This window comes from Microbacterium sp. CCNWLW41 (assembly GCF_037083505.1).
Map to the genome: position 1 here is coordinate 1,521,452 of NZ_JBAOJP010000001.1, position 56,428 is coordinate 1,577,879.

The following is a 56,428-nucleotide window of genomic DNA, read 5'->3' on the forward strand; positions in this document are numbered from 1 at the left end:
CCCGGAAATCGGGTCGCCGGGGTCGGGTCGCGGCGCGCTGAAGGACCCGGATGATACCCGCGGGACGCGACGAAGGGAACCGAGAAGCTCGGCGAGACGATGCGACCTAGCTTGAACATTCCTGAGCTCGCGGCGCCCCGGCCACGAGCCCAACGAAAGGAAGTGCAAGCCATGTTGCGCAAGACGAAGATCGCCAGCGCCGGAGTCGCCCTCGCCCTTTCAACCACACTGGGAGTGCTGCCTGCCATGGCGGCCAGCGCCGCACCCCCGACGACCGCGTCCGCCGCGGTCGTTCACCAGGCTCCCGCTGTTCCGACGTCGTTGCCGGTGACAGGTGACGGCTTCGTCGGTGAGATCAGTGACCTGACCGTCCGCACCGTGGATGGCGTGCTGCAGCTGACCGGAACGATCTCGGGAACCCTTGACGGTGTTCCGATCGCCGCCACCCCGTTCACCACGACGATCGACAACCTGCAGGCGAACGACGCGTGCACGATCCTCGACCTGGATCTCGGACCGCTGCACCTCGACCTCCTCGGCCTCGTCGTCGACCTGAACGAGGTGCAGCTCGACATCACCGCCGTTCCGGGCGCCGGCAACCTGCTCGGCAACCTGCTGTGCGCGGTCGCCGGGCTCCTGGACCGCGACGGCCCGCTGCAGGGCATCGGTGCGCTGCTGAACCGTCTTCTGACCGGCCTGGGCCTGTAACCGCTCACGCCGTTCGTACGCACGGCCGCTCCGGCCCGGGGATCTTCGCAGCCCGGGCCGGAGTCGTGCGTGGCGCCGACATGTGTCCGCCGCCACACGAGTATCTGCGAGTGAGTCAGCCCGCGTTCATCGTGACGCGGTCCTTGCCCGCCCGCTTGGCGTCGTACATCGCGGCGTCGGCGCGCACGAGCAGCTGCTGCGCGGCGGTGGACGGGTCGATTCCCGGACGGTAGAGGGATACGCCGACGCTGACCGACGCCGAGATGATCCCGTCCGGCACGGGGATGGGCAGTCGGCAGACGGTGAGGATGCGCTGCGCGATGGCTTCGGCGGCGTCGGCGTCCGCGCCGGCGCAGATGGCGACGAACTCGTCGCCGCCGATCCGCCCGACCATGTCCCCGGCGCGGACGCCGCCTCGCAGGCGCGTGGCGAGTTCGACGAGCACCATGTCGCCCGCGGCGTGGCCGAAGGCGTCGTTGATGCCCTTGAAGTCGTCGACGTCCAGGAAGAGCACGGCGAGGGGCTCGCCGGAGACGTCGGCCGCCGCGATCGCCTCGTCCAGGGTGAGTTGGAGAAGCTGCCGGTTGGCCGCACCGGTGAGCTGGTCGTGCAGGGCCAGCCGCGCGAGGGTGCGCTGCAGGCGAACCCGGAGCAGCGTCTGCGAGGCCTGTCGCCCCAGCGCCTGCTGGAGCTCGAAGAAGTGCGCATCGAAGTCGGTGCGCCGGTTGTAGAAGCAGACCAGGATCCCCAGGCGCTGCCCGTCGGCGACGAGCGGCATCACGCTGAGTGCGGCGAGACCGTTGCTCCGCATCGCAGCACTGAGTTCCGGATACCCGGCGTCGTTGTTGTGCACCACCGTCACCTCGGTGGTCTCCCTCAGCGCGTGCACGGGCGCGACTTTGCCCTCGAGCGGGTTCGTGCCGCCGCTGAGGACGAGGTGCCCGTCGTCCTGGGCGAGCAGGACCGCGGTCTCCGTCGCTGTGAACGCGTCCCGCGCGACGGCCGCGAAGGACTGGGCGACGTCTCGGTCGGTGGCGCTCACGTCGAACATCGTGGACACCTCCTGCAGGATCCGGACGCGTTGTTCGGACTGCTCCGCGGTTCTCCTGGCGGCGAGGAGGTCCTGCTCGTAGCGGACGCGTTCGGTGGCGTCGAAGAGCGCGAACCGGATGAGTCCGGCTTCGTCATCACGAACCGCGTTGACGAGCACCGGCACGGCGGCATCCGCAGGCGTGCGGAGTGTGAGCGTCACCTGTTGCACCGAGCCGTTGCGAAGGAGGACCTGACGGTAGCTGGTCTCGTAGGTGAGCGTGCTGGCCGGATCGAGGAGCGCAGTCAGTCCTGCGCCGGAGAGCTCCTGGCGGGTGCGGCCCGTCCAGGTGAGCAGGATGTCGTTCGCCTCGACGATGGAGCCTTCGAACGTCGTGGCAAGAAGTCCGCAGGGGGCCCGGTGGAACCAGTCGTTGTCTACGGTGGAGGTCATGACAGGAACCGCCCACTCTCGGAGGCGTGAACGGCGCACGCAGCGCGGGCGGGGACAGCGGGCATGCTGGGGGCCTCTCGGGGCAGGCGGGTCACAGACGGGGCGAGTCTGTGCTTACGGTGTAAGCGTAGCGAGAAGCATCTCACGTAAACCCCTCAACCGGCGACCGCAGGTAGGGAAGGATAGGTCAGTGGCCAAGAGCAGGAGCACGCAGCCGGCGAAGACCGCGGCGCCGAAGCTCAGTCGCGAGCTGATCATCGAGACGGCGTTGCGGCAGATCGATGTCTCCGGCGCGCAGAGCCTGTCGATGCGGTCGCTGGCGCAGGAGCTCGGTGTCGAGGCGATGTCGCTGTACCGTCACGTGCACGGCAAGGAGGATCTCCTCGAGGGGGTCGTCGCCCTGCTCATGGGTGACCTGCTGTCGAGTCTGGACGCCCAGCTCGCTGAGCATTGGCAGGGCTATCTGCAGACCACCGCCCACCAGGTGCGGCAGATCGCGATCAAGCACCCGAAGGTCTTCCCGTTGATCGCGTCGCGGCATCCTGCAGCGCCGTGGCTGCGGCCGCCGTTGCGGAGCATCGAGGTGGTCAATGCGTTCCTCGCGGCGCTGATCGGGCACGGCTTCACCGACCAGCAGGCCGTCGACGCCTACCGGTCCTTCAGCAGCTTCCTCCTGGGGCAGCTGCTGCTGGAGGCGGCTGTCCGAGGAGCAGCGACCGGCCCCGTCGGCGAACCTCTGGACGAAGGGGGCGCTTCCATCCCCGAGCAGGACGGCACCCGCACCCTCGAGGATGCGCCGGAAGTGTTCCGCCTGCGGGCCCTGCTCAGCGAGGATCGCAGCGACGAGGAGTTCGAGGTCTCGCTCGAGGCGCTCCTGGACCGCCTCGCGCAGCATGTCGCGCACTGACCGACCCCCGGCATCGTCGGCAGGGCTCTTCGCGGCTCGGGATGCCTGTCTTCAGGCGCTGGCCACCAAGCGGGCCATCTCAGTGCGGCGGATAGGGCGGCTCAGCAGGTAACCCTGCGCGCGGTCGCACCCCAGCCGGGTCACCTTGGCGAGCTGCTCGGCGGTCTCGACGCCTTCGGCGACGACGCGGATGCCGGCGTCATGAGCACGTGTCACGGCATCCGAGACCACTTCGGAGGCCTCCGGGGAGTCGTCGACGATGAGAGCCCGGTCGATCTTCAGTTCCGTGGCGTGCAGCCGCTTGGCCTGGGTGAGCGACGCCTGCCCGGCACCGAAGTCATCGATTGCGATGCCTATGCCGAGCCCGCGCAACCGGTCCAGCCGTGCCACGAGGGCGGGGGCGTCGCCGATGCGACGACCCTCGGTGATCTCGAGCGTCAGGTGCCGCGCAGGGCGCCGGATGCGGTGGATCATCCGTTCCATCCAGGTGGTGAAACCGGCGCCTTCCAACTGGGCGGGGGAGACGTTGACCGAGAGATCGATGCCCCACTCGGTCATCGCTCCCATGGCCTGCGTGGTCATGTACCGGCCGATGTCGTGGATGGTGCCGTCCTCTTCGGCGACCGGGATGAACTCATTGGGGCCCACCGTGCCCCACGTCGGGTGGTGCCAACGGCAGAGCGCCTCGGCGGCGACCAGCCGGTTCGTTCTCAGGTCGATCTGAGGCTGGAACCACGCCGCCAGTTCGCCGCGGCTCAGCGCGCGCCGCAGCGCACGCGTCATCTCCGCGATCTCGATCACTGTGTATCCGCCCCAGTCCGGGCGAGCACTCGGTCTCGCCGCGGGTGCCCCCATTCTTTCAGGAGGCTCGTGGCCGCCTGACGTGTTGACACGAGGTCGCGGCCGGGTTAGGGCACTACCGGTAGTTGACGAACTGGAGGTCGACGTCGAGGTCGGCGGCCTTCAGCAGGCGCTGCACCTCCTGCAGGTCGTCGCGGGACTTGGACTGCACGCGCAGCTCGTCGCCCTGGATCTGCGACTTCACCGACTTCGGGCCCTCGTCGCGGATGATCTTCGAGATCTTCTTCGCGTTCTCGGACGAGATGCCGTCCTTGATCGTCGACGTGATCCGGTACTCCTTGCCGCTGGCGACCGGGTCGCCGGACTCCAGGCTCTTCAGAGAGATGCCCCGCTTGATGAGCTTGGACTGGAACACGTCGAGGACCGCCTTCGCCCGCTCCTCGGAGTTGGCCTTGATGAGCACGGCCTCGCCGCTCCACTCGATCGAGGCGCCCGTGCCCTTGAAGTCGTAGCGCTGCTCGACCTCCTTGCGGGCCTGGTTGAGCGCGTTGTCGGCCTCCTGGTGGTCGACCTTGCTGACGATGTCGAACGAGGAATCTGCCATGGCCGGAAGTCTATCGGCGGGCGGACGGCTGGCGGAGAGTGGGATGCCGCTTTCCGGGCATGCGCGCGTTGCTGAGCGAGTCGTCGGCTGGAAGCGGTTCCAGTTCTCGCAAGATCACGAGGAGATATCGATTGGCTTCGCCCACCTTGTCCTGATTCACCGCATGATGCAGAATGTAAGCGCTTGCAGATTCGTGCAAGCCGAAGAACGGCCTTCATCGGTGCCACCGCACCGGCCGAGGGCCGGTTCAACTCACCAGCACTCCAGAGAGGCACACACCGATGAGGGTGAACATGAAGCGCGCGCTTGCCACCGGCGCGTTCATTGCAGGGAGCGCGCTGCTGCTCGCCGGCTGCGCCGGCGGCGGCGCGGACAGCACCGACGGGGGCGGGGGCGAAAGCGAAAGCGATGCCACGCTGACCGTCTGGGTCGACCAGAACCGCGCAGACGCGCTCGAGGGCACCATCTCGGACTTCGAGGAGGAGAACGGCGTCACGGTCGACCTCGTCGTGAAGCAGAACGAGAAGATCCGCGACGACTTCACCGCGCAGGTGCCGACCGGCAAGGGTCCGGACGTCACCATCGGCGCCCACGACTGGCTCGGCTCGTTCGTGCAGGACGGCCTCGTCGCGCCGATCGAGCTCGGCGACTCCGCGTCCGCATTCCAGGAGGTGGCCATCTCCGCCTTCACGTACGACGGCAAGGTCTACGGTCTGCCGTACGCGACCGAGAACGTTGCGCTCATGCGCAACGCGGATCTCGTGTCCGAGGCGCCTGCCACCTTCGACGACATGATCGCCGCCGGCACCGCCGCGGGCACCAAGTACCCGTTCGTCGTCGGACTCGACCCGGCCAACGCGGATCCGTACCACCTGTACGGCTTCCAGACCTCGTTCGGCAACTCCGTGTTCGCGCAGAACGCCGATGGCTCGTACGACGGTTCTCAGCTCACCGTCGGTGACGAGGCCGGCCAGGCGTTCGCGGCGTGGCTCGGTCAGCAGGGCGCGGCGGGCGCGATCAACCTGAACCTCACGCAGGATCTCGCGAAGGAAGCGTTCAACGCGGGCGAGTCGCCCTTCATCCTCACCGGCCCGTGGAACACGACGGACGCCGAGGCCAAGGGCATCAACATCGCCATCGACCCCATTCCGACCGCGGGCGGCGAGACCGCATCGCCCTTCGTCGGCGTGCAGGGCTTCTACGTGAACGCCAAGTCGGAGAACGCGCTCCTGGCCAACCAGTTCCTCGTGAACTACATCGGCACCGAGGAGGTCCAGTACGCCCTCTACGAGGCGGGCAACCGGCCTCCGGCGCTGACTTCCGCGTACGAGAAGGCGGCTGAGGACCCGATCATCAAGGGATTCGGCGATGTCGGCGCGACCGGGTTCCCGATGCCGAGCATCCCCGAGATGGGATCGGTGTGGGAGTTCTGGGGCGTCGCGGAGGCGGCGATCATCGGCGGTGCCGACCCTGCTGCCACCTGGACGAAGATGGCCGAGGACATCCAGGCCAAGATCGACGGCTGACGCCCGTGCGGTGGGGGGGGGGGCCGGGGCCCCCCCCCCCCCCCACCCCCGTTTAGCGCCCCCCCCCCGCGCGCGCCCGTGGGCGCGGGCCGACCGCCGCGGCCCCTCAGAGGCCCGCGCAAAGCCCCCCAATGACCGCGGGCTCCCGCCGGGGGGGGGGGGGGGCCACTGGCCCCCCCCCCACCGCAGCACGTCTTTATCGCACCACCCCGAAGGAGTCGACGATGGCCGGTCCCGTCCTCGAGGAGACCACGTCCCCCGCCAGAACACCGGACGACCGATCCCGGCTCCGTCGGCAGAAGCGGGCGACCGCCCTCGCGGAGGCGGCTGGACTGGGCTGGAAGATCTGGCTGGTCAAGATCCTCCTGCTCGGCCTCATCGACGCCTTCGCGGTCTACGGCATCCTCATCCTGGCGTTCCAGGGCGAGTGGCTCGTGCCGCTGATCATCGCCGCCGTCACCATCGCGGTAAACGTCATCTATCTGGTGCCGGGCCTGCTGCCCGCGAAGTACCTCACGCCCGGCATCCTCTTCCTGCTGGTCTTCCAGATCTTCCTCATCGTCTATACGGTCTTCATCTCTTTCACGAACTACGGCTCCGGGCACAATTCGACGAAAGAGGATGCGGTCAATGCGCTCCTGCTCCAGTCCCAGACCCGCGTCGAGGATTCGCCGGCCTTCCCCGTCACCGTGCTGGAGCGCGCGAACGAGTTCTTCTTCCTTACCACCGACCCCGACACCGGCGACTTCGTCGTCGGCGGGGAGGAGCAGCCGCTGGAGCCGGTCGACGGTGCCACCGCCACCGGCGCACCGGGATACAACACCCTCGATCTCGGCGGCATCCTCGCCAATCAGGAGGCGATCGCCGGGCTCGCCGTTCCGGTATCGGAGGACCTCAACGACGGGTACCTTCGCACGACCGACGGATCGACCGCGTATCTCTTCACCTCGTCGCTGGAGTGGGATCCCGTCGCTGACACGATGACCGACACCACCACCGGCGTCGTGTACAGCGACATCGGCACCGGCGCGTTCACTGCCGAGGACGGCACCGAACTGCTGCCCGGATGGCAGGTCGTGGTCGGCTTCGACAACTACGTCCGCGCCTTCACGGAGCAGTCCATCCGCGGACCCTTCATCTACGTCTTGATCTGGACGTTCGTGTTCGCGCTGCTCTCCGTCGCCACGACGTTCGCGCTCGGACTGTTCCTCGCGATCACGTTCAACGATCCGCGGATGAAGAGCAAGAAGTACTACCGCGTGGCGATGATCCTGCCTTACGCGTTCCCCGGGTTCCTTTCCGCGCTGGTGTGGGCGGGCATGTTCAATCAGGACTTCGGGATCATCAACGAGTGGTTCTTCGGCGGCGCGCAGATTCCGTGGCTGACCGATCCGCTGCTCGCGAAGATCGCGATCCTCGTCGTGAATCTCTGGATGGGCTTCCCCTACATGTTCCTCGTCTGCACGGGGGCTATCCAGTCGATCCCGGACGACATCCAGGAAGCAGGCAAGGTCGACGGCGCCAGTGCGTGGGGCATCTTCCGGCACATCAAGTTCCCGCTCCTGCTGGTCTCGGTCGCACCGTTGCTCATCTCGTCGTTCGCCTTCAACTTCAACAACTTCGTCCTCATCTACATGCTCACCAACGGTGGGCCGAGGTTCCCCGATGCGCCGATCCCGGTCGGGCAGACAGACATCCTCATCTCGATGGTCTACAAGGTGGCCTTCGTGGGCGGTCAGCGCGACATGGGGCTGGCTGCCGCGTTCTCGATCCTGATCTTCCTCATCGTCGGCGCGATCTCGTACATCGCGTTCCGGCAGACCAAAGCGCTCGAGGAGTTGAACTGACATGTCCACGGATCAGACCAGGGTGGGCGGCGCCGAGAGTCTCGCCATCGGGTTCGAGGCCGCTGCGGAGAAGGAGCGTCCGACCGCACCGATGCCGCGGCGTCCGTTCGGAAAGTACTTCCGCGAGACCGGGTGGCGCCACATCGTCGGCATCGTCATGGTGCTGTTCTCGGTCTTCCCGCTCGTCTACGTGCTGTCGGCTTCGCTGAACCCCGGCGGCACGCTGCTGACAGCGAACGGGCTGTTCCGGAACATCAGCTTCGACAGCTACGTCGCGCTGTTCCAGGATCCGAACTACCCCTACGGGCGATGGCTCGCGAACACGGTGATCGTCGGGCTGTCGACAGCTGTCGGCGCGGTCTTCCTGTCGGCGCTCGCGGCGTACGCGTTCTCGCGCATGCGGTTCACAGGACGGCGGTTCGGGCTGCTGTCGATCCTCCTCGTGCAGATGTTCCCGCAGCTCCTCGCCTTCGTCGCGATCTTCCTGCTCATGTCGGCGATCAGCGACGTCTTCCCGGCTCTGGGGTTGAACTCTCTCCTCGGGCTCATCATGATCTACCTCGGTGGTGCGCTCGGCGTCAACACGTTCCTTCTCTACGGGTTCTTCAACACCGTGCCGACGTCCATCGACGAGGCGGCGCGGATCGACGGAGCGGGTCATGCGCGGATCTTCTTCACGATCGTGCTCCGCCTGGTCGCACCGATCCTGGCCGTCGTGGTCCTCCTCGTCTTCCTCTCCACCTTCGCCGAGTTCGTCATCGCTTCCGTCGTGCTCATCGACCCCGCCAACCAGACGCTGGCCGTCGGGCTCTATCAGTTCGTCTCCAACGCGCAGTCGAAGAACTGGAGCGTCTTCGCAGCGGGCGCCGTGGTTGCGGCGATCCTGCCGATGGCGCTGTTCCTGTCATTGCAGCGATACATCGTGGGCGGACTCACCGCCGGCAGCGTCAAGTGACGCAGGCGGGCATGGACCGGGTGGACGAGGTCTCGCGCGGCGTCGTGTCGGCGCAGGACACGACCCCGGCCGACCCGGGTGGAGCCGGAGTGACGGCGCCGGAGCGGTTCGACGCGCTCAGCGCGGGGCTGGCAGCCGGAGTTCGCGCGCATCCCGGACTGGTCGGGCTCGTGCTGCTCGGCTCGGCGTCGGACGAGGCGCGCGCGCGGCGCGACGAGTGGTCGGACCACGACTTCTTCGCGCTGACGGCGGCCGGCCGCGGGAGCGAGGTGCGCCCCGACCTGTCCTGGCTGCCCGATCAGGATCGTCTCGTGCTCACCGCGCGCGAAGGCGAGATCGGGTTCGTCGCCGTCTACGACGACGGGCACGTCTTCGAGTTCGCCTTCTCGGACGCCGCGGAGCTCGCCGGCGCTCGCGCCGGAGACGCGACGGTCCTCGTCGACGACGAGGCGGGCACCACGGCGAGGCTGCTCGCGGAGTCGCGGGCGCGCGCCGCCGAGGACGACCGGTTCGACCCCGCGAACGACGCGCGGCTCGTGCTGGTGAAGCTGCTGATCGGTGTGGGGCGGGTGCGCCGCGGCGAGGTTCTGAACGGGAACGCGTTCATCCGGCAGTGGGCCGTGCAGCTGCTGGTGCGGGCCATCCGTGGACGGTTCGCCGCGGCATCCACTTCCCTCCGCGACGCGATCGATCCCGTGCGGCGCTTCGAGCGCGACTTCCCGGCGTGGGGAGGCGACATCGCCGCATCGCTGGATCTGCCCATCGAGGAGACCGCCTTCGAGCTGTACCGCCTCACGCGCCGGATCCTGGAGCCCGGGTGGGAGGACTTCCCCTCGCGGGCCGCCGACGTCGTGGCGGCACGCCTCGGCTGGAGCTGACCCGGCCCGGCGGATGCCGCGGCCGCCCTGAGATCGAGCGCGCGGGGTGGCGGAGGCATCCGTCGTTCGTAGACTGGGTCGGCGAGGAGGTGCCATGCGCCCGCTGACCGAAGATGATGTGCGTTCGTCGTTCGTGAACGCCTCACCCGACGAGCTGAGACTCGTCGCCCTGCCGCATGACTTCGTGCTGACCGACTGGGATCACCTCGATTTCCTCGCGTGGCGCGATCCGCGCACGCGCAGTCGCGGCTACGTGATCGCCGAGATCGACGGAGAGCCGTCGGGCGTCGTGCTGCGTGCGGCCGAGGGCACATCCCGCGGTCGGGCCGCGATGTGCAATCTGTGCCACACCATGCAGCCGGCCGACCAAGTCGTGATGTACACCGCGCGGAGGGCCGGCGAGGCGGGCGCGCACGGTGACAGCGTCGGCACCTACATCTGCGCGGATCTGTCCTGCCACGAGACGGTGCGGCTGGCCGCTCCGCTCGCGCCCAACGAGGTGCGGGCGAGCGTCGACCGCAAGATCGACGGCACGCGGCGCCGCGCCGAGGCGTTCGTCGGGCGGGTCCTCGAGACGGCGGGGGTCCCGCGATGACCGTCGTGGTGGTGGGTGACGCGCTCATCGACGAGCTCCGCGACGACCACGGCGTGCGCGAGTTCGTCGGCGGCGCCGCGCTGAACGTCGCCGTGGGCCTCACTCGTCTGGGCGTGCCGGCGACGCTGGTGGCGATGCTGGGCGATGACGAGCCGGCCTCACGCGTGCGGCGCTATCTCGCGGACTTCGGGGTGGACCTCATCGCGACGCCGTCGCTGCTGGGGACGGCGCGGGCGGTCAGCACGCGGTCCGGGGGCGGTGAACCGGTGTACGAGTTCAACGAGGCCTCTCAGCAGCGCCGCATCCGGTTCGGTGACGCCGAGCGCGCGGCGATGGCCGATGCCGACCTCGTGGTGATCAGCTGCTTCGCGTTCGACGATCCCGAGCAGACCGCCGAGCTGGCGGAGGCGGTCGACGCGGCGGGGGTCCCGGTCGCGGTCGACCCGAACCCCCGCACGGGCATGATGAGCGACAAGGCGGAGTTCGTGCGCGGCTTCGAGCGCCTGGCCTCCGGCGCGGCCCTGGTGAAGGTGGGGGAGGACGACGCGGCGCTGCTCTACGACGACCGACTCGACGTGCTGCGCGCCCGGCTGATCGACCTCGGTGCGCAGGCGGTGCTCGCCACCGAGGGGCCCGCGGGCGCCACGATCGAGGCCGGCGACGTGGTGGTGACCCGGCCGATCTCGAGCCTCCCCGGCCGCATCGTCGACACGATGGGCGCCGGCGACGCCGCGTTCGCCGCGACGGTGGCCGTCCTCGTGGACGGCGCTCCGGTGGACGAGGACGGCTGGGAGACGGCGCTGCAGACCGCGATGGATGTCGCGGCCGCGACCTGCCGTTTCGAGGGTGCCCTGCTGCGCACGCCGAGCGCCCTCGACGGCATGGACCTCGATCGCATCGGCACGTGACGGCATCGGCACGTGACGATGGACGGGCGCGGGCCGTGACGGCCACGGGTGGCCGCCGATTTCTGACCTCGCGCATCTACGCGTAAGATTGTGGATCGCGCCTCCGGTCGTCTGGAAAAGTCGGACGGGTGCGCACTCGGCGAGTTACCCAAGCGGCCAAAGGGATCTGACTGTAAATCAGCCGGCATAGCCTTCGGGGGTTCGAATCCCTCACTCGCCACCCGAGATCAGAAACGCGTCCCGCTTGCGGGGCGCGTTTCCTCGTTGCGCAGCATCCAGCGAAGACCGAGCCCGGTCAGCACCGCGACGGTCGCCGCCATGAGCGCCCCGCCGACCGCGAAGAGCCCGAACACGACCGCGGCGGGCGTCGACTCGTCGACCCACGGCGACGGCAGGAACGTGAAGACGATGCCGATCAGCCACGCGACCATGTTGATGGGCACCCACCACCACGATCGGGGCACGCCCGCCCGTGCGAGCACCGGGCGCTGAGCGAGCGGGATGGTCGCCAGCAGCAGGAGTGCGGCGGGCGCCGCCACCGCCCAGGTCGACGGCGATGCCCAGTCGATGTCGGCACCGAGATCCGCGAGAGTCGACGGCAGCATGCCGATCGCCCACGCGACGGATGCCGCCACCGCCGTCACCGCTGCCCACCGGCCCACGGGCACCTGGGCGCGCGACCCCCGGGCGCCGAGCGCCTGGCCGACGCCCAGCAGCGCGCCTTCGCCGGCGCCGAACACGACGAGAATCGCCCACGCCGCCCAGCCGCTCAGCCCGAGCGCCGACGCCAGCGCGAAGGCCGTCACCGGGATCAGGAAGCCGAGACCCTCACCCAGCACCGTGAATCCCACCCACCGCGCCAGCCGCAGCGCCGGCCTCGCAGCGAGCCCCGGCGCCGGCCCGGGCGAGGAGCTCTCCATATGCACACGGTACGAGCCGTCGGGCGGGGACGCACCCCCGATCCCGGCGCGCCTCCGCGGATCTCGAACCGGGGATGCGCGCGTGTCAGGATGGGCGTGCCGGGTCCACCGCCCGCGTCACGAGAGGAACGCCATGACCGCGCCCGATCCGTATGCGACGCCACAGCAGGAGCGCGGCGACGCCTCCCTCTCGCCGCTGCTGCGAGCCGCCATCTGGGTGGCCATCGGTGCGCTCATCGCCGCAGCCATCGTCTGCGTGGTGTGGGTGCTGGTCGGCTCGCAGAACGGTCTCGTCGGGCGCGCCTTCCTCACCATCCTGCTGCTCGTCGCATTCGCGGGCGTCGCGATCCTGGACGCCCACCTCGCACCGCGGCGCCCCGCGTGGTTCGCCCTCGCCAGCATGGCGTCCTGGATCATCGCGCTGCTCCTCGGGGCGATCATGATCTGGATGCCCGAGCGCTTCCCGTGGCTCGGCGTCTCCCGGTTCATCCAGTTCCTGCTGATCGTGCTCATCCTGCAACTGGTGCTGCTTCACCTGCGCCTCTACATCAAGGCGTTCCAGCGGTACGACACGACGTTCACGCGTGCCGTGGTCATCGTCACGATCGCACTCGTGGTCGCGCTCGCCGCGCTCCTGATCATCCCGCTGGCCTTCGGGGAGTGGCTGTCCCTCGCCGACCTCTACTGGCGCATCGTCGTGGCGGTCGCGATCCTGGCGGCCGTCGGAACGGCACTCGTGCCGCTGGTGAACGTGCTCTTCGCACCGAAGCGGCCGCGAACGCACCCGCACCCGGTGCCCCCGCCGCACGCGTCCGGCCCGGTGCCGGCGGCTCCGGTGGCATCCGCTCCCGCGACGCAGGAGCTGCTGCCGTGGCCGACGTATGCGGACGGCGGCACGCCGCTGCCCATGCTGCCCGATGGGTCGCCGGACTGGAACGCCTACTACACCGGCCACCCCTCGCCGGGGGCGCACGTGTTCACGCCGCTCGCACCGGCCGTCGCCGAGCCGTCGCCCGCGACCGCCGGAGCGCCGGCTCCGCACGGCGATGCGCCGCAGCCCGCCGCGGAGGCGCCGGCCCAGGCGCCGGAGCGTCCCGGGTACGAGGGCTACCCGCCCCCGCCGCCGCTTCCGCCGCGCCCCTGACCGTCGCGGGGCCGGCTCACCCGGCGAGCAGCTCCAGCGCGGCCATGGCGGCGTTGTGGCCGCCGAGCCCGCTGACCGCGCCGCCGCGTCGCGCGCCCGATCCGCACAGCAGCACGGACGGGTGGGACGTGGCGACGCCCCACCGCTCGGCGGGAGACCGCAGCGGCTCGTCGTCGTCCGCCCACGGCCACGAGAGCGGGCCGTGGAAGATGTCGCCGCCGACCATGCCGAGGGAGCGCTCGAGGTCCGCCGTCGTCCGCGCTTCGACGCACGGCGTGCCGTCAGGCGCTTCGAGCACGCAGTCGGAGATCGGCTCGGCCAGCACGGCGTCGAGCGAACGCTGGGCCGCGGCGAGGAGCTCGGCGCGCGCGGCATCCGGATCCCGCCCCTGGAGGAGCCGGTGCGGCACCTGCAGACCGAAGAGGGTGAGTGTCTGCGCCCCCGACCGCCGCAGGTCGGGTCCCAGGATCGACGGGTCGGTGAGCGAGTGGCAGTAGATCTCGGCGGGAAGCGGATCCGGAATGCCACCGCTCGCCGCCGCGGCGTGCGCCGCGTCCAGCTGTGACAGCGTCTCGTTGACGTGGAACGTGCCGGCGAACGCCGCCTCGGGCGCGACGCGCCGGTCGCGGAGGCGGGGGAGTCGCCGCAGCAGCATGTTGACCTTCAGCTGGGCGCCCTCCGGTCGCGCGGCGTCGGCATCGCCCGCCGAGCCGCCCGCTCCACCCGCGGCGAGGAGGTCGGCGAGCACCGCCGGGCCGGCGCCGCTCAGCACCAGCCGGGCGTGCACGGTCGAGTCGTCGCCCAGCTGCACCTCGCCGTCGGGCGAGACCGCGACGACTTCGCTCTCGGTGCGCAGCTCGGCACCCGCCCGCGCCGCGGCCCGTGCGAGCTCCGCGGACACCTGCCCCATGCCCCCGACGGGCACGTCCCAGTCGCCGGTGCCGCCGCCGATGACGTGGTACAGGAAGCACCGGTTCTGGCGCAGGTCGCCCTCGTCAGCCGCGGCGAACGTGCCGATCAGGCCGTCCGTGAGGGCGATGCCGCGCGCGAGGTCGGTGCCCAGCGACGACCGCAGCAGCCCGCCGAGCGGCTGCTCGATCAGCTCCGACCACAGACCGTCGTCGCCGAGACGCGCGCGCAGCTCGGATCGACGCCGCAGCGGTTCGGTCATCGAGGGGAACAGCAGGCGGGCGACCGGCGAGAGCCGTTCCGAGACGGCGGCGAACCGCTCGGCCTCCGCCGTGTCGCCGGTCACCTGGGCGAACGATTCCGCGGTGGCCGCGGCATCCGCGTTGTCGATCAGGATCCCTCGCGACGGATCCGCGGGGTCCGGCGTGTACGACGAGTACCGCCGGCGGAGCAGACGGATGCCGAGCCCGAGGTCGCGCACGATGCTCCGGGGCAGCAGGCTCACGAGGTAGGAGTAGCGCGACAGGCGCGCGTCAACGCCGTCCCACGGGCGTTCGGACACCGCTGCCCCGCCCAGGTGGTCCAGCCGCTCCAGGACGACGACCGACCGGCCGGCGCCGGCGAGGTAGGCCGCGGCGACCAGCGCGTTGTGACCGCCGCCCACGATCGCGACGTCGTAGGTGCGGTGCGGGACTGCGTCGGCCATCCCCTCACGCTAGCGAGACCCCGTCGACGACAGCCACACCCGGCCCGGCACCGGGCACCCGGCACCGGCACCGGGCACCGGGCACCGGCACCGGGCACCGGGCGCGCGGGACGTTAGCGTGGACGCATGACTCTCGCGCAGGATCTCGAAGCACTCGCCATGGACATCGCCCGGGAGGCGGGAGACCTCGCCCGGGTGCGCCGGGAGGCGGGCGTGTCGATCGCCGCGACGAAGTCCGCGCTCGCCGACATCGTCACCGAGGCCGACCGCGAGGTGGAGACGCTGATCCGCGCCCGGCTGGCCGCCGAGCGCCCCGACGACGCGTTCCTCGGCGAGGAGACCGGCGCCGAGGGCGGTGCGAGCGGCATCACGTGGGTCGTCGACCCGATCGACGGCACGGTCAACTACGCCTACGGCATCCCGGCCTACGCGGTCAGCATCGCGGCCGTCCGCGGCGAGCCCACTCCGGCGGACTGGGAGGCGCTGGCGGGCGCCGTGTACACCCCCGTCATCGGCGAGCTGTTCCACGCCGCCCGCGATCACGGAGCCTGGCTCGGCGCTGCTCCGCTGCGCGTCAACAGCGAGGTCGGACCCGCCGGCGCGCTGCTCGCGACAGGTTTCGGCTACGACCCCGCCACGCGGCCGGGGGACATCGAGCTGATCTCGGCCGTGATGCCGGGCCTGGCTCGTGACCTCCGCCGCGGGGGAGCGGCATCCCTGGATCTCGCGTACGTCGCCGCCGGTCGCCTCGACGGCTACTTCGAGCGGGGATTGGCGCCGTGGGACCTCGCCGCCGGATCGCTCCTGGTGACCGAGGCCGGCGGCCGGTTCGGCCGTGCCGTGCCCGACGGCTCGCCGCGCGCGCCGCTCGTGGTCGCGTCGACACCGGCGATCTATGACCGCCTCGCCGCTGCAGCAGGGCTCTGATGAAGGGCGCTCTCATCCAACTCTCATCTATGACGCGCGCTGAAATCCGAGCCGTACATGGCATTCCCAGGACGCCCGGGGTAGTGTTTACCCGATCGTTACCTTCGCTGCCCGAACGGCGGAGGTCGTCATAGCCCACGACCGCCTCGCCGCGTTCCCCTCGCGGTACGACCCGAGAGCCCGCCGCCGCTTTGCCTTTCGACGCCCCCATGGCTGAACCCGCGCCCACGCGCCGGTCGAGCCGCACCTCCGCCACGCCTGTCCAGGCGACCCCGGAGACGCCGGGAGCAGGTCGCGCCACCGCGCGGCGCGAAGCCGCGCAGATCGCCCCCGAGCGTCCGGCTGTCGTGTGGGGTCGTTCCGTCGACCTGAAGAAGGCGGATGCCGCACCCGCAACCGCGACGCAGGCGCAGCTGTCGGCCCCCGCGGGGCAGACGACCGCCCCGCACCCGGCGCCGGCCTCCCGACGCCAGCGGCCCGCCGCGCGTCCGATCGTCGCACCGGCCGCCGACACCGCGGCGCACGCTCCGGCGGCTGCTCCGGCGGAGGTCGCGGAGGCTGCGGCTGTCGCTCCCGCGTCGCCGGCTGCCGAACTCCCGGCCACGGCGCCCGTGAGCCGTCGTGCACGCCGGGCGCAGACCGGCGAGTTCGCTGCGGTCAGCGCACCGCTCGCGCCGACCGGCGAGTTCGCCGCGGTCAGTGCGCCGCCCGCGGAGACCGGTGAGTTCGCCGCGTTCAGCGCGCCGGCCGCTGAGACCGTCGCTCCCGCCACCCCTGCTGAGCCCGTCGCTCCCGCCACCCGTGCTGAGGCCGTCGCTCCCGCGCCGCCCTTCCAGCTCCTCGAGCCCCTGGTCGCGTCGGAGACCGCTCCGATCCCCGCGCCGCCGAGCTCCACAGCCGCCTCGGCTGCCTCGGCGTCGTCCGCGGGCGCCTCGACGTGGACGTCGGAGTCGTTCGCGAAGATCCTCGCGGCGGAGGCCGTGGCGGCAGCCGCGACGACCGCCGCGCCGGTCGAGACCGTGCGGCCCTCGGCGCCCGAGCCTGCGGCGGCTGCCGAGACAGCTCAGGCCCGCCCGGCGACCGAGCAGATCCACCCCCTCACCGGCCCGATCGCCCAGCCCGCGGCATCTGATGTCGACGAGTTCGAGGTCGCGGCGCGCCTGTTCGAGTTCACCGGCGAGACCCCCGTGCAGCAGCCGGCCGAGGAGCAGGAGCAGTCGCGACCTGCCGCCGGCCCCTCGGCCGAGGAGCAGCCCGCCGCGCACACCGCGCCGCGTCGGTCGCAGGCCCGCCGGGGTGCAGCGTTCCGTCGCGTGGCCACCGCCTCGTTCTCGGTCGGAGTGCTCGGCGTCGTGGGGCTGATGGCGGTCGGGATGACGACACCCGCCGAGGCCGTCGCCGCAGCTCGCGGCGTCGACGCCTCGCTGTCGGTCCTCGCCCCCGGCGACTCGAAGGCATCGGTGATCGACGAGGCCGAGATCCAGGCCTATGTCGCGCCGGCCGGCATCGAGGCCGACACGCTCGACCGTCCGGAGAACTACACGACCACGACGACGGCTCAGCTCGCGTCGGAGGCCGGCATCAAGAACTTCTCGAACCTGTTCCGCAACGACCCGAACTCGAACATCCAGTGGCCCTTCACGGTCGGTGTGACGATGTCGTACGGGTTCGGCATGCGGTCCGGCCGCATGCACGAGGGCGTCGACTTCACGCCCGGCGCCGGAGCCCCGATCCAGGCCATCGCCGACGGCACCGTCCGCGTGGCCTCCGAGGCGGGCGGCGCGTACGGCGTGCACGTGATCATCGACCACATCGTCGACGGCCAGCTCATCTCCAGCCACTACGCGCACATGGAGTACGGCTCGCTCCAGGTCTCGGCCGGTCAGCGCGTCACGGTCGGCACGGTCCTCGGCCGCACCGGCAACACCGGGCGCTCGTACGGCGCCCACACGCACTTCGAACTGCTTCAGAACGGCACCACGGCGATCGACCCGATGCCGTGGCTGCGTACCCACACCGACGGCACCCACACGGTGGGCTGACGGTTCGGAAGGATGCCGGGCCTCTGGTATCCTCTTCTAGTTGCCTGCTCGCAGGCAGCACGCCCCGATAGCTCAGTGGCAGAGCACTTCCATGGTAAGGAAGGGGTCGTCAGTTCAATCCTGACTCGGGGCTCGCAGCATCCGTTCCAGCGATCGGATGCCACGCGGCAGGGTAGCTCAGTTGGTGAGAGCGCACGACTCATAATCGTGAGGTCGCGGGTTCAAGCCCCGCTCCTGCTACAGACGAAAGCCCCCGGATTCCGGGGGCTTTTTCGTGCCTGCCCGGCTAGGGTGAGCCCTGACCGGCGGCCGCGCCGGGCGAGCGGAGGCCGGCGATGCTGAGGCGGATCGCAGAGGGCGTGTTCGTCCACGAGAGCGAGTTCATCCGAAGCAACTGCACGGTCGTGCAGGGACGCCACGGCGTGCTCCTCATCGATCCGGGCATCACCGACGCCGAGATGGCGCACCTCGCAGACGATCTCGGCGAGCGGGGACAGCCCGTCGTGGCCGGCTTCTCGACGCATCCGGACTGGGACCACGTCCTATGGCACCCGAGGTTCGGCGACGTGCCGCGCTACGGCACGGCCCGCGGTGCGGCATCCATCCGGGAGGTGCTGGCGCGTCCGGACTGGCGGGATGCCATCGCCGAGGGGCTGCCGCCGGAGTACGCCGACGACATTCCGATGGAGCTGCTCGGCGACATCACCGCTCTGCCCGCCGGTGCCACCCGTGTCCCGTGGGACGGGCCGGAGGTGCGGATCATCGAGCATCGCGCCCACGCGCCGGGTCACGCCGCGCTCCTCGTCGAGGAGCGCCGCGTGCTCGTCGCCGGCGACATGCTCTCCGACATCCTGATGCCGTTCCTCGACCTCGAGGCTGAGACGCCCATCGCGGATTACCTCGCCGCGCTGGCGCTCCTCGAGACCCTGGTCGACGAGGTGGACGCAGTGGTGCCGGGGCACGGCTCGGTCGGCGGACCGGGTTCGTTGCGGGCGCGCATCGCGCAGGACCGGGTGTACGTCGAGACGCTCCGCGATGGATCGGACTTCGACGATCCGCGGGTCGGCCCGGCGGCCCCGCTGGAGTGGCTGCCCGACGTGCACGACTGGCAGGTGGGGCGGCTCGGCCCGAGCAGGCCCGCGGATGCACCCGAGGAGGGCTCGCCGCCCGGCGGGCCGTGAGCCGCTGCGGCGGGCGGGGCGCGAACGGGGGCAGGAACGACGACGCCCGGCCCCGCCGCAGCGGGAGCCGGGCGCCGCAGGGTCACCCGAGGAGGACGACGTGCGTGCCGGCCTCCAGGTCCACCCGATCCGTCGCGCCGTCCCCGTGCACGTGCAACGTGGTCGGCCCGTCGGTGGTCACCTGAAGCCGCACCTCGGAACCGGGTTCGAACCCGGCGGCCGCCAGGTCGACGTCCGCGGTGGCGACGTTGACGAGCGCGAGGTCGAGCACATCGCTCGCCTGGACGCTGCCCGCCGGGTGGCGGTCCAGCACCCGGATCTCGGTCGGGAACCCGTCGAACACCGCGCTGTCGGTGGTCACCACCGGCTCGGTCGCCACGAGGTCGAGTGCGCCGGAGCGGGCCTCGACACGACTCCACCGGGCCGCGGCGTCGCGCGCGGCGAGTCCGGCGACCCAGTACGCGCTGTCGATCGCGAGCCCCAGATCGGGACGGTTCTCCCGCGGATCCCACCGGAACGCGATCGTGCCGGGCGAGGTGGCGAGCTGCGCCTCAGCGACGTGCTGGGCGTACTCGCGCCATCCGAGCCATCCGAAGTGCCCGTGCGTCGCACCGCCGTAGTAGTGCGCGCGGTGTTCCACACCGGCGGCCTCGAGCGCCGACGCCCAGGTGCGCGTGTTGCCCTCGGCGATGTCGGCGGTCCCGGCATCCAGGAACACGCTCATCGCCGCGAGGTTCTCCACGCGGGCGCTGTCGTCGGCGCCGTCGCGGATTCCGGCGGCGTGCATGTACCCGGCACCGGAGACGATGCCGACGCCGGCGAAGACGTCGGGATGGTTGGTCGCGAAGCGCGTCGCGCCGACACCGCCCATCGAGTGCCCGGCGATCGTGGTGCGGCTGCCATCGAGCGAGTAGACGCCGGCGACCCGGTTCCACGTCTCCCACACGTCCAGCTCCGCCTCATTGACGTACCAGGTGCCGTCGCCGCGGGCGAGCGGAGAGAGGCAGACCGACCCGCGGTCCTCGCAGACAGTGCCGAACAGGTGATCCTCCCGCGAACCCCGGAACCCGTTGTGGTTGCTGCCACCGCCATGAAGCAGGATCGTCAGCGCTGCCGGCTCGGACGGATCGTACGTCGTCGGCACGTAGACCAGGTACGGCTGCACCTGCCCGTACACCCGCGGCGCCGTGGTGGGCGGCTGGCCCGTCGGCTGGCGGGTGTCGGGGTGCAGACCGGGACCAAGATCGACGGACGAGACGTACCACCGGGTGGAGAAGCCTTCGGGCGACGGATGCTGCTCCACCGTGCCGCGCGCGAGCTCGCGCCAGTCCACCTCGAGCGCGAACGGCGACATGTCTCCGTCGGCGAGCGCCGCGCTCTGCGCGCCGTTGTTCCACGCCGTCGCCCGCGCAGGGCCGGCGGCCCGCATGTCCTCCTGCTCCGCGCTGCGGAACGCGGCGTTGTAGACGCGCAGGTCATCGCGCTCCGGTGCGGCGGCGAAGCCCGTGCCGGTGGCATCCGCGATCCCCGTCGCCAGGCGGACCGTGAACACTCCGTTGACGCGCAGCGCCGCGCGCGGCACCTCGGCGACGAACGACTTCGCCTCGACGTCGACGTCGACGCGCGCGCCGTGCCGGGTCAGCTCGCGGCTGCCGTCCGCGTCCTCGAGCCACACTCCGGCGGCCGACACGATGAGGAATGCGTCGCTGCCGGGGGAGGTGACGCCGGCGTCGCCTGGCCACGTCGAGGTGCCGGTCCGCTCGTCGGCGTCGGTGTCGAGCGCCCACACGGCGATCGGCAGCTCCGGATCGGCGAGAGTGGTCCAGTCGACGCGCCAGTACGAGCGGTCGCCGCGCACGCCGATTCCGGCTCGGAAGACGTCCGCGCCGTTCGCGTGCGCCGCCGCGTCGGCGTAGGTGAGCGAGCCGTCGCCCACATCGTCGAACAGCCAGTCCGTCCAGAGCAGAGCGCCGCCGTCGTACCTGCTCGTCCCGGAGGTGCGGGAGAAGTCATCGGAGAACGGCCACGCCGCGGGCGTGGCGAGGACGGGCTCCTCCGTGAACGCGGCGGGAGGCGCGGCCGCCGGGATCTCCGGCGGCGCGCCGTCGCTCGGATCCGCCGAGCCCGCCGCGCTCGCGGGCGGCGCGGCGATGAGCGTGGTGACGAGACCGAACCCGGCCATCAGGGCGGCGGCACGCACCGAGCTACGACGAGACGCCTTCGTGTTCGGTCTCATCGGTTGAACCGATCGGGGTGGAAGGCGAGGAAACGCGCATCGCCGAGGTCGAGCGCGTCCGCCGCACGGTTCAGCTGCACGGAGTTCGCGCTGCCCCAGCGTCCGGTGTCGAGGCGGTCCAGCAGCAGCTCTGTCGCCGCCACGGTCTCGGCCGCGGTGAAGTTGCAGTGACCGGCGGATGCGACGTAGGTCTGCCGCAGCAGCGAGGCGTTGCCCGCGTGGGTGACCCGCTCCTCGTACTCCTGCTGCTGCGCGACGGTCGAGATCTGGTCGCCGACGTTGTTCAAGGTCACGGTGGGCACGCTGATGCGGCCCGTGAACTCGTACGAGGCGGCGAATCGCTCGACCGCGTCCGGGTCGGCCTCGACGCGCTCGCCGGCGTTGACCGCCGCGAGGTCCTCGTCCAGCGACAGTCCGGCGGCGTCGTAGAGCTCGGCGACCACGCGACGCGACTCGGGGGAGGCCTTTCGCAGCTGCTCGACGTAGTCGATGCCGGTGTTCCAGGACGGCATGCCGCCGAACACGATGGTGCTCGTGTGGCGGCTGCTCATCGCCTGACCGATGTAGGGCAGCGGGTCTCCGGCCAGCGCGCCGTACCAGGCCGCCTGGTAGGCATCGCGGTCTCGCGGGTCCGGATCGGCGATCGCCTGCGACCAGGCCGGCAGCTGCCCGATCGCGGCGGCGAGGGCGATGCGGGCGCGCCCCTCCGGGGTCTGCTGCGCCTCGGCGAGCCGCGCGAACCAGGCGTTGCGCGCTCCCTCGATGTCGGCCGGCACGTCCTCGACGGGCAGGGTCCCCTCGGGGTCGAGCAGCTCCGACAGGACGAACACGGTGTCCAGCTTCTGATTCCACTGCGACACGGTGCCCGACAGGCCGCCGCACGCAGCCAGCACCCCGTCGATGCGATCGGGGTGCAGCTCGCCGGTCGCGGCGGCGATCATGCCGCCCATCGAGTTGCCCATCGCGATGGCGCGATCCGGCTCTCCCACCGCCGCGGTGAACGCGTCGAGCGCCTCGATCTGGTTGTCGACCGCGTCACCGAGGTTCCAGCCGGTGACATTGCGCGTCGTGCCGCCGTACGCGTACCCGCGGTCGATCAGCTCGTTCTGCGCCGCCGACGGTGAGCCGCCCGCGAAGTCCAGGTTGACGAACACGGTCCCGTTCCAGTCGGCGGGGACGACGAACCGGTAGGCCGTCGAGTCCGACAACCGGCCCGAGACGATCGTGTCGGGTTCCTCGGCCGCGACCGCCGGGGCGGCTGTCGCCGTGAGCGCCAGTGCCGCTGCGGCGGCGATCATGGCGCGGGTCGTCCGGTGTGCATCAGGCATCTGCAGTGCTCCCTCATCCAACGTCATCGTTGATCCGGCCCCTCGGCCGGCCTGAGCGGAAGCCTGCCCGCGTCGGGGCAGAATGTCAACCAAATTGATACTCTGGTCGCGATGACCGCCTATCGTGGTTGAAATTGATAGTTGAAAATCTCAACCATCAACTTTTATGATGTTATTTGCGCGTCATGAGACGCCGCTCCTCCTGCACAACGATGTGGAGTTCCCATGCGTACCAGCACTGTCGCCTTCGTCCCCCTGCTCGCCGTCGCCCTTCTCGCGGGCTGCTCGGCGTCGCCCGCCTCCGAGCCCGCTCCGGGTGACGACGCGGCCGCCGCCGAGGCGCCCTTGTACGACCAGCTTCCCGATGCCATCAAGGACGCCGGGGTCATCAAGATCGCCGGTGACACGCACCCGCCCTACCGCACGATCGAGGAGGGCGGCGAGATCACGGGGATCGATCCCGACCTCCAGGCCGTGCTGTCGGAGCAGCTCGGCGTGCCGTTCGAGATCATCACGTCGTCCGGCTTGGACGCGATGCTCACCGGCATGCTCTCGGGCCGCTTCGACGCCTTCAACGGCCCGGTGCGCACGACACCGGAGCGGGAGGCGGAGTTCGATGCGGTGGTCTGGATGACGACCCGCACGTCCTACGTCTTCCTCGAAGAGCGCGCGGGCGAGCTGGACGACCCTGAGGCCCTGTGCGGCTCGCGCGTGGCGGGTGTGACGGGATCCGTCACCGAGAGCCAGCTCGCGCGGTACAACGAGTGGTGCGCGGCCGAGGGCCTCGATCCCGCCGAGTTCATCGGCCTCGAGGACAGCAATGCGACGTTCCTGGCGGTGAACTCGGACCGCGCGGACTACGCCGGCACGACGCAGTCCGCCGCGATCGACCTGCAGTCGTCGGACCCGGACCGCTACGGCTACCTGATCCAGTCGGACGAGCAGGGCGCAGGCGTCGACCAGCTCGCGATGTTCATGCCGAAGGGCAACGGGCTGGCCGAGCCGATGCTCGCGGCGTTCGAGGCGATCTTCGAGAACGGCGAGTACGACCGCATCATGTCCGAATGGGGCATCGAGGATGCCGCCGTCGAGGCGCCTGTGCTGAACCCCATGACGAGCGAGTGAGACAGCCATGACCGATCTCACGACGCAGCCGGTGCGCAATCCGTCCGCGGACCGCACGGTGGACGTCGCCGACGCCCGGCTTCGCATCCATCCCTGGCGGGTCGCCGTGGGCGCCCTGCTCGCCCTGGTCACCGCGCAGATCGTCATCTTCCTGGTGACGAACGAGCGGTTCGACTGGCCCGTCGTCGCGGAGTACCTGTTCAACCCGACAGTCCTGATGGGGCTCGGCATGTCCATCATGCTCACCATCGTGGGCATGGTGCTGGGCTCGATCCTGGGCACGGCCCTCGCCGCCGGCCAGCTCAGCGACTTCGCACCGCTGCGGTGGGCGTGCATCGTCTTCGTCGGCGTCTTCCGCGGGGTCCCGCCGCTGGTGCAGCTGATCTTCTGGTACAACCTCGCCTACCTCGTGCCGCGCCTGGCGGTCGGCGTCCCGTTCGGGCCGGAGCTCCTGAGCTGGCCGACGAACGACCTGATCACCCCGCTCACCGCCGCGATCATCGGACTGTCCCTCCACGAGGCCGCGTACATGGCCGAGATCATCCGGGCCGGTATCCTCTCGGTCGACTCGGGGCAGCGCGACGCCGCCGCGGCGATGGGCTTCAGCCGCTGGCACTCCTTCACGCGGGTCGTGCTGCCGCAGGCGATGCGCGTGATCATTCCGCCGACCGGGTCGCAGGTGATCGCGCTGATGAAGGGCACCTCCCTCGTCAGCGTCATCGCGATGGGCGACCTGCTGCATTCCGTGCAGGTGATCTACAACCGCACGTATGAGGTGGTGCCGATGCTGATCGTCGCGGTCATCTGGTACCTGGTCGTCGTGACCGCGCTCACGCTCGTGCAGCGACGGGTGGAGCGGCATTTCAGCAAGGGCATGTCGCGGGCCGCGGTCGCGCGGCGCACGGTCGAGCGAACGGAGGCGACGGCATGACCGCGCAGGGAAAGGATCTGACGCCGGTGCTCCAGGTCGTCGGGCTGCGCAAGTCGTACGGCGATCACCTCGCCCTGTCCGGCGTCGATCTGGAGGTGCATGCCCGCGAGGTCGTCGCAGTGCTCGGGCCTTCGGGGTCCGGCAAGTCGACGCTCGTCCGCTGCATCGACCAGCTCGAGTCGATCGAGGGCGGAGCGATCTATCTGGACGGCCGGCTGCTCGGGTACGAGCGCCACCGCGACGGCATCCGTCCGCTGACCGACACGGAGGTGCAGCGGCAGCGGCGTCGCATGGGGATGGTGTTCCAGCAGTTCAACCTGTTCCCGCACTGGACGGTGCTCCGCAACATCACCGAAGCGCCCGTGAAGGTGCACGGGGTGCCGCCGGCGGAGGCGAAGCAGCGTGCCATGGAGCTCCTCGCCCGCGTCGGGCTCGCCGACAAGGCCGATGCGCACCCGCGTCAGCTCTCGGGCGGTCAGCAGCAGCGCGTCGCGATCGCCCGGGCCGTCGCGACGAATCCCCGCATCCTCCTCTTCGACGAGCCCACCAGCTCGCTGGACCCCGAGCTCGTCGACGAGGTGCTGCAGGTGATGAAGGACCTCGCCGAGGCGGGCATGACGATGATCGTCGTCACGCATGAGCTGGAGTTCGCCCGGCACGTCGCCGACCGATGCGTGTTCATGGCCGACGGCCAGGTGATCGAGGACCGGCCGTCCGCCGACTTCTTCGACCACCCGGAGTCCACGCGGCTGCGCACGTTCCTCACCCGCACGTCCGCGGCGCCGGCGGGCGGGGTCGCGTGATCACGATCCACGCGGTCGGCGACCTCGTGCTCGAGCGCGACGACGCGCGGGACCTCCTGGCCGCCGTCGCGGACACCCTGCGCTCAGCAGACCTCGTGATCGGGCAGCTCGAGATCCCGCACGTGGCGTCGGCCGAGGCAGCGGTCGTGCAGACCACCGACGTCCCGGCGCTCCCGGGGCCGCCGTCGGCGCTGGATGCCCTGGCCGAGGCCGGATTCGGCATCCTGACTCTCGCCGGCAATCACGTGTACGACTTCGGGCCCGAGGGGATGCGCGAGACCGTCGGGCACTGCGAGGCGCGCGGCATGCGGACCGTGGGCATCGGTGAGACGATCGACGAGGCGTTCGAGCCGGTGATCGCCGACGTCGACGGCACGCGGATCGCAGTGGTGAGCGTGAACTGCGTCGGCCCCCGCGAGAGCAGGGCGACGACGCTCAAGCCGGGGGCCGCCCACGTGGACGTCGTGACCCACTACGAGCCGCGGAACGCGAACCCCGGCGGACCGCCGCGGATCGACACGTTCGTCGAGCCCGCGAGCCTTCGTCGGTTCATCGCGGCGGTGACGGATGCCGCCACCCGCGCCGACATCGTGGTCGTGGCCCTCCACAAGGGCCTGGTGCACGTCCCCGTCGAGATCGCCGCCTACGAGACGGAGATCGCGCATGCGGCCGTCGACGCGGGCGCGACGGCCGTCGTGGGGCACCATGCCCACATCTTCAAGGGCGTCGAGATGTATCGCGGGCGTCCGATCTTCCACGGGCTCGGGAACTTCGCCACCGTGACCAGGGCGCTCTCGGCGATGTCGGGCGATGCGCCGGAGCGGGAGGCGTGGGCGCGGGAGCGACGGCGGCTCTTCGGCTTCGAGCCGGACCCCGCGATGCCCGACTACCCGTTCCACCCCGACAGCCGCAACACCGCGATCGCCGTCCTCACCATCGAGGGCGACCGTGTCGAGGCCGGCCTCATCCCCTGCTGGATCGACGACGACGCCCGCCCGGTGCCCGTCGGGCGGTCGGCACGAGGCGACGACGTCGCGGCATACCTGCAACGCATCACGAGCGAGGCCGGGTTCACCACAGAACTCGCGTGGGCCGGCGACCGGCTCCTCGCGCGGACGAAGGAAGACTGACATGAGCACCACCGGCGGCCCGCTCGCGGGCAAGACCGTGATCGATCTGACCACCGCCCTGGCCGGGCCCTACGCGACGCTGCTGCTCGCGAGCCTCGGAGCGCGGGTGATCAAGGTGGAGAACCCGACACGCGGCGGCGACTCCTCGAGGAACAACTCGCCGTACGTCACGGCGGACGGCCTGCAGATGCGCCGGTCCGGACCGGACGACATGTCGGTGTCGATGATGTCGCGGGGGCGGGGCAAGGAGAGCATCACGCTCAACCTCAAGCACCCCGAGAGCCGGAGCGTCTTCTTCGACCTCGTGCGCAACGCCGACATCGTCGTGGAGAACTACAGCGCCGGGGTGACCAGGCGACTGGGCATCGACTACGCCGCCGTCCAGCAGGTGAATCGCCGCATCGTCTACACGTCCATCAGCGGCTTCGGCGCGCAGGGCGTCTCGGGCGACGGCAAGGCGATGGACACCATCATCCAGGCGCTCAGCGGAGTCATGATGACCGCCGGCGAGCCGGGCGATGCGCCCATCCGCTTCGGCCTGCCCATCGGAGACCTCGTCGCACCGCTCTTCGCGGTGATCGGCACGCTCGCCGCCGTCATGGACGCCGAGGCCACGGGTGAGGGTCAGCACGTCGACGTGTCGATGCTGGGCAGCCTCACCTCGCTGGTCGCCTGCGAGCCGTTCGACGCGCTCGAGTCGGTGGGGTTCCCGCTGCGGACGGGATCCGTCGTGCCCCGGCTCGCACCGTTCGGCACGTTCCAGTCCGCAGACGGCTGGTTCGCGATCTGCGCCCCGACCGACCAGTTCGCCGAAGGGACCCTCGCGGCCATGGGCAGCCCCGACCTCGTCGACGATCCGCGTTTCGCCTCGCGGGATGCCCGCGTCGCCCACGCCGACGAGCTCCACGGGATGATCTCGGAGTGGGCGGCGGGGCGATCGTCGGCCGAGGTGCTCTCCGCGCTCGAGCGCAACGGGGTGCCGGCGGCCCCCGTGCGCGACACGGCGACCGCCGTCCGTGACGACATCGTGACCAGCCGTCGCGAGGTCGTCCCGCTCGTCCATCCGCGGTTCGGGCACTTCGAGGGCCTGTACGGCAGCGGACTTCCGGTGGTCTTCTCCCGCAGCTCCGCCGACCTGTCCCGCCCCGCCCCGGCGCTCGGCGAGCACACCGCCGACGTCCTCGGCGGGCTGCTCGGATACGACGACGCGCGCGTGGAGGCCCTGCGACGGGACGGAGTGCTGTGACCAGCGCTCGCCGCGTGGTGGTCGGGATCGTCGGGAACGACGTTCCGCGGCAGGTCGTGCTCGCGGCCGGTGCGCTCCCGCACCGGCTCACCGGCTCGTGGGAGGGAGCCGTCGATCCGGCAGCCGCGCAGCTGCTCGGCGCGGCGGACGCACCCGCCGCGCGCATCCTCACCGAGCTCGTCGCGGGGCGCTCCGGCTGCGACGCGCTCATCGTGTGCGCCGACAGCCAGGCGCACGTGCGGCTGTTCTACGTGGTGCGCTCGATCCTGCCGGAGCTGCCGCTGCACCTCGTGGACCTGCCGCGCGCCGAATCCGCCGCGGCCCGGCGATTCGCCCGCGTGCAGTTCGACGATCTCGCCGCATTCCTGGGCGGCCTGACCGGCCGGGCGCCCGATGCGTCGACCCTCGCCGACGCCGGGCGGGAGGAGCGTGAGCTCGGACATGCGATCCAGCGGCTGCGCGACCGCCGCCGTGCCGTCCCCTCGCAGTGCCACGGCGCCATCGCGCTCGAAGCCCTCATCGCTTCGGCACGGCTGTCCCCGTCCGAGGCGATCGCGCGGATCGACGCGGCGCGGTCGAACGTCGTCGCTTCAGCCCTCCGTGTGCACGTCACGGGATCGAGTCATCCGGATGCCGCGCTCTACCGCGTGCTCGAGGAGCACGGGTGCGTCGTGGTGAGCGAGGACCACGACACCGGTGACGGGGCATGGCTCGGGGCGGCCGTCGACGCGGCGGATCGGGACGGGATGCTGGACGCCCTGGTGGACCTCCACTTCGACCGCGTCGGTGCGTCGCCCACTGCCTCCAGCGCGGCTCGGGCGCAACTCACCCGCGATGCCACGGTGACCGCGGAGGCACAGGCCGTCATCGCTCTCATCCGCGAACTGGACGAGGCCCCGGCGTGGGACCTCGCAGACCAGGAGCGGCTGCTCGCCGAGATCGGTGTTCCGATCCTCACCCGCACCCGCGTGCGACCGGGGGACGAGTCGGAGACCGCGCGCGAACTGGCGACGCAGGCCTCGAGTCGGGCGGTCTCGGCATGAGTGCACGGCTCCTCACCCCCGAGAGGCTCCCGAGCGCCGCGGCGGCGACCGCCTACCAGCGGGAGTGGTTCGCCGGCCTCGCCGGGAGGGTCCGCGACGGCGAGCCGCTCGCCCTGGCCAACGCCGATGCGCCACACGAGGTGCTGCGGGCGCTCGATGTGCACTACGTGGTCAACCAGTGGTGGTCGTCCATCATCTCGGCGAAGCGGGCGGGTCCGGCAAGCCTGCAGGCCATCGGCGCAGCCGGGCTTCCGGATTACAGCCGCCAATACGACGCGCTGCCGCTCGGCGCGCAGAACCTGCCGGCGCAGGACGCGCCATGGGGCGGTCTGCCCGAGCCGCGGTTCGCGATCGCCGAGCGCGGCGGGGATGTCACGCACAAGATCTTCGAGCAGTGGGGCCGGCGGCCGCAGACCGAGACCTTCCTGCTGTCGCGCACGGCGGCCGTCCCGGCACCTGAGGGCTGGTGGGACATCGTCGCGCACCGCTGGGAGGAGGTGTTCGGGCGGCCCCGCATCGATCTGCTCCAGGGTGAGATCGAGAACCTCATCACGTGGCTCGAGCCTCGGCTCGGGCGACGGCTGGACCGTGCACGCCTGGGTGAGGTGATGGGACTCGCCAATGAGCAGGCCGAGTGGAACCGGCGGACCCGGGACCTGCTCGCGTCGGCGCGCCCGCTCCCGGTCGCGGTGACGGACATCATCCCCAGCGTCATGGTGCCGCAGTGGCATCGGGGGACCCGGTGGGCGGTCGAGGCGGCGCGGCGACTCCACGACGACGTCGCCCAGCGCATCGACGACGGCGCCGCGGTGGCGCCTCGTGAGCGGCGCCGGCTGATGTGGATCGGGCGCGGGCTGTGGTCGGACCTCGAGATGTACCGGTCGTTCCAGGAAGAGTTCGACGCGGTCTTCGTGTGGTCGATGTATCTCGCGATCGCCGCCGACGGCTACGTGCGGTACGGAGACGACCCGGTGCGGGCCCTCGCCGCCCGCTTCGTCGGGCTGACCGATCTCCTCTACGTGCCCCCGATGTCGTCGTCCTGGTACGTGAAGGAGGCCGTGTCCCACGGGGTCGACGGGGTCGTGCACCTCGTGGCCGACGACACCCCGGGAGGAGCCCTGATCTCGGCAGCACTGGAGGAACGCGGCATCCCCGTCCTCGAGATCCGGGGGAGCAACGCCGACGACCGGTCGACCGCCGATGTGCGCGACCGCATCGCGCGGTTCCTGCGCGACCGCGTGCCGGCGAGCGCGTGAGGCGGTGATCCGCGGGGGAGTGTTCGAGCCGTTCGCGAACCGGCGCTTCTCGCTCTACTTCGGCGGGCAGGTCGTCTCGAACACCGGGACGTGGTTCCAGAATCTCGCGCTCTCGCTCGTGATCCTCGAGGCGACCGGAAGCGCCCGCGCCCTCAGCGGCGTGACCGTCGCGCAGTTCCTGCCGCTGCTGCTGCTCAGCGTGCCGGCCGGCCGGGTGGCCGATCGCGTGCGGCCCCGGACGATCCTCCTGATCACGTCGCTGCTGTCCGCGGTCATCGTCACGGGTCTCGGAGTGGCGACGCTCGCCCCGGATGCTCCTGTCGGGGTGCTCTACGCGCTGATCGCGGCGCTCGGCGCGGTGCACGCCTTCGATCGCATCGCGGCGCAGGCGATCATCTTCGAGCTGGTCGGGCCGGGCGAGCTCAGCCGAGCGGTCTCACTGAGCACCATCGCGCTCGCCTCGGCCCGGTCGATCGGCCCGGGGCTCGCGGGTGTCGTGTTCCAGGTGGCGGGGCCGACCGTGTGCATGCTCGTCAACGCCCTGTCGTTCCTGCTGGTCTTCCTCTCGATCGCCGTGATCCGCCCCGAGCAGCTGCATCGTCGTGCGAGCCGGCCCCGAGCCGCGGACCGGCGGTACCGTGTGCGCGAGGACCGGCCCCTCGTCACGCTGCTCATCGTGAATGCGGTCGTCGCGCTCCTCGCCCTCAACCTGATGCTGACGCTGACGTCCACCGTCGCCCTCACCTTCGGCGGCGATGCGACCGCCGTCGGAGTCGCGCACACGCTGAACGCCGTCGGTGCGATCCTGGGCGGTGTGCTGGCCGCGTCGCGCGCGAGTGTGTCGGTGCGCTCGCTCATCGCCGCCTGCGCCGGACTCGGACTCTCCCTCCTCGCGACAGCCCTGGCGCCGGCGCTGCCGGTCTTCCTCGCGCTCGGACCGCTGCTGGGACTCGGCGTGGGGTACTACCACGGCGTCCTCAACGCCGCGGCGCAGGTGAGCGTGCCGCCCGAGCAGATCGGCCGCACGATGTCGCTGGTGACGCTCGGGAACTACGGCGTGGTGCCGTTCGGCGCCCTGCTGATGGGCTGGGTGATCGATGAGCGCGGCGGACCGGCGGCGCTCGCGATCGGCGGGACTGCCGCGCTTGCCTGCGCGGTCTTCGTGCGAGCCCGGCTCGGTCCTAGGCGCTCGTCCTGACAGCCGGTCAGGCAGGCGTCATGCCGACTCCGCTGCTCGGACGGCGACGACGGGCGACCGCCTCGGCCTCGGCGTCCTTGTCGCCGAAGTAGCCACCTGCGAGGGCGTCGGCGGCGCGGTCGAGGATCTCTGCCAGCGTCTCACCGAGATCGGGCCCGATCGCCGCCGCCAGCCGGTCCTCTCGCTCCCGCATCTCCCGCTCGCACTCGGCGAGCCGCGCCCATCCGCTCTCGCTGAGGCGCACCAGCCGGACGCGCCGGTTCGTCGGATGATCGACCTTCTCGATGAGCCCGGACGACAGGAGCTCCGCGGAGACGACATGGGCCGCTTGCGAGCTCACGAACGTGCGCCGGGCGATCTGGGCGTTGGAAAGCGGCATGCCCTCTCCGAGCACCTGCATGATCAGCAGCTGCGAGAGGGTGATGCCCTGCGCGAGCGCAGTGTTCTCCGCCGCGCGGTTCAGTGCGCGCGCCAGGCGATAGGCGGTGTAGTTGAGCCGATCGGTCGCGGCAGTCCCGCGAGGGTCTCGACTGATGTCCGGCACACGTCCAGCTTACGGATCGCTGCGCATCGAGTCGCAGCACCCGGGCGCCGCCGTTCCCGCCTGTTCGTCCGGCCCGCCGGGCCCGGCGCCGGTGTCCGCGGCTCCTCGTAGAGTGCGCGCATGGCCGAGCGCGTGGAGCTGTGGTGGGCGAGGCGCCAGTTCTCGAAGGGCCTCGACGTGCCGTACCCGGTGGGGACGTACCGCGCGGAATGGGCGGCCTACCCCGCGCTGATCCGGCAGTACCACCCCGAGCTCAACGCGGGCATCACGCTGACGCAGGTCCCGCCCGCGGCCGACGTGCTGCTGCTGTGGGAGTGCGAGGCGGGGCACCGGTTCGCCGCCACGCCCGCCGAGCAGCGCGCGCGTCCCGGACGCGAGCGGCGCCGGTCGGCGTGGTGCCCGGACTGCTCCACCCTCGCCCGGCCGCCGCGCATCATCCCTGCCGCGACCCCCGCGCGGCCGCCTCGGCGCAAGCGGGAGCGGACGCTCTGCCCGAAGACGCCCGACCTGCCGGTGGGGGAGCCGTTCGCCAGCGCATGCGCCCCGAAGCCGGCGTCCGCGGTCGAGGCGCGGCTGCGCGCCGACGTCTTCTCACGACTGTCTGTCTCCCAGGGCATGAACGCCATCCGCGCCGCCCGGCCGTTCTTCGACCATCTCGAGGTGTGGCCCGACATCCTCCTGCCCGAACTGCGCGTGGCCATCGAGTACGACACCGTGGGCAGGCACGGCCTGGAGCACGTCGGCGGGCGCGAAGACGCCGATCGCCGCAAGGATCGCGTGGTCCGCGCCTCCGGCTGGGAGGTCGTGCGCATCCGCACCGGCAAGCTCGAGCCGCTCGGCCCGCACGACCTGCAGCTGGCGGCCTGGTCGCGGCGTGGACTCGATCCGCTCATCGACGCGCTGCGCGGCATCCGCGGCAGCCTCCTCGTCGACGCGTATCTCGTCTGAGAGCGAGATCACGGGGCCCGGCGCGTCACCGACTCCGCCGGAGGCACCCGGAACACCAGGAACGTCGTGACCGCGAGGATCAGGATGCCGACCGACTCCACGATCACCGTCTCGGGGACCAGCATGAAGTCCCACTCCTGGGTGATGCCGAAGAGCCCCACGGTCAGTGCGAGAACCAGCGCGAGCAGGGTGGCGATCAGGAACAGCAGGCTGAGGACGGTCGTCAGCTGCAGAAGCCGGCCGCGCAGCGCGAGCATCCCGATCGCCAGGACCAGCCCGGCGACGAAGTTGAGGATGAACAGCACGCCGAGGATGCCGCCCACCCCGTTGAGCGCGAGGTAGAGGTGGATCCCGCCGGCTGCGACGAGCGCGAGGGCGCTCAGGATGCGCGTGACCCACAGCACGCGCGGACCGGTCTGGCTCATCGTCCTACCCGCTCTCTTCCGGAGGCGACGCGGTGGCGGCCCTCTCCAGGGACACGATTTCGCGGCGCGCCGGGTTCATCCGGACGAGCCAGACGACGTCGCGGCCGAACGACTCGAGCATGAGCGCCAGTGCCGTCACGACGACGAGGACGTTCGCCCCGAGAGGCAGCAGCTGCGATGCCACGGCCGCGAGGGCGATGCCGCTCGCTGCCGTCACCACCTTGCGCCAGTACCTCGGGGGCAGCGTCGCGCGCATGAAAGGCAGGGCCCAGCCCGCGGCGACGAAGCCGTACCGCAGCAGCCCGATGATGAGCACCCACCAGCCGACGAACGGTGCGACGTACACGCTCAGCACGAGCAGAAGGAACGCGTCGACCTCCATGTCGAAGCGCGCACCCAGCTCGCTCTCGCTGCCGGTGCGCCGGGCGACGTAGCCGTCCACGCCGTCCAGAACGAGAGCCACCGCCACGATCGACACGAACAGGGCAGCGGATGCCTCGCCCCAGAACGACGCGACCACCATCGCGGTCACCACTCCGACGAGCATCGACCGCGTCGCGGTGACGGCGTTTGCCGCCCCGAACCGCTCGGCTCGGCGGCGGCGCAGCGCCACGGTCAGCAGCAGCGTGGACACGACGAGGTAGCCGATGCCCGCTGCCCATGCCGGCGGCGGGAGGGGGACGACGACGCCGACCGGGACGAGCAGCACGCAGCCGCCCACGGCCCACCACCACGGCGTCCACTGAACTTTTCGCATCCGCTCCCCGTGTTCCCATCATGGCGGTCACCGGGAACACGACGAAGAGACCCGCCGCGGTTCACCGGGATGAGCGGGATGCTGCGACCGCCTGGTGGACGGTGGCTCCGGGCTCGGGGGAATTCCGGCCGGCGCCGCTGCCTCCGCGGTCGGACGGCGAGGCGTCGGTGCGTACCTTGTGGACCGGGGTCAGCCGGGGCACCGAGTCGCTCGTCGCGCGAGGACAGGTCCCGGTCAGCGAGCGGGAGCGCATGCGCGCCCCGTTCCAGGAGGGCGACTTCCCGTTCCCCGTGAAGTACGGCTACCTCAACGTCGGTGTCGTGGAGGACGGCCCCCCGGACGTGCGCGGGCGGACGGTGTTCGCGCTGTACCCGCATCAGTCGCGGTTCGTCGTACCCGCCGAGGCCCTGGCGGTCGTTCCGGAAGGCGTGCCCGCCCGTCGTGCGGTGCTCGCGGGTGCGGTCGAGACGGCGGTCAACGTGCTGTGGGATGCCCGGGCGCTCGTCGGTGACCGGATCGTGGTCGTCGGCGCCGGCATGATCGGCGGTGCGATCGCGCGCGTGGCGCGCGGCATCCCGGGAGCCGACGTCACCGTCGTCGATGTCGACGAGTCCAAGCGATCGGTGGCCGATGCGCTCGGGGTGCGCTTCGCGCCGGCGGAGGGGCCGATCGGCGAGGCCGACGTGGTCATCGAGTCCAGCGGCAGCGTCGAAGGGCTTCAGCTCGCCCTGCGCGCGGCACCCGCCGACGGGGAGGTGGTGGTCGCCAGCTGGTTCGGCGACCGGCCCGTGCCGCTGGAGCTGGGGGCCGACTTCCACTCGCGGCGCCTGGCGATCCGCTCCAGCCAGGTCGGGGCCGTCGCGTCGAGCAGGCGATCGCGGCGCACGACACGGGATCGCCTAGCGCTCGCCCTCCGCCTGCTGCAAGACCCTGCCTTCGACGCGCTGCTGGGTGCAAGCTCCTCGTGGAGACAGTTCCCCCAGGTCGTGGCCGCGCTCGCGGACGGCACGGCGGGAGGGCTCTGTCACACCTTCGATTGGAGTGCGGCATGAGCTTCAGCGTCACCGTCCGCGATCACCTCATGGTCGCGCACAGCCTGCGGGGCGAGGTGTTCGGCCCCGCCCAGAGCCTGCACGGGGCGACGTTCCTCGTCGACGCGACGTTCCGGGCCGCCGAGCTCGACGACGACGGCGTCGTGGTCGACATGGGGCGGGCGGCGGAGGCGGTGCGTGAGATCGTCGCATCGCTCAACTACCGCAACCTCGACGACGAGCCCGACCTGCGGGGCGTCAACACGACGACGGAGCGCCTCTGCCAGATCATCGGCGACCGCCTCGCGGGGCGGGCGCGCGACGGCGCGCTGGGCGAGACGGCGCTGACCGGCATCGCGGTGACGCTCCACGAGTCGCACGTGGCCTGGGCCTCGTACGAGGTGACGGTGTGACACGACCCGGCATCGTGTTCATCGTCCCCGCCGGGATCGATGACCCGGGCCGGGTCAGCGGCGGGAACGTCTACGACCAGCACGTGCGCGACGGCCTGCGCCGCCGCGGGTGGGCGGTGACGACGGTGGAGGCATCCGACGGTGCCGCTGTCGCGTCCGCCCTGCGGACAGCCGACGACGGTGCGCTCGTGCTGGTCGACGGTCTGGCCGCGTGCTGGGCGCCGGCGGAGGTCGAGGCGTCGTCGCCGCGGGTGCGGCTCGTGCTCCTCATGCACATGGTGGCGGCGGTGTTCCCCGACGCCGACATCGACACCGTCGCGGCGGAGCGGCGTGCGGCGCAGGGCGCTCGCCGCGTCATCGCGACCAGCCGCTGGACGGCCGACCAGCTCGTGAACCGAGGGCTCTCGACGCGTGATCGCGTCACCGTCGCGGCGCCCGGCGTCGCGGCGGCGGAGGTGAGCGTCCCCGACGGTGACGACCGGTTCCTCTGCGTGGGGGTGCTTGCGCCGCACAAGGGTCAGGACACCCTGCTGGCAGCCCTCGCCCGCCTGCGCGAAGCCGACTGGTCGTGTGCGATCGTCGGGTCCGCCGAGCCGTACCCGCGATTCGCCTCGCGGATCCAGCGGGAGGCGCAGGCGCTCGGCGGCCGCGTCACGCTCACCGGAGTGCTCTCAGGCGACGAGCTCGCCGAGATGTACCGGCGCAGCGCCGTGCTCGTCGCGCCGTCGCGCGTCGAGAGCGCGGGCATGGCCGTGGGCGAGGCGCGAGGCCGCGGGCTTCCCGTCGTCGCCGCGGCGACGGGCGGCATCCCCGACACCGTCGCCGGCGGCGGCGCGGTCCTGGTCCGGCCCGGCGACGCCGTCGAGCTGGCCGCCGCCCTGCACGCGTGGATGAGCGATCCGGGCCTTCGCGCGCGGCTGCGCCGCGAGGCGCTCGCCGCGCGGGACGCGCTGCCGCGATGGGACGACACGATCGAGAGCGTCGCCGCCGCCCTGGAGTCGGCATGAGCTCCATCTCGACGGCGACGGCCGAATGGCTCGCGCTGCGCGCCCGTGCCGACGACGCCGCCCGCTCCGCCGAGCTGGCGCGCGAGCTGGCCCGGTTGGTCGGACCGGGACCCGTGGACGTGCACGACCTCGGCGCGGGAACCGGCGCCATGGCGCGCTGGCTCGCGCCGCTGCTTCCCGGTCCGCAGCGCTGGACCCTGCGCGACGGTGACGCGGGGATCCTCGCGCACGCGGACCTCCGGTCGGTCGCCGACCGAGACGGGCGTCCGATCGCCGCGGAATGGGTGGTGGAGGATCTGGCGGAGCTGCCGCGCGACGCGTTCCACGGGGCGTCGGCGGTGACGGCATCCGCTCTGCTCGACGTCATCACGGAGCAGGAAGCCGCGCACATCGTGGCCGCGTGCACCGCCGCGGGCGTGCCGGCGCTGTTCAGCCTCAGCGTGACCGGGGAGGCCGCGCTGCGGCCCCGCACGGGTGAGGACGCCGCGCTGGAGCGCACGATCGGCGCGGCGTTCGACGCCCATCAGCGCCGCGATGCGGACGGGCGGCGCATGCTCGGCCCCGACGCGGTGCGCGTCGTCGCGGAGCGTTTCGCCGCGGCCGGCTGGCGCGTCAGGACGATGCCGACGCCCTGGCGACTGGGCGCTCACGACCGCCCCCTGGCCGCCGCGTGGCTCGACGGCTGGATCGACGCGGCGATCGAGCAGCGTCCCGACCTCGCGGGCCCGGCCGGGGAGCTGCGTCGCCGGCGCCGCGCGCAGGCCGACGCCGGCGATCTCCGGGTGTTCGTCGGGCACGAGGATCTGCTCGCATGGCCGGGCTGAGTGCGGCTCCCCGGGCCGGCGGAACCGGCCTCGCGGGCCGGGACCGCTTCCGTTCCCCGCGCGGGAGGGGCATCATCGGGTGCAGGAGATCCGCATGAGAGAGCGACCGTACGTCACACTCAGCTGCGCGATGTCGATCGACGGATACCTCGACAGCGCCGAGCCCCGGCGTCTCGCGATGTCGAACGCCTCCGACCTGGACCGGGTGGACGAGGTGCGCGCGCGGAGCGACGCGATCATGGTCGGGGCCTCGACGGTGCGCCGCGACGATCCGCGCCTGCTGGTGCGCGACACCGCTCGGCGCGCGCGGCGGCTGGCGCTCGGGCTGCCCGAATCGCCGACGAAGGTGACCGTCACCGCGAGCGGAGACCTCCCCGCCGATGCGGCCTTCTTCACCACCGGCGACGCGCCGCGCATCGTGTACTGCCCCGCCGAGGTCGCGGTGCCGCTCCGGGATCGGCTGGGGGAGCGGGCGACGGTCGTCGGGTCGGGCCAGGACTGCGTCACCATGACCGCCGTGCTCGACGACCTGGGCGACCGGGGGGTGCGCAGTCTCATGGTCGAGGGCGGCGGCAAGGTGCTGACGCAGTTCCTCACCGCAGATCTCGTCGACGAGTTCCACCTCGTCGTCGCGCCGTTCTTCGTGGGCGAGGACCGCGCTCCGCGTGCGGTCGGGGCCGGGCGCTTCCCGTGGACGGCCTCGCGGCGTGCCCGGCTTGCCGAGACGTTCCGGATCGGCGACGTCGTGCTCCTGCGCTATGCGCTGTCGGAGCGATTCGGCGCCCTTGACGGCGACGGCCTCGGCGACGGCGCCGCATCACGCCGGGACGCGACCGAGACGGTGCCCGCCGAACGGCGCTGACGTGGGCGCGGTCAGCGGACGAGTCGTCCCTGCGCCGCGCCGGCGCCTCAGGACCGCCGCCGCGCTGACGCTCCTGATCGTCGTGCCGCTCGTGCCTGGCGTGATCTCGACCGGCTCGGCCCTCCGACTCGTGGGGATCCCCGTCGAGTCCCTCGTGATCCTGCTGCTGCTCGCCGTGGTGCCGTGGCGTCCCGGCCGCGTGGCGCTCGCCGCGGCGTTCGGGACGTTCGTGTGCGTGGCCGTCGTCCTGGCCGCTGTCGATCGCGGATACGACGTCGCGCTGGGGACGCGCTTCGTGCCGCTCGACTGGCCGCAGCTCGGCGACGCCTACGGCGTGCTGGCCGCCGCGATCGGCCCGCTGCCCGCGAGTGCGCTGGTGGGCGCGGCGCTGGCCGTGCTCGTCGCGGCGGCGTGCGCGCTGGCGTGGGCCGCACTGCGCATCGATGCCGTCGGAGCCGGCCACAGCCACCGACGCCACCGCGCCCTCGCGGCCGTCACCGGCGTCTGGATCGTGCTCGCGGCGGCTGCGATCCCGCTGGGTGCCACCGGCCCCGTCGCGGCGGCGGCATCCACCGGGTCCGTCGGCGCGGCCGTCTCGCGGACGGTCACCGCGCTGCACGACCGAGAAGCCGTCGCGCGCGCGATCGCCGACGACCGCTACGCCGATGCCGCGCCCGGCGGCCTCGTCAGGGCTCTCCGGGGCAAGGACGTCGTGATCGCGTTCATCGAGAGCTACGGGCGGGTGGCGCTGGAAGGCGGCGGCTTCTCGTCCGGAGTGAGCGACACCCTGCGCCGAGGCGAGAGTGCGCTGGCCGCAGAGGGGTACGTCGCCGAGAGCGCGTGGCTGACCTCGCCGACGTCCGGGGGAGTCAGCTGGCTGGCGCACGCGACGCTGCAGAGCGGCGTGTGGATCGACTCGCAGACCGCCTACAGCGAGGTGATGCGCAGCGACCGCCTCACGCTGAGCGCGGCGTTCGCCGAGGCGGGCTGGCGAACCGTCGGCGTGGTGCCGTCGAACACCCAGCCGTGGCCGGTCGGCCAGGATTTCTACCGTTTCGACGAGATCTGGGATGCCACCGATCTCGGGTACCGCGGCCCGCCCTTCGGGTATGCGCGCGTCCCGGACCAGTATGTCTGGAAGCATTTCGCCGACCACGAGCTCGCCGGTTCCGCACAGCCGGTCATGGCGGAAGTCGACCTGGTGTCGTCGCACACGCCATGGGCGCCGCTGCCGGAGCTCGTGCCGTGGGGTCAGGTCGGAGACGGGCGCCTCTACCACGCTCAGCGGTCGCGGAGCGCCTCGGCGGGCGAGGTGTGGGAGGACGCCGAGACGGTTCAGCGGCACTACGGAAGATCCATCGAGTACGCCCTCGGCTCGATGCTCGCGTTCCTCGAGAACGTGGACGACCGCGATCTGGTGCTCATCGCGCTCGGCGATCACCAGCCGGCGCCGATCGTCACCGGAGAAGGCGCCGGCCGCGACGTGCCGGTCAGCATCATCGCGAAGGATCCTGCCGTGCTGGAGGCGATCGCCGGGTGGGAGTGGACGCCGGGGCTCCGACCCGGGACGACCTCTCCGGTGTGGGGGATGGACGCCTTCCGTGATCGGGTCTTCTCCGCGTTCCGGGAATAGCAGCGTGCGCGGGGCGTTGTGGGTGATACCCCATGGGGGTATAACGGAAGCACAGGCTCGTGAGGAGAATCCCGTGAACGATCCGCACCACGACGCCGCCGCCGGCGCCGTCGCACACGACCACACCGATACAGTGCACAGCGAGTCGGCCCACGAAGGGCACGACGCACACGCAGGGCATGGCGCACACGCCGGGCACGCCGGCCACGACCCGCACGCCGATCACGCCGGTCATGACGCTCACGCCGGCCATGACGCACACGCAGGGCATGGCGCACAGGCCGGGCACGCCGGCCACGACGCACACGCGGGTCACGGCGGTCACGCCGGGCACGGGGCCGACCACGTGGCGCGCTTCCGCCGGCTGTTCTGGATCAACCTGGTCCTCGCCGTCCCGGTCGTCGCCTTCTCGGGCATGTTCGCCATGCTGCTCGGCTACACGCTTCCCGACGCCCCGATCGTGTCCTGGATCTCACCGGTGCTCGGCACTGTCATGTTCTTCTGGGGCGGCTGGCCCTTCCTCACGGGAGCCGTCTCGGAGCTGCGGGCCCGCAAGCCCGGGATGATGCTCCTCATCGGACTCGCCATCACCGTCGCGTTCTTCGCGTCGTGGGGTGCGAGCCTCGGCCTTCTCCATCACGAGCTCGAGTTCTGGTGGGAGCTGGCTCTCCTCATCGTGATCATGCTGCTCGGCCACTGGATCGAGATGCGCTCGCTCGCGCAGACGACGTCGGCGCTGGACTCGCTGGCAGCCCTTCTCCCCGACGAGGCCGAGCGCGTCGAGGGGGATCGCATCGTGACGGTGCCGCCCGCCGACCTGGCCGTCGGCGACGTCGTGGTGGTCCGCCCCGGCGGGCGCGTCCCCGCCGACGGCCGCATCGTCGACGGCCGCGCCGACATGGACGAGTCGATGGTCACCGGCGAGTCGCGGGCCGTCGCGCGCTCGCGGGGCGACCAGGTCACCGCAGGGACCGTCGCGACGGATTCGGGGCTGCGCGTCGAGGTGACCGCCACCGGCGACGACACCACGCTCGCGGGCATCAAGCGTCTGGTCGCCGAGGCGCAGAACTCGACCTCGCGCGCCCAGCGCCTGGCCGACCGCGCCGCGGGATGGCTGTTCTGGTTCGCGCTCGGCGCCGCTGCGGTCACGGCCGTCGTGTGGACCGCGTTCGGGATGCCGGACGAGGCGGTGGTCCGGACGATCACGGTGCTGGTCATCGCGTGCCCGCACGCGCTCGGGCTGGCGATCCCCCTCGTGGTCTCGATCGCGACCGAGCGCGCCGCCCGCGGCGGCGTCCTGGTGAAGGACCGCCTCGCGCTGGAGAGCATGCGCACGGTCGACGCGGTGCTCTTCGACAAGACAGGCACGCTCACCAAGGGCGAGCCCACGGTGGTCGACGTCGCGGCGGTCGCCGACATCGACGCCGACGCCGTGCTGGCGCTCGCCGCCTCGGCCGAGGCCGACAGCGAGCACCCCCTCGCCCGCGCCATCGTCCGGGCTGCGCACGAGCGCGGACTCGCGGTGGCCACGGCGGCCGACTTCCAGTCCTCGCCCGCGGTCGGCGTGACCGCCACCGTCGGCGGTCAGGTCGTGCGGGTCGGCGGCCCTCGCCTGCTGGAGGAGATCGGCGCGGCGGACGTGACGGCGGCGGAGGACTGGCGGGAGCAGGGTTCGACCGTGCTGCACGTGGTCCGCGACGGCGAGGTCGTCGGCGGGCTGGCGCTGGCCGACGAGATCCGGCCGGAGTCCCGCGAGGCCGTCGAGGCGCTGCACGCGCTGGGCGTCCAGGTCGTCATGATCACCGGGGATGCGGAGCCCGTCGCGCGTTCTGTGGCCGAGGCCCTCGGCATCCGTCGCGTGTTCGCGGGTGTGCGACCCGAGGACAAGTCGGCCAAGGTCGCCGAGCTGCAGTCGGAGGGGCTGAAGGTCGCGATGGTCGGCGACGGCGTGAACGACGCTCCCGCGCTCGCCCGCGCCGACGTCGGCATCGCGATCGGCGCCGGCACGGACGTCGCCATCGGGTCGGCGGGGGTCATCCTCGCCTCGAGCGATCCGCGCTCGGTGCTCTCGGTGATCGAGCTGTCGCGCGCCGGCTACCGCAAGATGTCGCAGAACCTGTGGTGGGCGGCGGGGTACAACCTCCTCTCGGTGCCGCTGGCGGCCGGCGTGCTCGCCCCCGTCGGCTTCGTGCTGCCGATGTCGGTCGGCGCCCTCCTGATGTCGCTGTCGACGGTCGTGGTGGCCCTCAACGCCCAGCTGCTGCGCCGCCTCGACCTGAGCCCCGAGCACAGCGCCCGCGCCGTCCTCGAACGCTGACGATGCGCGGGGCGGTGCGGGTGCATTCACCCCCACCGCCTTGGGCGGCGGCGCTATTGTTTGGGCATGGCAACGCCTCCACCGGGTTGGTACGACGACGGCCACGGCGCGGTCCGCTGGTGGGATGGAAGGCAGTGGACCGAGCACGTCGCCTCGCCCGCGTCCGCGGCGGACGACACCTCCGAGCCGCCGGCTCCCCATGCCCCCGAGCGGAGCGACCGCGACGCCGTACCGGTGCCCCCGCCGGCGGGCGAGGGCGCGGGTGCGCTGACGGGCGTCGGAGGATTCACGCCGCCTCGTGCGACCGAGTGGTCCGCCCCATCCGGCGCGGTCGGCGGCGCGCCGGATGGGTACGGCTACAGCCCCGCGGCGCCAGCAGCCGACAGCAGTCCCGTGCCATCGCCCGTCGTGACGTACCCGGGCGACGCCACATCGGCGGGTGCGTCCTCCGCGCCGCAGAAGTCCAAGGGATGGTTGGTCTGGCTCCTCGTCGGCGTCGGGCTGGTCGCCGTCCTCGCCGCAGTGGTGGCGTTGGCCGTCATGCTCATCACCGGCGGTTTCGGCGGACCCGCGACAAGCCCCGCTTCCGACCCTGCTCCGCGACCGCAGCCGCAGGCGACTGCGAGCGTCGATCCGGAGGTGGTCGAGACGGAGGAAGCGGCGCCCACCGTCCCCGCCGATGCGGCCGCGGCCGCGACCGCGGCCGTGGAGACCTACAATCAGGCCTGGCTCGACTCGGACTGCGAGGCCTATATAGCGTCCACGACCGAGCGATTCCGCACGGTGACGGAGCTGCCCGACTGCGAGTCGTTCTATCCCGAGTCCCGCAACTTCGCCGCCCAGGTCTCCGACTTTCAGATGACGGTGCGTGAAGTGCAGACCATCGGCGACGCCATCGCGGTGTCGACGACGGAGTCCTTCATCAGTCCTTACGACGATGAGGGCAATCCGACCGCTGAGCCTCAGCTCTACGAGGACCCCTGGGAGTACTTCGTCGTGTACGAAGGAGATGCCTGGAAGGTGAACGACCTGTACCCGGACTGACCGTCCGGATCCGATCTGCCGGGACTGCCGCCGCCCGGCGTGCAGCGGAGCGCGTAACCTCTCCGCCTCTGCTTCACGGGCGCCCGCCGCCCGCGGGGATAGGGTTTGTCCATGACGACGACTCCTCCCGGTTGGTATGACGACGGCCACGGCGCCCTGCGGTGGTGGGACGGCAGTCAGTGGACGGAGCATGTCGCTCAGCCCGACCCGGAGGCGTCGGAGGCCCCGACCGAGGCCGAGATCGTGGCCGCGCAGCTGGGCTTCGGCGGCGGCGAGCCCGCTGCGACCGCGGGGACCGCCGGCCCTGACGCGCCCGCTCAGCCCGTCACCGCCGCACCCGCCGCGACCGCGGCCGCCCCGGGGGCGGCATCCGTCGCATCTCCTGGGTATGCTGCCGGCGCGCCTGCCCAGGCGGTCGTGCCCGCGGCGACGCCGCCCTACGCGGGGCAGCCCCAGCCGCCGTACCCCGGCGGTGCACCTGCGGGCGGCGCCTTCACCGCCGCCACCGAACCTCGCAGGTCCAAGCTCTGGATCGTGTGGGTGGTGCTCGGCGTCGTGCTTCTCGGCGTCGTCATCGCGGCGGCCGTGCTGATCCCGCTGCTGATCCTCTCGGCGTCGACGTCCGGCGGCTCCGCGCAGAGCGATGACGAGCGCTCGGCCGTCGCCGCCGTGGAGCTGTTCGACGAGGCCTATCAGCAGGGCGACTGCGACGCCCTCGCCGAGGCGACGACGGAGGAGTTCCGGGCGGCGAACGGCTTCGACGACTGCGCCGCCTTCCAGGAGCAGGCCGCCGCCTTCAACGCGGCCCTCCAGGAGTACGAGATCGAGGTGACGGACGTCGAGACCGTCGCGGACGTGATCGTCGTGACGACGACGGAGAGCTACTCCGAGGTCGGCGAGGACGCCGAGCCCACCCCGGGCTCCGCGGTGTACGAGTACACGGTGGTCGATTCCGGCGGCGCCTGGCTCGTCGACGACGTCGCCGGCGGATGAGCGCGGCGCAGGCGATCCGTCCTCCGCGCGACGCGCGCTTCTACCTCACCTGCGTGGGGATCGGCCTGCTGGCGGGCCTGCTGTCGGGCCTCTTCGGCGTCGGCGGCGGAACCGTCATCGTGCCGTTCCTCGTGATGCTGCTGCGCTTCGACCAGCGCCTCGCGGCGGGGACGTCTCTGGCGGCGATCGTCCCGACCGCCACGGTGGGCGTCATCTCCTACGCCGTCCACGGCTCCGTCGCCTGGATCGCCGCGCTGCTGCTCGCCGCCGGCGCGGTGGTCGGCGCCCAGATCGGCACGTGGCTCCTGCCCAGGCTCTCGCTCACGGTGCTGCGGTCGGCGTTCGTCGGGTTCCTGGTCGCGGTGATCGTGAGCCTCTTCGTCGTGATCCCATCGCGCGACGCCGAGCTCGTCCTGACGTGGCTGAGCGGCGCCGCGCTGGTCGTGCTGGGAGTCGTCACCGGCATCCTCTCGGGTCTCATCGGCGTCGGCGGCGGCATCATCGTCGTTCCGGCGCTCATGGTGCTGTTCGGAACGAGCGATCTGGTCGCCAAGGGCACCTCGCTGCTCATGATGATCCCGACCGCGCTGTCGGGCACCGTCGGCAACATCCGCCGCCGCAACGTCGACCTGGTGGCGGCGGCGATCGTGGGCATCGCAGCCTGCACGACGACGGCACTCGGCGCGTGGGCGGCGGTGCTGATCGACCCTGTCGTGGCGAACGCCCTCTTCGCGGCGTATCTCGTCGTGATCGCCGTGCAGATGGTGATCCGTGCCTGGAGGGGCCGCTCCCGCCCGGCCGGGGGGTCCGAAGCCGCTCGGTAGGATGGCCTGGTGCCAGTGAACCCCGAGCTCGTCGAGCGTGACTTCCCGCCGACGGCCCCCTACCTCGTGGGTCGCGAGAAGGTGCGCGAGTTCGCGCGCGCCGTCTTCGCCGACGACCCGCAGCACATCGACCCGTCGGCCGCGCAGGCGCTGGGCTACAAGGACGTCGTCGCCCCTCCCACGTTCGCCATCGTCGTCACCGACGCCACGCTCCAGCAGCTGCTGGGCGAGCCCGACTCCGGCATCGTCCTCAAGAACGTGCTGCATGCCGAGCAGAAGTTCCGCTACTCCAGGCCGATCGTGGCGGGCGATGCGCTGACGGCGAAGCTCTCGGTCACCGGCATCCGCGCGATGGGCGCCGCGTCGATGGTCACGAGCGAGTCCGAGATCACGGATGCCGCGGGGGACCACGTCGTGACGGCGACCTCCGTGCTGCTCGTGGGGGAGGGCGACCAGTGAGCGCTGCATCGACGGGCCCGGCGATGGATGCGCTCGCCGTGGGCGACGTCGTCGCCGAGCGCACGGTCCACCTGACCCGCGAATCCCTCGTGCGCTACGCCGGCGCCTCCGGGGACTTCAACCCGATCCACTACCGCGACGATGTCGCCGCCGCTGTCGGACTGCCGGGAGTCCTGGCGCACGGCATGCTCACGATGGGCCTGGCCGTCGGCACCGTCGGGTCGTGGATCGGCGACACCGGTCGCATCCTCGAGTACGGCGTGCGGTTCACCAAGCCCGTCGTGGTCGACCCCGAGTCCGGCGCCGACGTCACCGTGGTCGCGAAGGTCGGCGCGGTCGACGAGGAGTCCGCCCGCATCGATCTCACCGTGTCGTACGAGGGCACCACCGTGCTGGTCAAGGCGCAGGTGCGCGTGCGGACCGCCTGACGCATGCCCGAGGTCATCCCCGTGCCGCTGTCGCGGCTCACGACACTCCGCACCGGCGGTCTGCCCGCCCGCGTGATCGAGGCGACGACTCGTGACGAGCTCGTCGACGCCCTCCGCGACGTGTGGGCGTCCGGCGACGAATGGCTCGTGCTCGGCGGCGGATCGAACCTGTTCGTCGGCGACGAGCCGTTCGACGGCACCGTCGTGCGCGTGCTCACGAAGGGCATCGAGCGGATGCCGTCGCCTCTGCCGGGCCGGGTGCGCCTGAGGGTGCAGGCAGGACACGACTGGGACGACCTCGTCGCGTACGCCGTGGCCGCCGGTCTCGGCGGTCTGGAGGCGATGTCGGGGATCCCCGGCACCGTCGGCGCGGCGCCGGTGCAGAACATCGGCGCCTACGGGCAGGAGATCGTCCAGACGCTCAGCGAGGTCGAACTGCTCGACGAGTCGACCGGCGAGGTCTCCACGGTGCCGGCCGCCGAGCTCGGCCTCGGGTTCCGGACGTCCGTGCTCAAGCACCACTACGGCTCGGTGCCCGAGCGTCGTGCCGTGATCCTGTCGGTCACCCTCGACCTGCCCGAAATCGGCCCCGACGCCCGTCGCATCGCCGGCGACCAGCTGCGCACGGCGCTGCGTGTCGGCCCCGACGACGAGGTGACGCTCGCGTGGGTGCGCGACCGGATCCTCGAGACCCGTCGCAGCAAGGGCATGGTGCTCGACGCCGACGACCCCGACACGTACAGCGCCGGCTCGTTCTTCCAGAACGCCGTGGTGTCGGCGTCGTTCGCCCGGACGCTTCCCGACGCGTGCCCGCGCTGGCCCGTGCACCCAGACCTCGATCCGGTCCTGGTCATCCCGCTCGCGACCTTCGACGGCCACGTGCCCGCGCCCACGACCGTCGAGTCCGACGTGAAGGTGAGCGCCGGATGGCTCATCGAGCAGGCCGGCGTCCGCAAGGGCTTCAAGCTGCCGCGCTCGCGCGCGGGACTGTCGACCAAGCACGCGCTCGCGCTGACCAACCGCGGCAGCGCGACCGCCGCCGAGCTGGCCGAGCTCGCCCGCTTCATCCAGGGCCGCGTGCAGTCCGAGTTCGGGCTCCTCCTCCAGCCCGAGCCCGTGCTGGTCAACGTCGAGCTCTGACACCCCCCATCCCGGGTTTGGGGCGCGCGGCACCGGTTCGGGGCGCGCGCGACGCGCCCCGAACGAGCGGGACGCGCCCCGAACGAGCGGGACGCTAGGACGCGAAGAGGCGCTGCAGGCGCTGGATGCCCTCCAGCAGGGCCTCGTCGCCGAGGGCGTACGAGAGGCGCAGGTAGCCGGACGGGCCGAAGGCCTCGCCGGGGACGACCGCGACCTCGGCCTCTTCGAGGATGAGGTCGGCGAGCTCGAGCGACGTCGTCGGGGTCTTGCCCGCCCACTCGCGGCCGAGGAGGCCGCGGACGTCGGGGTAGGCGTAGAACGCGCCCAGCGGGTTGGGCACGGTCACGCCGTCGATCTTCGACAGCTCCGACACGATGGTGCGGCGGCGGCGGTCGAAGGCCAGGCGCATCTGCTCGACCTCTCCCTGCGGGCCGGTGAGGGCTGCCAGCGCCGCGCGCTGCGCGATGTTGTTGACGTTCGAGCACAGGTGCGACTGCAGGTTGCCGGCGATCTTGATGGCGTCCGCGGGTCCGACCATCCAGCCCAGGCGCCAGCCGGTCATGGCGTAGGTCTTGGCCACGCCGTTGACGAGGATCGTCTGGGCCGCGGCATCCGGAACCGCCTCGACGATCGAGATCGCACGGGTGCCCTCGTAGACGAGGTTCTGGTAGATCTCGTCGGAGATGATCCAGATGCCGTGCTCGACCGCCCATTCGCCGATCGCGGTGGTCTCCTCGGCGGTGTACACCGCGCCGGTGGGGTTGGAGGGAGAGACGAAGACGAGGGCCGTCGTGCGCTCGGTGCGTGCCGCCTCGAGCTGCTCGACGGTGACCTTGTACTCCTGATCGGCCCCGGCGAAGACCTCGACCGGGACGCCGTCGGCCAGGGCGATCGCCTCGGGGTAGGTGGTCCAGTACGGGGCGGGGAGCAGGACCTCGTCGCCCGGGTTGAGGACCGTCTGGAACGCCTGGTACACGGCCTGCTTGCCGCCGTTGGTGACGATGATCCGCGACGGGTCGACGTCCAGGCCCGAGTCGTGCAGCGTCTTGGCGGCGATGGCCTCGCGCAGCACCGGCAGGCCGGCCGCCGGTGTGTAGCGGAAGTTGGCGGGATCGCGCAGCGCCTCGGCGGCGGCATCCACGATGTATCCGGGCGTCGCGAAGTCGGGCTCGCCCGCCGCGTACGAGATGACGGGGCGGCCGGCGGCCTGCAGCGCCTTGGCCTTGGCGTCGACCTTGAGGGTCGCGGACTCGGCGATGGCGGAGAGCTTGCGGGAGAGCGGTGCGCGTTCGGTCACGCTTCGAGCGTAGTCCGAGCGGCGCGGCGGTTCAGCCGCTGCTTCCGCACGGGCGGCCTGCGACCGGTGGGGGAGCGGCGCCGGCGACGGCGGGTCTCGCCGCCCGCCGCCCGGCGAGCCCTTTCCGCGGCTCCCCCGGCCGGGATAGCCTGTGCCTCGTGGACGCGTGGATCTGGGGTGCGGTCGTGCTCGCCATCGTGCTCGTGATCGCCGGGGGGATCGCCTGGTGGCTGGCGCGCGGCTGCGTCCTCACCATGATCGGCGCGACCGGCGCCATCGTCGGCGGCGTCATGTCGCTCGTCGCGCTGGCGGTGCTGCTCGACCTCGACACCGGCCTGCGGGTCTCAGCGATCGGCACGGTGGCGTCGGGCGTCTGGCTGCTCGCGTGGGCGCTGGCCGGCGGCATCCGCGGTCAGCGCATGCTTCGCGCCGAAGAGCGAGCGGATGCCGCCGCCGACGCCCTCGTGGCGCCCACCGCGCCCGCACGCCCGCGCAGCATCTGACGCGGCGACTGCCCGTTCGCGCGCCGGTTCGCGGCCCGCTTCGCTTCGCTCCGCACCCCGACCCGGTGGACGCGGGCATCCACCGAATGGGGGATGCCTCCTCCTGCGGATGACGGCTGGGCGAGGCGGCTCGGCGCCGCGAGGCTGAAGGCATGAGAACTCCAGCGGTGCAGGTGCGGAACCTGCAGAAGACGTATGACGGCCGCGCGGTCGTCGACGACGTGAGCTTCGACATCGAGCAGGGCGAGACCTTCGCCCTGCTCGGCCCGAACGGCGCCGGCAAGTCGACGACGGTCGAGATCCTCGAAGGGTACCGCCGGCGCAGCGGTGGCACGGTGAGCGTGCTCGGCGTCGACCCCGAGCACGGCGGACTCGAGTGGAAGGCGCGTCTGGGGATCGTGCTGCAGGTGTGCGGCCAGAGCGGTCTGCTCACCGTCCGCGAGCAGCTGCGGCAGTTCGCGGGCTTCTACCCCGACGCGCGAGACGTCGACGAGGTCATCTCCGCCGTCGGCCTCACGGCCCAGGCGAAGATGCGGACCTCCAAGCTGTCGGGTGGCCAGCAGCGCCGGGTCGACGTCGCGATGGGGATCATCGGCCGGCCCGAGCTGCTCTTCCTCGACGAGCCGACGACCGGCTTCGATCCGGAGGCCCGCCGGGAGTTCTGGGAGCTGATTCGCGGGCTCAAGGCGGACGGCACCACGATCCTGCTCACGACCCACTACCTCGATGAGGCGGCTCAGCTCGCCGATCGGGTGGCCGTCATCGCGGACGGTCGGCTGCAGGCGGTGGGGCCGGTCGACACGTTCGGCGGACCGCAGGCCCGCGTGCCGCTCGTCCGGTGGCACGAGCAGGGCGTCCGGCGGGAGCAGCGCGCGACCGCGCCGCTGCGCTTCGTCGGCGAGCTCACCGAGAGGCTGGGGCACGAGCCGGAGCAGCTCGAGATCGTCCGCCCGAGCCTCGAGGACATCTATCTGGAACTGGTCGCGAGCGCATCCGGCGTCGCGGCGGCGGACATGAAGGAGACGGTGCGATGAGCACGACGGCGATACGGGTGCCGGGGATCGTCCCGACCGGCCTGTGGCGGGCGCAGTTCGAGCTGAGGCAGTACTTCCGCTCCGGCGACACGCTCTTCTTCACGTTCCTGTTCCCGGTCTTCATGCTGGGACTCTTCAGCGTCGCCTTCGGCGGGGACGGCGACGTGCAGATCGCGCCGGGCGTGCCGGCGCTGCCGATGGCGCAGCTGTACCTGCCCGGCATGATGGCGGCAGGGCTTCTGCTGTCGGGGTTCCAGAACCTCGCGATCGACATCGCCCTGGAGCGCTCGGACGGCACGCTCAAGCGGCTGGGAGGGTCCCCCCTCTCCCCGGTGAGCTACTTCCTGGGCAAGATCGCGCAGGTCCTGGTCACCGGCGTCCTGCAGACGGTGCTGCTGCTCGCGGTCGCCGGCATCCTGCTGGGCGTGCCGCTGCCCACCGAGCCGGCGCAGTGGCTCACGTTCGCATGGGTGTTCGTGCTCGGCATCGCCACGTCGGCTCTCCTCGGCATCGCGCTGTCGAGCGTGCCTCGCACGGCCAAGAGCGCGACCGCGGTCGTGATCCCGGTCGGACTCGTCCTGCAGTTCATCTCCGGCGTGTACCTCATGTTCTGGCAGCTGCCGGAGTGGCTGCAGAACATCGCGTCGCTCTTCCCGCTGAAATGGATGGCGCAGGGCATGCGGGCGGTCTTCCTCCCCGATGCCTTCGCGGCGCTCGAGCAGGGCGGCGAGTGGAATCTGGGCGGCGTCGCCGCGGCGCTGGGGATCTGGCTCGTGGTGGGGCTCGTGCTCTCCCTCGTCACCTTCCGGTGGATCCGCCGCAACGCGTAGCCTCACTCAGGGACAGGAGGACGGATGCTGCAGAAGCGGTGGTGGGACATCGCGGTCGTCGCCGGATCGGCGTCGATCGCGATGGCCATCGCCTTCGGCCTGGGGCCGGGGGGCGCGGCCGAACGGGCGATCGCGTTCGTGGCCATCGCCGCGTTCGCGCTGGCGTACTTCGTCATCGCACGCCCCGCGATCGGCGCCGCGTCGACGGTGCGGTTCGTCGCGTTCATGATGACGATCGCTGTCATCCTCACCGTCGGAACCGCGGCGACCGCGTTCCTCGCGACCCTCCAGGTGCTCGCGTACCCGCTGGCGTGGGTGCTCGGCGACACCCGCCGCCGCGGCGTCATCGGGTCGGCTGTGATCGCCGCGGCTGTGATGCTCGGCTACGCGATCGGCGGCGGCTTCACCGTGGGCGCGATCGTCGCGGGACTGACGACCGCCGGGTTCTCGTTCGCCTTCGCGACCGCGTTCGGCCTGTGGATCTCGGGTATCGCGGAGTACGGCGAGGAGCGGGCGCGACTGCTCGACGAGCTGACGGCGGCGCAGGCCGAGGTGCGGGCGCTGAGCCACGAGCGTGGTGCGTCGGAGGAGCGGGAGCGGCTCGCCCGTGACATCCACGACACGCTCGCTCAGACCCTCGCGGGGCTCGTGATCTTCGCGGAGCGCGCAGGGCGGCAGTCTCGAGAGGGGCAGGCGGATGCCGCGGCCGCGACGATCGCGACCGTCGAGCAGGTCGCGCGCGACGCACTCGGCGAGGCACGCGCGCTCGTCACCCGCACGGCCGCCGTGCCCGACGAGCCCGCGTTCGGTGCTGCCGTCGAGCGTCTCGCGGAGCGGTTCCGCGCGCACGACGGCGCCGCGATCGACATCGAGGTCGACGATGTCGCCGAGGCGCTCGACCGCGACCGGCAGGTCGTGCTGCTGCGCTGCGTGCAGGAGGGGCTCTCGAACGTCGCACGACACGCGCGGGCCACGCACGTCTCGGTCGCGGTGCGGGAGTCGGAGGAGGGCGCACTGCTCGAGATCGTGGACGACGGCAGCGGCTTCGACCCTGCGGGCACCGGCGGCGGATTCGGCCTCGCGGGAATGGCGGAACGCGTGGCTCTGGCGGGCGGCACGTTCGAGGTGGACTCCGCGCCGGGCGTCGGCACGACCGTGCGCGTACGGCTGCCGATCTCGCCGGGGCAGCCCACTGTGGCGTCCGCGGACGCACGCCGAGCGGGGGAGGCGCCGTGATCCGCCTCCTCATCGCCGACGACCATCCCGTCGTGCGCGCGGGCCTGGCCGGTCTGCTGTCGGACGAGCCCGGCTTCGACGTCGTGGCGGAGGCATCCGACGGAGACGAGGCGGTCCGCCTGGCGGCCGCGACGCACCCGGACGTCGTGCTGATGGACCTGCGCATGCCCCGGGTGGACGGCGTCACGGCGACCGCGCGGCTCGTCGGGGGAGAGGCGGGCACGCCGCCGCCGCGCGTGCTGATCCTCACGACCTACGAATCCGACGACCAGATCCTCGCCGCGATCGAGGCGGGGGCATCGGGCTACCTGCTGAAGGCGGCGCCGCAGGCGGAGATCGTCGCCGGCATCCGCTCGGTCGCCGCCGGGCAGTCGGCGCTGTCGCCGCAGGTCGCGGTGCGGCTCGTCGAACGGATGCGCCGCCCCGAGCCCGGCGCCGTACTCACCGCCCGTGAGCTCGACGTGCTGCGGCTGGTCGCCACCGGTCACAGCAACAAGCAGGTGGCGGTCGCCCTCGGGATCGGCGAGTCGACGGTCAAGACGCACCTGCTCAAGGTGTTCGAGAAGCTGGGAGTCGCCGACCGCACGCGCGCCGTGACCCTTGCCATGGAGCGCGGCCTGCTCTCCTGACGCCGGCTGGGCCGGCTCACCGCGAACGGGCTTCCGCCGGCGTCCTCGTCGGCTCCTGCCCCACTTCGCGGATCCGGAATTCGGACTTTCGCAGCGTTTCCGGAGAGCTGGCGGCGCATCGATCCGGAAACGCTTCGGTTCTCCGAATTCCGGATCCGTGACGGATGCCGCGGAGCGACGACGGATGCCCCGGACCGGGCGGTCCGGGGCATCCGTCTGCCGTTCAGCCGAACTGGTTCATCGTGTTGTCCTTGCCGCCGGCCTTGAGGGCCGCGTCGCCGGCGAAGTACTCCTTGTGGTTGTCGCCGATGTCGCTTCCGGCCATGTTCTGGTGCTTCACGGTCGCGATGCCCTCGCGGATCTCGCGGCGCTGGACGCCCTTCACGTAGGCGAGCATGCCCTCGTCGCCGAAGTACCCCTTGGCCAGGCTGTCGGTCGACAGCGCCGCCGTGTGGTACGTCGGGAGGGTGATGAGGTGGTGGAAGATGCCGGCGCGCGTCGACCCGTCGCGCTGGAACGTTCGGATCTTCTCGTCGGCCAGTCGCGCCAGTTCGGTGTCGTCGTACTCGACGCTCATCAGGTCGCCGCGGTCGTACGCCGACATGTCCTCGCCCCGCTCCGCGAGCAGGTCGTACGCCTGCTGACGGAAGTTGAGGGTCCAGTTGAACGACGGGCTGTTGTTGTAGACGAGCTTCGCGTCGGGGACGACCTCGCGGATGCGGTCGACCATGCCGGCGATCTGCTCGACGTGCGGCTTCTCGGTCTCGATCCACAGCAGGTCCGCGCCGTTCTGCAGCGACGTGATGCAGTCCAGGACGACCCGGTCCTCGCCCGTGCCGGGGCGGAACTGGTAGAGGTTGCTGGCCAGGCGCTTCGGGCGCAGCAGCCTTCCCTCCCGCCGGATGATGACGTCGCCGTCGCTCAGCTCCGCCTCCGAGATCTCCTCGACGTCGAGGAACGCGTTGTACCGGTCGCCGAGGTCGCCGGGCCGGCTCGAGACGGCGAGCTTCTGCGTGAGCCCGGCGCCGAGCGAGTCGGTGCGGGCGACGATGATGCCGTTGTCGATGCCGAGCTCGAGGAACGCGTAGCGGACGGCGTTGATCTTCGCGAGGAAGTCCTCGTGGGGGACGGTGACCTTGCCGTCCTGGTGGCCGCACTGCTTCTCGTCCGAGACCTGGTTCTCGATCTGGATGGCGCAGGCGCCCGCCTCGATCATCTTCTTGGCGAGCAGGTAGGTGGCCTCGGGATTGCCGAAGCCCGCGTCGATGTCGGCGATGATCGGCACCACGTGGGTCTCGTGGTTGTCGATCTGGGACTGGATGAACTCGACCGCGGTCTCGTCACCCGCGCGGCGCGCCTCGTCGAGCTGCGTGAAGAGCAGATCCAGCTCGCGGGCGTCGGCCTGACGCAGGAACGTGTAGAGCTCCTCGATGAGGGCCGGCACCGCCGTCTTCTCGTGCATCGACTGGTCGGGCAGGGGCCCGAACTCCGAGCGGAGCGCGGCGACCATCCAGCCGGACAGGTACAGGTAGCGCTTGTTCGTGCTCTTCAGGTGCTTCTTGATCGAGATGAGCTTCTGCTGCCCGATGAAGCCGTGCCACACCCCGAGGGACTGGGTGTACACCGACGAGTCGGCGTCGTAATCGGCCATGTCGCGGCGCATGATGTCGGCGGTGTACTGGGCGATCGCAAGGCCCGTCCGGAAGCGGTTCTGCGCCCGCATGCGGGCCACATGCTCGGGGTTGATGGCCTCCCAGCGGGAGCCGTGCTGCTCCTTGAGCGCCTGGATGGCTTCGATGTCGTCTTGGTACGCGGTCATGTCAGTTCCTTGGGTGGTGGTGTGGGTGTCGCGGGGACGGATGCCGCGTCACTCGGTCTCGACGAGGAAGCGCGAGTACGCGGGCAGCGTCAGGAACGCCGGGAAGTCCCGGCCGAGGGCGACGTCGCGGAAGATTTCGGCCGCGTCGTCGAAGCGGTCTCCGTCGCGGCGGTCCACCTCGCCGAGCACCTGTGCGATCAGGCCCTCGACGTGCTCGCGGGTGATCGGGGTGCCGTCCTCGGTCGTGCGGTCCTGATGGATCCACTGCCACACCTGCGAGCGCGAGATCTCGGCAGTGGCCGCATCCTCCATGAGGTTGTCGATCGCGACGGCGCCCAGGCCCCGCAGCCACGCCTCGATGTAGCGGATGGCCACCGAGACGTTGCCGTGCACGCCGGCGCTCGTGATCGGGCGGCCGATGTGGACGTCGATCAGGTCGGCGGCCCGCACCTCCACCTCGGGGCGCTGACGGTCGAGCTGGTTGGGCCGGTCGCCCAGCACCGCGTCGAACTCGGCGCGCGCCACCGGGATGAGGTCGGGGTGCGCCACCCACGTGCCGTCGAAGCCGTCACCGGCCTCGCGCTTCTTGTCAGCGGCGACCTTCTCGAACGCGCGCTCGGTCACCTCGGGATCACGGCGGTTCGGGATGAAGGCGCTCATGCCGCCGATCGCGAAGGCGCCGCGCTTGTGGCACGTCTGCACGAGCAGCTCGGTGTAGGCCCGCATGAACGGCACCGTCATCGTGACCTCGCTGCGGTCCGGCAGCACGAAGCGCGCGCCGCGGCCGCGGTAGTTCTTGATGATCGAGAAGATGTAGTCCCAGCGGCCGGCGTTCAGGCCCGCGCAGTGGTCGCGCAGCTCGAAGAGGATCTCCTCCATCTCGAACGCGGCCGGCAGCGTCTCGATGAGCACCGTCGCGCGGATGGTGCCGTGCGGGATGCCGATGTAGCGCTCGCTGAAGGTGAAGACGTCGTCCCAGAGCTTCGCCTCCTCGCTCGATTCGAGCTTGGCGATGTAGAAGTACGGGCCTCGGCCGTTCGCGATCAGCGCCTGGGCGTTGTGGAAGAAGTACAGCCCGAAATCGACGAGCGAGCCGGATGCCGCCATCGTGCGGCCGGCGCGGTCGGTGAAGCGGAGGTGCTGCTCGGGCAGGTGCCACCCGCGCGGTCGCATCACGATCGTCGGGGTCTCGGTCGCGGTCACCTCGTACCGCTTGCCCTCCGGGCTGGTGAACGAGAGCTCGCCGCGGATCGCGTCGCGCAGGCTCAGCTGCCCCTCGATCACGTTCTTCCACGTCGGGCTGGTGGCGTCCTCCTGGTCGGCGAGCCACACCTTCGCGCCCGAGTTCAGCGCATTGATGGTCATCTTGGGGTCGGTCGGGCCGGTGATCTCGACGCGGCGGTCCTCGAGCCCGGGGCCCGCGCCGGCGACCTTCCACTGCGCGTCCTCACGGATGTGCCGGGTCTCGTCGCGGAACTGCGGGTCGTGGCCGTTGCCGATCTCGAACCGGCGGCGCATGCGGTCGGCGAGCCGGTCGTGCCGGCGGGCGCCGAAGCGGTGGTGCAGTTCGGTGAGGAACGCCAGAGCCGCGGGGGTCAGGATCTCGTCGTAGCGGGGGCCGAGGCGCCCGGCGATCTCGATCGAGGGCTCGTGCGTCTGGGTGGGGATCGGTCCGGTGCGCGTACGCATCGGGGTGGCGGTTGCAGGTGTCATGGTCCCTGTCTTCCTGTGAGCAGTGCGTGGAGAGTGGGATGCCGCGATCCGGCGTGTGGGCCGGATTCGCGGTTGCCCCTGATCTGCGTTCTGGGCCGATCGGCGGTATGTCGTGAGACCACTCTGCGGTGAAGTTCGGGGAACTACCTGACGAATCAGGCTGTGAAGTTTTCGTCTATTTCTGTTTTCGTGACAGAATCGGCCCATGACGACGACGCTGACCAGGGATGCCGCCGCAGAAGTCCCCGACGATGGCGGGGTGGACCCGCTCACCATCGGCCGCCGCATCCGGCAGCTGCGCACCGACCGCGGCATGACGCTGGAGGAGCTCGCCGCGGCCGTGGACCGCGCGCCGAGCCAGCTGTCGATGATCGAGAACGG

General features: G+C 71.4%; 53 protein-coding genes and 3 tRNA genes (1 of these 56 only partly in view). 43 read left to right on the top strand and 13 right to left on the bottom strand.

The features are described from left to right. The first annotated feature begins 111 nt into the window (after positions 1–111). The gene (locus tag V6R91_RS06710; protein WP_336394805.1) at positions 112–708 is read left to right on the top strand and encodes an ABC transporter substrate-binding protein; all 597 of its coding nucleotides are present in this window, start codon (positions 112–114) and stop codon (positions 706–708) included. 115 nt (positions 709–823) lie between these two features. On the opposite strand, the gene V6R91_RS06715 is transcribed toward V6R91_RS06710, so the two are convergent. Beyond that, a complete protein-coding gene (locus V6R91_RS06715; RefSeq protein WP_336394806.1) occupies positions 824–2,191 on the bottom strand; it encodes a diguanylate cyclase in 1,368 nt (455 codons plus the stop codon). Positions 2,192–2,381: 190 nt separating this feature from the next. On the opposite strand from V6R91_RS06715, the gene V6R91_RS06720 reads away from it, so the two are divergent. Continuing rightward, positions 2,382–3,098: a TetR/AcrR family transcriptional regulator C-terminal domain-containing protein gene (locus tag V6R91_RS06720; protein WP_336394807.1), complete on the top strand. Its 717-nt coding sequence runs from the start codon at positions 2,382–2,384 to the stop codon at positions 3,096–3,098. Positions 3,099–3,149: 51 nt separating this feature from the next. Here V6R91_RS06720 and V6R91_RS06725 read toward each other — a convergent pair whose 3' ends face one another. Both V6R91_RS06725 and V6R91_RS06730 read right to left on the bottom strand, forming a co-directional pair. Beyond that, positions 3,150–3,899: an EAL domain-containing protein gene (locus V6R91_RS06725; RefSeq protein ID WP_336394808.1), complete on the bottom strand. Its 750-nt coding sequence runs from the start codon at positions 3,897–3,899 to the stop codon at positions 3,150–3,152. A gap of 115 nt (positions 3,900–4,014) precedes the next feature. Further along, on the bottom strand, positions 4,015–4,503 hold the full coding sequence (locus tag V6R91_RS06730) for a YajQ family cyclic di-GMP-binding protein (protein WP_109211358.1): 489 nt from the start codon (positions 4,501–4,503) through the stop codon (positions 4,015–4,017). Between the two features lie 281 nt (positions 4,504–4,784). Between V6R91_RS06730 and V6R91_RS06735 the strand changes: the two genes are divergently transcribed. From V6R91_RS06735 to V6R91_RS06765, 7 genes are all read left to right on the top strand, one after another. After that, complete coding sequence (locus V6R91_RS06735; RefSeq protein WP_336394809.1) at positions 4,785–6,029, top strand: sugar ABC transporter substrate-binding protein; 1,245 nt, start codon at positions 4,785–4,787, stop codon at positions 6,027–6,029. Between the two features lie 224 nt (positions 6,030–6,253). Then, positions 6,254–7,876 (top strand): ABC transporter permease subunit, encoded by a 1,623-nt coding sequence (locus tag V6R91_RS06740; protein ID WP_336394810.1) that lies wholly within the window; start codon positions 6,254–6,256, stop codon positions 7,874–7,876. A 1-nt stretch (position 7,877) separates the two neighbouring features. Further along, positions 7,878–8,831 (top strand): sugar ABC transporter permease, encoded by a 954-nt coding sequence (locus V6R91_RS06745; RefSeq protein WP_378883489.1) that lies wholly within the window; start codon positions 7,878–7,880, stop codon positions 8,829–8,831. 11 nt (positions 8,832–8,842) lie between these two features. Next, positions 8,843–9,709, top strand: coding sequence for a hypothetical protein (locus V6R91_RS06750; RefSeq protein WP_336394811.1), 867 nt, complete (start codon positions 8,843–8,845; stop codon positions 9,707–9,709). Between the two features lie 94 nt (positions 9,710–9,803). Continuing rightward, complete coding sequence (locus tag V6R91_RS06755; RefSeq protein ID WP_336395059.1) at positions 9,804–10,304, top strand: FBP domain-containing protein; 501 nt, start codon at positions 9,804–9,806, stop codon at positions 10,302–10,304. Further along, on the top strand, positions 10,301–11,212 hold the full coding sequence (locus tag V6R91_RS06760) for a PfkB family carbohydrate kinase (RefSeq protein WP_336394812.1): 912 nt from the start codon (positions 10,301–10,303) through the stop codon (positions 11,210–11,212). The genes V6R91_RS06755 and V6R91_RS06760 overlap by 4 nt, the downstream gene beginning before the upstream one ends. Positions 11,213–11,350: 138 nt before the next feature. Next, positions 11,351–11,432 (top strand) — tRNA-Tyr (locus V6R91_RS06765). A gap of 7 nt (positions 11,433–11,439) precedes the next feature. Here V6R91_RS06765 and V6R91_RS06770 read toward each other — a convergent pair. Continuing rightward, on the bottom strand, positions 11,440–12,132 hold the full coding sequence (locus tag V6R91_RS06770) for a hypothetical protein (RefSeq protein WP_336394813.1): 693 nt from the start codon (positions 12,130–12,132) through the stop codon (positions 11,440–11,442). Positions 12,133–12,265: 133 nt separating this feature from the next. Between V6R91_RS06770 and V6R91_RS06775 the strand changes: the two genes are divergently transcribed. Then, the gene (locus tag V6R91_RS06775) at positions 12,266–13,276 is read left to right on the top strand and encodes a hypothetical protein (protein WP_336394814.1); all 1,011 of its coding nucleotides are present in this window, start codon (positions 12,266–12,268) and stop codon (positions 13,274–13,276) included. A gap of 16 nt (positions 13,277–13,292) precedes the next feature. On the opposite strand, the gene V6R91_RS06780 is transcribed toward V6R91_RS06775, so the two are convergent. Further along, positions 13,293–14,891, bottom strand: coding sequence for a phytoene desaturase family protein (locus V6R91_RS06780; RefSeq protein ID WP_336394815.1), 1,599 nt, complete (start codon positions 14,889–14,891; stop codon positions 13,293–13,295). A 126-nt stretch (positions 14,892–15,017) separates the two neighbouring features. Between V6R91_RS06780 and V6R91_RS06785 the strand changes: the two genes are divergently transcribed. The 5 genes from V6R91_RS06785 (at position 15,018) to V6R91_RS06805 (ending at position 19,041) form a co-directional block, all read left to right on the top strand. Further along, the gene (locus V6R91_RS06785) at positions 15,018–15,818 is read left to right on the top strand and encodes an inositol monophosphatase family protein (protein WP_336394816.1); all 801 of its coding nucleotides are present in this window, start codon (positions 15,018–15,020) and stop codon (positions 15,816–15,818) included. Between the two features lie 209 nt (positions 15,819–16,027). Then, positions 16,028–17,860, top strand: a complete 1,833-nt coding sequence (locus V6R91_RS06790) for a M23 family metallopeptidase (protein ID WP_336394817.1) — start codon at positions 16,028–16,030, stop codon at positions 17,858–17,860. A gap of 61 nt (positions 17,861–17,921) precedes the next feature. After that, a tRNA-Thr gene (locus tag V6R91_RS06795) sits at positions 17,922–17,993 on the top strand. 33 nt (positions 17,994–18,026) lie between these two features. Continuing rightward, positions 18,027–18,100 (top strand) — tRNA-Met (locus tag V6R91_RS06800). Between the two features lie 95 nt (positions 18,101–18,195). After that, positions 18,196–19,041 (top strand): MBL fold metallo-hydrolase, encoded by an 846-nt coding sequence (locus V6R91_RS06805; protein WP_336394818.1) that lies wholly within the window; start codon positions 18,196–18,198, stop codon positions 19,039–19,041. Positions 19,042–19,123: 82 nt separating this feature from the next. On the opposite strand, the gene V6R91_RS06810 is transcribed toward V6R91_RS06805, so the two are convergent. Continuing rightward, positions 19,124–21,277, bottom strand: a complete 2,154-nt coding sequence (locus tag V6R91_RS06810; RefSeq protein WP_336394819.1) for an alpha/beta hydrolase-fold protein — start codon at positions 21,275–21,277, stop codon at positions 19,124–19,126. Beyond that, complete coding sequence (locus V6R91_RS06815; protein ID WP_336394820.1) at positions 21,274–22,605, bottom strand: alpha/beta fold hydrolase; 1,332 nt, start codon at positions 22,603–22,605, stop codon at positions 21,274–21,276. Before V6R91_RS06815 ends, V6R91_RS06810 begins: the two co-directional genes overlap by 4 nt. 225 nt (positions 22,606–22,830) lie before the next feature. On the opposite strand from V6R91_RS06815, the gene V6R91_RS06820 reads away from it, so the two are divergent. Genes V6R91_RS06820 through V6R91_RS06855 form a run of 8 tightly spaced genes read left to right on the top strand, consistent with a single transcriptional unit; the run spans position 22,831 to position 31,337 of the window. After that, positions 22,831–23,730, top strand: a complete 900-nt coding sequence (locus V6R91_RS06820) for a transporter substrate-binding domain-containing protein (RefSeq protein ID WP_336394821.1) — start codon at positions 22,831–22,833, stop codon at positions 23,728–23,730. A 7-nt stretch (positions 23,731–23,737) separates the two neighbouring features. After that, entirely contained in the window at positions 23,738–24,661 is a 924-nt protein-coding gene (locus tag V6R91_RS06825; RefSeq protein WP_336394822.1) for an amino acid ABC transporter permease, read from the top strand. Beyond that, entirely contained in the window at positions 24,658–25,464 is an 807-nt protein-coding gene (locus V6R91_RS06830; RefSeq protein WP_336394823.1) for an amino acid ABC transporter ATP-binding protein, read from the top strand. Before V6R91_RS06825 ends, V6R91_RS06830 begins: the two co-directional genes overlap by 4 nt. After that, entirely contained in the window at positions 25,461–26,594 is a 1,134-nt protein-coding gene (locus V6R91_RS06835; protein WP_336394824.1) for a CapA family protein, read from the top strand. Before V6R91_RS06830 ends, V6R91_RS06835 begins: the two co-directional genes overlap by 4 nt. A 1-nt stretch (position 26,595) precedes the next feature. After that, positions 26,596–27,840: a CaiB/BaiF CoA transferase family protein gene (locus V6R91_RS06840; protein ID WP_336394825.1), complete on the top strand. Its 1,245-nt coding sequence runs from the start codon at positions 26,596–26,598 to the stop codon at positions 27,838–27,840. After that, entirely contained in the window at positions 27,837–28,883 is a 1,047-nt protein-coding gene (locus V6R91_RS06845; RefSeq protein WP_336394826.1) for a 2-hydroxyacyl-CoA dehydratase family protein, read from the top strand. Before V6R91_RS06840 ends, V6R91_RS06845 begins: the two co-directional genes overlap by 4 nt. After that, complete coding sequence (locus tag V6R91_RS06850; protein ID WP_336394827.1) at positions 28,880–30,139, top strand: 2-hydroxyacyl-CoA dehydratase family protein; 1,260 nt, start codon at positions 28,880–28,882, stop codon at positions 30,137–30,139. The genes V6R91_RS06845 and V6R91_RS06850 overlap by 4 nt, the downstream gene beginning before the upstream one ends. Before the next feature lie 4 nt (positions 30,140–30,143). Then, positions 30,144–31,337, top strand: coding sequence for an MFS transporter (locus tag V6R91_RS06855; RefSeq protein WP_336394828.1), 1,194 nt, complete (start codon positions 30,144–30,146; stop codon positions 31,335–31,337). 7 nt (positions 31,338–31,344) lie between these two features. Here V6R91_RS06855 and V6R91_RS06860 read toward each other — a convergent pair whose 3' ends face one another. Continuing rightward, positions 31,345–31,881 (bottom strand): MarR family winged helix-turn-helix transcriptional regulator, encoded by a 537-nt coding sequence (locus tag V6R91_RS06860; RefSeq protein ID WP_336394829.1) that lies wholly within the window; start codon positions 31,879–31,881, stop codon positions 31,345–31,347. A gap of 120 nt (positions 31,882–32,001) precedes the next feature. Here V6R91_RS06860 and V6R91_RS06865 point away from each other — a divergent pair, with 120 nt between their 5' ends. Next, positions 32,002–32,829, top strand: coding sequence for a zinc-ribbon domain-containing protein (locus V6R91_RS06865; RefSeq protein ID WP_336394830.1), 828 nt, complete (start codon positions 32,002–32,004; stop codon positions 32,827–32,829). An 8-nt stretch (positions 32,830–32,837) separates the two neighbouring features. Here the strand turns inward: V6R91_RS06865 and V6R91_RS06870 are convergent, their stop codons facing one another. Together V6R91_RS06870 and V6R91_RS06875 are read right to left on the bottom strand one after the other, a co-directional pair. After that, the gene (locus tag V6R91_RS06870) at positions 32,838–33,254 is read right to left on the bottom strand and encodes a hypothetical protein (RefSeq protein WP_336394831.1); all 417 of its coding nucleotides are present in this window, start codon (positions 33,252–33,254) and stop codon (positions 32,838–32,840) included. A gap of 4 nt (positions 33,255–33,258) precedes the next feature. Next, positions 33,259–34,011 carry a CDP-alcohol phosphatidyltransferase family protein gene (locus V6R91_RS06875; RefSeq protein ID WP_336394832.1) on the bottom strand — a complete coding sequence of 251 codons (753 nt, stop codon included), beginning with the start codon at positions 34,009–34,011 and terminating at the stop codon, positions 33,259–33,261. A 167-nt stretch (positions 34,012–34,178) separates the two neighbouring features. Here V6R91_RS06875 and V6R91_RS06880 point away from each other — a divergent pair, with 167 nt between their 5' ends. The 13 genes from V6R91_RS06880 to V6R91_RS06940 all read left to right on the top strand — a co-directional run bounded on the left by V6R91_RS06880 (position 34,179) and on the right by V6R91_RS06940 (position 46,986). Then, positions 34,179–35,063 (top strand): zinc-dependent alcohol dehydrogenase, encoded by an 885-nt coding sequence (locus tag V6R91_RS06880; protein ID WP_336394833.1) that lies wholly within the window; start codon positions 34,179–34,181, stop codon positions 35,061–35,063. Then, complete coding sequence (locus V6R91_RS06885) at positions 35,060–35,455, top strand: 6-pyruvoyl trahydropterin synthase family protein (RefSeq protein ID WP_336394834.1); 396 nt, start codon at positions 35,060–35,062, stop codon at positions 35,453–35,455. The genes V6R91_RS06880 and V6R91_RS06885 overlap by 4 nt, the downstream gene beginning before the upstream one ends. Beyond that, positions 35,452–36,462 (top strand): glycosyltransferase family 4 protein, encoded by a 1,011-nt coding sequence (locus V6R91_RS06890; protein WP_336394835.1) that lies wholly within the window; start codon positions 35,452–35,454, stop codon positions 36,460–36,462. The genes V6R91_RS06885 and V6R91_RS06890 overlap by 4 nt, the downstream gene beginning before the upstream one ends. Further along, a complete protein-coding gene (locus V6R91_RS06895; RefSeq protein ID WP_336394836.1) occupies positions 36,459–37,286 on the top strand; it encodes a class I SAM-dependent methyltransferase in 828 nt (275 codons plus the stop codon). The genes V6R91_RS06890 and V6R91_RS06895 overlap by 4 nt, the downstream gene beginning before the upstream one ends. Positions 37,287–37,380: 94 nt before the next feature. Further along, the gene (locus tag V6R91_RS06900; protein WP_336394837.1) at positions 37,381–38,148 is read left to right on the top strand and encodes a RibD family protein; all 768 of its coding nucleotides are present in this window, start codon (positions 37,381–37,383) and stop codon (positions 38,146–38,148) included. Position 38,149: 1 nt separating this feature from the next. Then, the gene (locus V6R91_RS06905) at positions 38,150–39,781 is read left to right on the top strand and encodes a CDP-alcohol phosphatidyltransferase (RefSeq protein ID WP_336394838.1); all 1,632 of its coding nucleotides are present in this window, start codon (positions 38,150–38,152) and stop codon (positions 39,779–39,781) included. Between the two features lie 73 nt (positions 39,782–39,854). After that, the gene (locus tag V6R91_RS06910) at positions 39,855–42,098 is read left to right on the top strand and encodes a heavy metal translocating P-type ATPase (RefSeq protein ID WP_442928096.1); all 2,244 of its coding nucleotides are present in this window, start codon (positions 39,855–39,857) and stop codon (positions 42,096–42,098) included. 66 nt (positions 42,099–42,164) lie between these two features. Continuing rightward, positions 42,165–43,142 carry a DUF2510 domain-containing protein gene (locus V6R91_RS06915; RefSeq protein ID WP_336394839.1) on the top strand — a complete coding sequence of 326 codons (978 nt, stop codon included), beginning with the start codon at positions 42,165–42,167 and terminating at the stop codon, positions 43,140–43,142. Between the two features lie 111 nt (positions 43,143–43,253). Further along, complete coding sequence (locus V6R91_RS06920) at positions 43,254–44,135, top strand: DUF2510 domain-containing protein (RefSeq protein WP_336394840.1); 882 nt, start codon at positions 43,254–43,256, stop codon at positions 44,133–44,135. Further along, a complete protein-coding gene (locus tag V6R91_RS06925; RefSeq protein ID WP_336394841.1) occupies positions 44,132–44,959 on the top strand; it encodes a sulfite exporter TauE/SafE family protein in 828 nt (275 codons plus the stop codon). The genes V6R91_RS06920 and V6R91_RS06925 overlap by 4 nt, the downstream gene beginning before the upstream one ends. A gap of 9 nt (positions 44,960–44,968) precedes the next feature. Further along, on the top strand, positions 44,969–45,418 hold the full coding sequence (locus V6R91_RS06930; RefSeq protein ID WP_336394842.1) for an FAS1-like dehydratase domain-containing protein: 450 nt from the start codon (positions 44,969–44,971) through the stop codon (positions 45,416–45,418). Positions 45,419–45,441: 23 nt separating this feature from the next. Next, the gene (locus V6R91_RS06935) at positions 45,442–45,846 is read left to right on the top strand and encodes a MaoC/PaaZ C-terminal domain-containing protein (protein ID WP_336395061.1); all 405 of its coding nucleotides are present in this window, start codon (positions 45,442–45,444) and stop codon (positions 45,844–45,846) included. A 3-nt stretch (positions 45,847–45,849) separates the two neighbouring features. After that, positions 45,850–46,986: a UDP-N-acetylmuramate dehydrogenase gene (locus V6R91_RS06940; RefSeq protein WP_336394843.1), complete on the top strand. Its 1,137-nt coding sequence runs from the start codon at positions 45,850–45,852 to the stop codon at positions 46,984–46,986. Positions 46,987–47,080: 94 nt separating this feature from the next. Here the strand turns inward: V6R91_RS06940 and V6R91_RS06945 are convergent, their stop codons facing one another. After that, positions 47,081–48,283 carry a pyridoxal phosphate-dependent aminotransferase gene (locus V6R91_RS06945; protein WP_336394844.1) on the bottom strand — a complete coding sequence of 401 codons (1,203 nt, stop codon included), beginning with the start codon at positions 48,281–48,283 and terminating at the stop codon, positions 47,081–47,083. Positions 48,284–48,441: 158 nt separating this feature from the next. Here V6R91_RS06945 and V6R91_RS06950 point away from each other — a divergent pair, with 158 nt between their 5' ends. The 5 genes from V6R91_RS06950 to V6R91_RS06970 all read left to right on the top strand — a co-directional run bounded on the left by V6R91_RS06950 (position 48,442) and on the right by V6R91_RS06970 (position 52,515). Next, on the top strand, positions 48,442–48,786 hold the full coding sequence (locus V6R91_RS06950) for a hypothetical protein (RefSeq protein WP_336394845.1): 345 nt from the start codon (positions 48,442–48,444) through the stop codon (positions 48,784–48,786). A 152-nt stretch (positions 48,787–48,938) separates the two neighbouring features. Beyond that, positions 48,939–49,820, top strand: a complete 882-nt coding sequence (locus V6R91_RS06955; RefSeq protein ID WP_336394846.1) for an ABC transporter ATP-binding protein — start codon at positions 48,939–48,941, stop codon at positions 49,818–49,820. Further along, positions 49,817–50,650 carry an ABC transporter permease gene (locus tag V6R91_RS06960; RefSeq protein WP_336394847.1) on the top strand — a complete coding sequence of 278 codons (834 nt, stop codon included), beginning with the start codon at positions 49,817–49,819 and terminating at the stop codon, positions 50,648–50,650. The genes V6R91_RS06955 and V6R91_RS06960 overlap by 4 nt, the downstream gene beginning before the upstream one ends. A gap of 24 nt (positions 50,651–50,674) precedes the next feature. After that, a complete protein-coding gene (locus V6R91_RS06965) occupies positions 50,675–51,886 on the top strand; it encodes a sensor histidine kinase (protein WP_336394848.1) in 1,212 nt (403 codons plus the stop codon). Then, a complete protein-coding gene (locus V6R91_RS06970; RefSeq protein ID WP_336394849.1) occupies positions 51,883–52,515 on the top strand; it encodes a response regulator transcription factor in 633 nt (210 codons plus the stop codon). The genes V6R91_RS06965 and V6R91_RS06970 overlap by 4 nt, the downstream gene beginning before the upstream one ends. A 223-nt stretch (positions 52,516–52,738) precedes the next feature. Here V6R91_RS06970 and V6R91_RS06975 read toward each other — a convergent pair whose 3' ends face one another. Together V6R91_RS06975 and aceB are read right to left on the bottom strand one after the other, a co-directional pair. After that, the gene (locus V6R91_RS06975; protein ID WP_336394850.1) at positions 52,739–54,334 is read right to left on the bottom strand and encodes an isocitrate lyase; all 1,596 of its coding nucleotides are present in this window, start codon (positions 54,332–54,334) and stop codon (positions 52,739–52,741) included. 48 nt (positions 54,335–54,382) lie between these two features. Next, positions 54,383–56,023, bottom strand: coding sequence for a malate synthase A (aceB, locus tag V6R91_RS06980; protein WP_336395062.1), 1,641 nt, complete (start codon positions 56,021–56,023; stop codon positions 54,383–54,385). A gap of 229 nt (positions 56,024–56,252) precedes the next feature. Between aceB and V6R91_RS06985 the strand changes: the two genes are divergently transcribed. Continuing rightward, a protein-coding gene (locus tag V6R91_RS06985; protein WP_378883397.1) for a helix-turn-helix domain-containing protein crosses the window boundary here: on the top strand, positions 56,253–56,428 show its beginning. Its footprint extends 1,303 nt past the window's final position; 176 of the gene's 1,479 nt are visible here — the first part of the coding sequence; it begins with the start codon at positions 56,253–56,255; its stop codon lies beyond the right edge, outside the window.

Excerpts from the sequence above, each read along its gene's own strand:
- V6R91_RS06735 (WP_336394809.1), top strand. The coding sequence starts at position 4,785 with ATGAGGGTGAACATGAAGCGCGCGCTTGCCACCGGCGCGTTCATTGCA.
- V6R91_RS06940 (WP_336394843.1), top strand. The coding sequence starts at position 45,850 with ATGCCCGAGGTCATCCCCGTGCCGCTGTCGCGGCTCACGACACTCCGC.
- V6R91_RS06875 (WP_336394832.1), bottom strand. The coding sequence starts at position 34,011 with ATGCGAAAAGTTCAGTGGACGCCGTGGTGGTGGGCCGTGGGCGGCTGC.
- V6R91_RS06865 (WP_336394830.1), top strand. The coding sequence starts at position 32,002 with ATGGCCGAGCGCGTGGAGCTGTGGTGGGCGAGGCGCCAGTTCTCGAAG.
- V6R91_RS06895 (WP_336394836.1), top strand. The coding sequence starts at position 36,459 with ATGAGCTCCATCTCGACGGCGACGGCCGAATGGCTCGCGCTGCGCGCC.
- V6R91_RS06915 (WP_336394839.1), top strand. The coding sequence starts at position 42,165 with ATGGCAACGCCTCCACCGGGTTGGTACGACGACGGCCACGGCGCGGTC.
- V6R91_RS06815 (WP_336394820.1), bottom strand. The coding sequence starts at position 22,605 with ATGCCTGATGCACACCGGACGACCCGCGCCATGATCGCCGCCGCAGCG.
- V6R91_RS06715 (WP_336394806.1), bottom strand. The coding sequence starts at position 2,191 with ATGACCTCCACCGTAGACAACGACTGGTTCCACCGGGCCCCCTGCGGA.
- V6R91_RS06750 (WP_336394811.1), top strand. The coding sequence starts at position 8,843 with ATGGACCGGGTGGACGAGGTCTCGCGCGGCGTCGTGTCGGCGCAGGAC.
- V6R91_RS06960 (WP_336394847.1), top strand. The coding sequence starts at position 49,817 with ATGAGCACGACGGCGATACGGGTGCCGGGGATCGTCCCGACCGGCCTG.
- V6R91_RS06920 (WP_336394840.1), top strand. The coding sequence starts at position 43,254 with ATGACGACGACTCCTCCCGGTTGGTATGACGACGGCCACGGCGCCCTG.
- V6R91_RS06805 (WP_336394818.1), top strand. The coding sequence starts at position 18,196 with ATGCTGAGGCGGATCGCAGAGGGCGTGTTCGTCCACGAGAGCGAGTTC.
- V6R91_RS06925 (WP_336394841.1), top strand. The coding sequence starts at position 44,132 with ATGAGCGCGGCGCAGGCGATCCGTCCTCCGCGCGACGCGCGCTTCTAC.
- V6R91_RS06830 (WP_336394823.1), top strand. The coding sequence starts at position 24,658 with ATGACCGCGCAGGGAAAGGATCTGACGCCGGTGCTCCAGGTCGTCGGG.
- V6R91_RS06900 (WP_336394837.1), top strand. The coding sequence starts at position 37,381 with ATGAGAGAGCGACCGTACGTCACACTCAGCTGCGCGATGTCGATCGAC.
- V6R91_RS06850 (WP_336394827.1), top strand. The coding sequence starts at position 28,880 with ATGAGTGCACGGCTCCTCACCCCCGAGAGGCTCCCGAGCGCCGCGGCG.
- V6R91_RS06965 (WP_336394848.1), top strand. The coding sequence starts at position 50,675 with ATGCTGCAGAAGCGGTGGTGGGACATCGCGGTCGTCGCCGGATCGGCG.
- V6R91_RS06955 (WP_336394846.1), top strand. The coding sequence starts at position 48,939 with ATGAGAACTCCAGCGGTGCAGGTGCGGAACCTGCAGAAGACGTATGAC.
- V6R91_RS06740 (WP_336394810.1), top strand. The coding sequence starts at position 6,254 with ATGGCCGGTCCCGTCCTCGAGGAGACCACGTCCCCCGCCAGAACACCG.
- V6R91_RS06825 (WP_336394822.1), top strand. The coding sequence starts at position 23,738 with ATGACCGATCTCACGACGCAGCCGGTGCGCAATCCGTCCGCGGACCGC.
- V6R91_RS06760 (WP_336394812.1), top strand. The coding sequence starts at position 10,301 with ATGACCGTCGTGGTGGTGGGTGACGCGCTCATCGACGAGCTCCGCGAC.
- V6R91_RS06745 (WP_378883489.1), top strand. The coding sequence starts at position 7,878 with ATGTCCACGGATCAGACCAGGGTGGGCGGCGCCGAGAGTCTCGCCATC.
- V6R91_RS06885 (WP_336394834.1), top strand. The coding sequence starts at position 35,060 with ATGAGCTTCAGCGTCACCGTCCGCGATCACCTCATGGTCGCGCACAGC.
- V6R91_RS06935 (WP_336395061.1), top strand. The coding sequence starts at position 45,442 with ATGGATGCGCTCGCCGTGGGCGACGTCGTCGCCGAGCGCACGGTCCAC.
- V6R91_RS06730 (WP_109211358.1), bottom strand. The coding sequence starts at position 4,503 with ATGGCAGATTCCTCGTTCGACATCGTCAGCAAGGTCGACCACCAGGAG.
- V6R91_RS06755 (WP_336395059.1), top strand. The coding sequence starts at position 9,804 with ATGCGCCCGCTGACCGAAGATGATGTGCGTTCGTCGTTCGTGAACGCC.
- V6R91_RS06870 (WP_336394831.1), bottom strand. The coding sequence starts at position 33,254 with ATGAGCCAGACCGGTCCGCGCGTGCTGTGGGTCACGCGCATCCTGAGC.
- V6R91_RS06790 (WP_336394817.1), top strand. The coding sequence starts at position 16,028 with ATGGCTGAACCCGCGCCCACGCGCCGGTCGAGCCGCACCTCCGCCACG.
- V6R91_RS06785 (WP_336394816.1), top strand. The coding sequence starts at position 15,018 with ATGACTCTCGCGCAGGATCTCGAAGCACTCGCCATGGACATCGCCCGG.
- V6R91_RS06775 (WP_336394814.1), top strand. The coding sequence starts at position 12,266 with ATGACCGCGCCCGATCCGTATGCGACGCCACAGCAGGAGCGCGGCGAC.
- V6R91_RS06810 (WP_336394819.1), bottom strand. The coding sequence starts at position 21,277 with ATGAGACCGAACACGAAGGCGTCTCGTCGTAGCTCGGTGCGTGCCGCC.
- V6R91_RS06820 (WP_336394821.1), top strand. The coding sequence starts at position 22,831 with ATGCGTACCAGCACTGTCGCCTTCGTCCCCCTGCTCGCCGTCGCCCTT.
- V6R91_RS06840 (WP_336394825.1), top strand. The coding sequence starts at position 26,596 with ATGAGCACCACCGGCGGCCCGCTCGCGGGCAAGACCGTGATCGATCTG.
- V6R91_RS06975 (WP_336394850.1), bottom strand. The coding sequence starts at position 54,334 with ATGACCGCGTACCAAGACGACATCGAAGCCATCCAGGCGCTCAAGGAG.
- V6R91_RS06770 (WP_336394813.1), bottom strand. The coding sequence starts at position 12,132 with ATGGAGAGCTCCTCGCCCGGGCCGGCGCCGGGGCTCGCTGCGAGGCCG.
- aceB (WP_336395062.1), bottom strand. The coding sequence starts at position 56,023 with ATGCGTACGCGCACCGGACCGATCCCCACCCAGACGCACGAGCCCTCG.
- V6R91_RS06780 (WP_336394815.1), bottom strand. The coding sequence starts at position 14,891 with ATGGCCGACGCAGTCCCGCACCGCACCTACGACGTCGCGATCGTGGGC.